Here is a 57671-nt window from a genome sequence, read left to right as displayed (position 1 = left end):
TGACCGGATTATCCGTCGTTTTGTTTATATGATAAACGCGACACTGCGGACCAATTACTATCAGCCTGCTGCTGACGGCACAGACAAGCCGTATATCTCCTTTAAAATTAAGCCTGACTTAATTCCTGATATTCCGCTACCGCTGCCAATGTATGAAATTTTCGTCTATTCGCCGCGGGTTGAAGGGGTACATCTGCGTTTCGGTAAAGTAGCGCGCGGTGGTTTACGCTGGTCTGACCGTCGTGAAGATTTCCGTACTGAAGTGTTGGGCCTGGTAAAAGCCCAGCAGGTAAAAAATACCGTCATAGTACCATCAGGTGCCAAGGGTGGTTTTGTTTGTAAAAAACTGCCGGAAACCGGTGGCCGTGATGCCTTCATTGCTGAGGGTAAAGCATGTTACCGCACCTTTATTCGTGGTTTGCTGGATATTACCGATAACATTGTTCAGGGCAATATAGTGCCCCCTGCAAATGTCAGCCGGTTAGATGAAGATGATCCTTATCTGGTGGTTGCAGCGGACAAAGGTACTGCTACGTTCTCAGATATTTCCAACGGTATTTCTGAAGAATACGGTTTCTGGCTGGGTGATGCTTTTGCATCGGGTGGCTCTAATGGCTATGACCATAAGAAAATGGGCATTACTGCCCGGGGCGGCTGGGAAGCTGTAAAACGCCATTTCCGGGAAACAGGCATTGATTGCCAGACCACAGATTTTACCTGTGTTGGTATCGGTGATATGGCCGGAGATGTGTTTGGCAACGGCATGCTGTTATCTAAGCATATCCGCTTGCAGGTGGCATTTAACCATATGCACATCTTTGTAGACCCGAACCCGGACGCCGCCACCAGCTATGTCGAGCGGGAACGCTTGTTTAATCTGCCTACTTCTACCTGGGATGATTACGACAAATCTCTGATATCAGAAGGTGGCGGTATTTTTGCCCGCAGCGCTAAATCCATTAAGTTATCGCCGCAAATGAAAGAGATGCTGGGTACCACCAAAGCCAGTATGACGCCGAACGAGCTGATCCGCGAATGTCTGATGATGCCGGTCGACCTGATTTGGAACGGCGGTATTGGTACCTATGTTAAAGCGACGACCGAAAGCCATGCTGAAGTAGGGGATCGTGGCTCAGAGCCGCTGCGGATTAATGGTAAAGACTTAAAGGCCAAAATATTTGGTGAAGGGGGTAACCTTGGTGCTACCCAACGTGGCCGGATTGAATTTGCGGCCAATGGTGGCCGGATTAACACCGACTTTGTTGATAACGTGGGTGGCGTTACCTGTTCAGATAATGAAGTTAATATCAAAATTCTGCTCAATGCACTGGTGCAAAGTGGCGATTTAACCCTGAAACAGCGGAATAAATTACTGAATGATATGACTGACGATGTTGCTGCACTGGTGCTGAAAGAGTGCTACCGGCAAACTCAGAGCATTACCCTGTCGTCATTGCTAGGTTCAGAGCAGATAAAAGAATATACCCGTTTTATTCATGTGCTGGAGAAGGACGGCAAACTTAACCGTGAACTTGAATTCCTGCCAACAGATGATGAGCTGGCAGAGCGGATGGTGAAGGGTATTGGCCTGACCCGACCTGAACTGGCTATTTTAACAGCATACGGCAAGATGGTTCTGAAAGAGCGGTTGGTATTGCCAGAGATTTATGAGAATGCCTACTTTAAGCGGCAATTGTTCACCGCCTTCCCAGAGCTGTTGCAGAAGCAATATGCCAAAGAGATGGAAACGCATCCGCTAAAAGCAGAAATTATTGCCACTAAACTCGCCAACATGCTGGTCAATGAAATGGGGCCAAATTTCGCCCAGCGGATGCTGGAAGAAACCGGTGCCAATATCGGCGAAGTAGCGATGTGTTATGCCATTGCCCGCGATTTATTTGACTTATCTGCTGTCTGGAAACAACTGGAACAGCTGGACAATCAAATAGCAGCATCGCTGCAGAATCGCTTATTGTTCCAGTTAAGACGGACAATGCGCCGGGCAACCCGTTGGTTTATTCGCCATCGCAATAAAACTATGGACATTCAGCAAACCGTCGATTTCTTCAAGCCGGCTTACCAGGCTATTTCCCGTGATTTAGCAAGCTATCTGGCTGAAGCCGAATTGGCGCAGCTGCGTGAAAACGAACAGGGCCTGATTGATAAAGGTATACCGGCTGATATTGCCCGTTATTTAACCCAGTTAAGTACCGTATTTTCAGTGATGGATATCGCTCAGGTCAGTGATAATCAGGGTACGTCACTGGCGATGGTTGCTGAAATTTACTTTAAACTGGGTGACCGGCTTGATTTACACTGGTTCCTGGAGCAAATCACTCAGCAGCCGGTGGCCAATCACTGGCAGGCATTGGCCCGGGCTTCATATCGCGAAGAGCTGGACTGGCAGCAACGTTCACTGACAGCAGTGGTTGTCCGTAGTTGTGGTAAAGCCTGTGCAGCTGACGATGTGATTGACAGCTGGCTTAGTCAGCACCAGATCCTGGTTGAGCGCTGGCGTTTAATGCTGGCCGAATTTAAAACGACCAAGAGCCATGAGTTTGCTAAATTCTCAGTAGCAATGCGTGAACTGATGTTGTTAAGCCAGTCAGTTTAATGCTGAAATAAGCGTCGACAATGGTTACAATACCCCGGTTTCTACCGGGGTATTTTTTATTAAGGCACTTATGTTTTACTCTCTAGCAAAAAAACTGATGTTTAGCTGTGACGCCGAGCGGGCTCATAATCTGGCACTGGGCAGTCTGAAGCGATTAGCCCATACACCTGCCTCGATGCTCTGGCGCCAGCAAGTGGCCACTAAACCGGTTACTGTAGCCGGGATCCGCTTTGAAAATCCGCTGGGGCTTGCTGCCGGCCTTGATAAAAACGCTGATTGTATTGATGCCTTTGGTCAGATGGGTTTTGGTTTTATCGAAGTAGGAACCGTCACACCCCGGCCGCAGGACGGCAATGAAAAACCGCGGATTTTCCGCCTGCCTCAAGCTGAGGCCATTATTAACCGGATGGGTTTTAATAATAAAGGCGTAGATTATCTGGTGCACAATGTGAAAAACGCCAGTTATAAAGGTGTACTTGGTATTAATATCGGTAAAAACAAAGATACCTCTAATGAGCGGGGCAAGGATGATTATGTCAGCTGTATGCGCAAGGTCTATCCCCATGCCAGCTATATCACGGTAAACATTTCATCGCCGAATACTCCGGGCCTTCGGGATTTGCAGTTTGGTGATGCCTTACTCGATTTGTTGCAGACGATTAAAAATGAGCAACTCGATTTACAGGCCCAATATGATAAATACGTACCTGTTTTTGTTAAAATTGCGCCGGATATGGATAATACCGCTGTTTGTCAGGTTGCTGAGACGTTATTGAGAAGCAAAATGGATGGCGCTGTAGCCACCAATACCACGCTGGACAGAACCTTAGTGCAGGGCATGGTTCATGCGAACGAAGCTGGCGGCCTGAGTGGATTACCGGTTCAGCAGAAAAGCACAGACATTGTTAGCCAGTTACGTCAGGCGGTAGGGCCGAAACTACCGATTATCGGGGTAGGGGGCATTAACGACAGTGCATCTGCCCAGGCTAAACTGGCGGCGGGTGCCAATTTAGTGCAAGTTTATACCGGCTTTATCTATCATGGGCCCGCTTTAGTTAAAACGATCATCAATGGCTTATAAAGATCAGTTTGCGATCCGGGATTGTTATAAATAAATAATCTTTAACACACTGATCAACATGCTATAGTGATGAAAACCATAAGATAATTCAATAACTTGTTTGAAAAGGATTTGACCATGTTAACGCCATCGGAGCGCTGGAGCTGGACATACTGTCAACAACGCGACCGTTTACTGCTGGATATCAGTGAGCAGGCTCAGTTCTGCTCAAATTTAACATCCCGCCAGCTGGTAGCGTTGCCTGAGCAGCAAAGCTTTTCAATTGCCGAAGCAGAATTGTTCTGGCAATTTATGGAAGGCATGGAGACGTTTGCAATAAGCCACGAACAACGACTGGAAATGTGCCTGCATGCGCTTAGTTATCAGTATTTGCAGTTACAGGCCCATAAAAGCTGGTATTTTCCTGAGCAGGTTAGCACCCGGGTCCAACTTGCTGAGCTGGTGAGTATTGTTGGCACAAGCGGCCGGGTGGCGGCATTAGTTATTGCTGAAGATGCGGATTGTGTCTGTTGTTTAATGCTGGATGACGTGCAAACCCTGGCAAATAAAATTATTAAGCGTACTTCAGTAGTGCGACTGCTACGCAACCGGGTCAGTCCGTTAAATCAACCAACAATGTTAGCCCGTAGTGCCTGAAAGCCAGTGATAATGTTATTATAACCCGCTGTCGCTATCAATATTTCAGGAGCAGGGTTTGACTGCATCGTTGCCAACATCATCTGACTCATCGGTTTCCATAAATAATGCTGAGCTGCAGCGTTTCATTACGTTGTTAGCACAGGCCATGTCAGACAACAGTTTACAGCGACTGCTGCTGAGTAAATATCAGGGCCCACAAAGCGATTTACAGCGTCTGGTCATCAGGCCGGTTGAGATTAAATCAGAGTTACGCTGGCGTTTTGTCTGGCAGTACCAGACCAATCATCAAACCCGGAATTATCCGCTGCATGACGCACTCGATTTGCTGACTGAGCTGATAGCTGGCCAGTTTAAAGCAGCTCAATTATCGACTTCCAGCAGCGAAGTGCAACTGACAATCAGTAAAAAAGGCAAAGCGCTGCTCAATAGTAAAAAACACACGATAACGCAACAACCAGATACCAGCCACAACCGAAACAAAAAACGGTTTGTGGAACAAAGCCGGCCATTTCTGAGCGCCCTGGGTGTTACGGATCAGCAGGGGCAGCTTATTCCCGCGATGGCCAATAAATGGAAGCAAATAAACAAGTTTATTGAAATCCTGCAAGGCGCGGTTAAAGACAGCGGGCTGTTGCAGGCGAAGCAGTTGCATGTGGCAGATTTTGGTTCTGGTAAAGCTTATCTGACATTTGCTATGCACGATTTCTTTTGTCATACCCTTGGCCTGAAGGCACAGATAACCGGCGTCGAGTTGCGCCAGAATCTGGTCGATCTCTGTAACAGCACGGCGACGGAACTTAACCTTGAGGGTTTACAGTTTGAACAGGGGGACGTGAAGCATTTTAAAGCCCGCGGTATTAATGTCATGGTGGCGTTGCATGCCTGCGATGTCGCCACCGATTATGCTATTAATATGGGGATCCGCACCGGCGCTGACATTATTATGTGCTCACCCTGTTGTCATAAAGAGATACGGCCACAGATCCGCTTGCCAGACGTTATGGCGCCGATGTTGGTGCATGGTATCCACCTTGGTCAGGAAGCTGAAATGGTAACCGACAGTTTACGGGCGTTGTTATTGGAAGCTCACGGTTATCACACCAAGGTCTTTGAATTTATTTCGCTGGAGCATACCAGTAAAAATAAAATGATCCTGGCTACCCGGCGGAAAAACCCACCGGATAACAGTGCTGTGCTGCAGCAAATTGCCGCGATTAAACAGTTTTACAACATAAAGCAGCAGTGCCTGGAGCAACTGCTGCTGTTGTAACGAATTACCGTCTTTATCAGTTCTTGCCGGTCAGCTGCTCAGTTAGTGACATAACTGCTTGTAACTGCGGTGCCTGCCGGCTGATATAGTGCTCTGTGCTATATCCCCACCAATCCCAGCAGCCGTGCGGGTTAAGTGCACTGGGAGCAGCCTGCGGATACAGGATCACCAGATTGTTAGTATCAGCATAGTGGTTTAAAACTGTGCCACTAATATAAGCATCATCAACGACTGCGGCATGCTGCTTACAACCATGAAAACTAATGTGCAGCTGGCAAGGCTCGCCTGCAGCGCATTGGCTTGGAATATAGGCATAGCCGGTTTTTGCCAGATGACTTGCTGCCTGGGTTTGAGGCAGCTGCCGGATGCTTCCCGAAGTGCTGGCTACCTTGGGCTTAATGTCACCTAACAGATGCCGCAGCAGCTCACCGGCGGCGTCATAATTGCAGCTGGCAATGAACGGTGGCTCAGATATATCACACGCAGTGCCGCTATCGCTGTCTGTCGGAAAATGATGGGCAAAAGGTTGCTCAGATACCAGCTTGATACTGTTAGCTGGCAGCCACTGTTGATACTGGTTGTACAACGCTTTACCTACGTTTGGATGGACCGTCGTATCCTCACTGCCATGCAGGATCCAGACTTTATCATCCTGCAGATTTTGGCGGGGAGCAAGTTGCTGTTGCTGCTCAAGGGTAGTCAGATACTGTTCAATTGCGGTTAAATCAGGGTTACTTTCCGGCTTGCCCATACAATTGGCAAACGCCGTTGCCAGATTATTCTGTGCGCAATACAGCGGGCCGCCGGCAATAATCGCAGCACCACTGACTTTGTCAGAAAATGCCAGATGAAACTGCGCCGCCATGTAGCCGCCGGATGAAAGACCAGATACGGTGATATCCCCGGTTAACTGCAAATCAGAACTTGCTACGGCAAAAGCTGGTGCTCCGGCAACTAAACCAATGATAGCGGCTTTAACTAATACGTTATTTTTCATAAATATCCCTGCTGACAACGAATACTGTTTACCATTACATAGTCGGAATTTTCTAACAATAGCGCTTTAGTACTGTCGGCTAAGCCTGATTATTGCTGCTTCAGTTGCAGCAACTGACTGGCCCAGGCAGGATCGCCATCATTGGCTGCAGGTGAAATACCTAAAATTGCACACATCAGATTATATAACTCAATGTTGGCGAAGGCCGGAATGGTTTTGCCGTTGGCAAAAGCCGGGCCATGGCCAATAAATATTGCCTGCATTTGCGGAGCAATGTTGTCATAGCCATGACTACCGGTAACTGATTGCTGAGCCAGTTTCGCTTGCCAGCGTTGATACTGACTTTGCTGCATTAAACGCCAGCCTGGCTCAGGTATTATCAGTAAAGGCGCCACCCGCTTGCTTTGTTTGTAGTGCCAGCGCCCGGGCAAATCCGACTTACGATACACCTTGGCACTATCGGGTAAGCCAGAACTCAGTTGCTGGTAAATACTCTCCAGCTGCCCGGGTTTAGGAAAAATGGAAACTATTTCCGGTGTCCACAGTGTCAGTGCGGCCTGACTGGTAGCAAACATGTTATCTACGACAATCACCTGTTCTGGCGGTACTTCTGCCATGCCATGATCAGATACCAGCATCAGATTGACCTGATTAAACAGCTTTCGTTGTTTCAATCCATCAATCAGCTCGCCAATAGCATTGTCAACTTCAGCCACCGCTGCTTTTACCTGCGGTGAGTCAGGGCCATAACGATGGCCAGCATCATCAATAGTGCTGAAATACAACGTCAGAAAAGCCGGACGTTCCGCTTTTGGCAATGATAACCAGCTAAGCACTGACTGCACCCGCTCACTGTTACTGATAGCACCGTCATAAGCCTGCCAGTAGCTGGGCCGGATACCTTTTATATCAGCTTCAGAACCGGGATAAAAAAAGGTTGCGGTTTTAATGCCCTGCAACTCTGCAGTTACCCAGACCGGTTCGCCCAGCCACCAGCGGCCATCAGTAACTTCTTCCGGCTTACTCATTCTGAATATGGCATCAAAATCGGCATCGTAAATATTATTCTCAGTTATACCGTGATTACCCGGGTACAAACCCGTGACGATACTGTAATGATTGGGAAACGTTTTAGTGGGAAATGCCGGCTGCATGGCTTTGGCAACGATACCTTCTACCATTAGCTTTTCAATATGCGGGGCCGGGTATTTTCCCAGATATTGCTGACTGAAACCGTCCAGCGAGATAAGAATGACAACCGGATCAACTGGCATTTGCTTTGCAACATTGTCGTTTGAACTACAGGCTGTAACAGCAAACAAAGTCAGCATTATCAGCAAGCTGGCTAAACTATTAAAAATGGTACTCATCCCAATATACTCTTGTTAAGTTTGTAAACTACTTTTACCAATCCAAGTTAAAAACCTTCAGGATAAGCCAGATATTCAACGTAACGCTCCCGGTGCAGAGTCTGCGGTAACGCCTGCCATAACCGTTCAGTAAGTACCGGATAATCCTGATAGAACTGCTTACTAATCATCAGATAGCCAACCGAGAAATAAACCGGCGGTTGCAGTATTTTAAGCGGTAAGTTATCAATATCCCTGCGCTTAGCTGCTAAACCATTCAGCTGACAGGTTACCGTCGTTGCATCAACCCGGCCGGATACAACCAGCTCCAGCGCCTGCTCCGGCGAGTGCGCCCCAACCAGTACGGCATGCTCAGGAAATGGCAATGGCCTGTAGCCATAAGGTCTGGCGATCGTCAGGCTGGATGCCGGGTCAGTTATTTTTGTCGCCAGATTGGTGTCAAAGCGATGGGCCAGACATAGAGCGTTAGTATTAATGGCTCTGGCCGGATCGGGTTGGCCATCCTCGTCCCGCGGATACATGGTGTAGTGTTGCCGCTCAGGGCTATGAGCGGCAACCAAAGCATCAACCTGATTGTCTGCCAGTTGCTGCAGGCAGCGCAGCCAGGGCATCCTGACCACAGCCAGTGAAATACCGGCAGTAGCTGCTGCCTGTTGCAAGTGTTCGATTGCAGCGCCTGGCGAGGTTGCAACTTTTGCGCTGTCACCAGCATAGTAAGGTAACAGCTGCTTATCTTCATAACAAAAACGCAGTGTTACTGACTGCAGGCTGTTGGCGGCAGCTTGGTCAGCACTTACTGTAAAAAACACTGCAGCCAGGGCAGTCGAGATCACAGCACAAAGCAGGCTGCCGGCGCGCTTGTTTTGTCTGAATTGTATTAAAATAACAACCTCCGCAAAGTTGCGACACTACGGTATTTCAACAGCAGTATAACCCTTATGCCGGTAAAGCACAGCCGGCTGACAGGAGTAAACCGTTAACGGTTGACCGAGACTGCTTTAAGTTTACCGCTAGACTGGGCAGGTATTATGCAGGCATTATCACCGTCAGAATAATAAAATTAATCAGATGAAGTGCTGTTATGACAACTAAAACACCTTTTTTCAGCTTTGGACCAGCTACCCTGGTTACCGCTGCCTTTATAGGTCCGGGGACGGTTATCAGTGCTTCCCTGGCGGGCGCAAACTATGGTTATGCGTTACTTTGGGCGCTGGTATTTTCGGTGTTTGCCACCATGGTTTTGCAGGAAATGGCCGCCCGGCTGGGGATCGTCACCGGGCAGGGGCTTGGCGAAAATATCCGGCTCTTTTTTAGCAATCCCTGGCTCAGGTATCCGTTGATGTTACTGATAATCTCAGCCATCGTTATAGGTAACAGCGCCTATCAGGGGGGTAATATCAGCGGTGCCAGTATGGGTGCCGATGCATTGTGGCAACATAGTTGGCCGGTAATGGCACTACGTGATTACGGGCTGGCAAATCCGTGGGCGCTGCTAATTGGCCTGGTGGCTACTGCCATATTGTGGCGTGGCAATTATGCCATACTGGAGCGTTGCTTAATTGCGCTGGTGCTGATAATGAGCCTGGCTTTCCTGCTAACCCTGTTGTTAAGTAAACCTGATTATCTGGCTTTACTCCGGGGCTTAGTCAGGCCGGTGCTGCCCGATGGCGCTTTACTAACCGTTATTGCTCTGGTAGGCACAACAGTTGTGCCTTATTCACTTTTTCTGCATGCAGCGGCCAGTGCCCGTAAATGGCAAAGTTCAGCGTTGACCAAACAGCAACAGCTGGCGCTGTCTGATGCAGATATTCGAACTGCTATACCGCTCGGCGGCTTAATTTCGATAGCCATCCTATCTACTGCTGCAGCGGCTTTTTTCGGCCGGGAGCACAGCATTAACAGTGCGGTTGATTTAGCGCAATCATTACAACCTTTAGCAGGTGAAGCTGCTGTCTGGTTAATGGCGGGCGGGTTACTGGCTGCCGGCATAAGCTCTGCAATAACAGCGCCTCTGGCAGCGGCTTATGCGCTTAATGGCTTAATTCCATTGACAACAAAGCAGTTCAGAGCCTGCTGGTTATCAATAATTCTGATTGGTGTCGGCTTATCTTCAGCGGGGGTAAAGCCATTAGCGATAATCTGGTTTGCTCAGGTAGCAAATGGTATTTTATTACCGGTAATAAGTTTGTCGTTATTGGTCGCGGTCAACTCTTCAATCATGGGAGAGTACAGAAATACCTTTCGTCAGAATATTGTTGCTACAGTAGTATGGTTGTTAACATTGCTATTAAGTGGCCGTAGTTTATATTTGACCATAATTGCCTGAGATTGAATTAGTAATAATTGCATCTTTAAAATGGTTCATTGTTAGATAGCCGGGTATCATTTAATATGCTTTGGTAATCAGTTAGCAGGGGCTTTGGTGTTAAAACACTTTATAACCAATAATCACCGGTTTAAACCTGCTGATCCAGAGTATCAGCAGGTTTATCTGATTAATGGCATGCTGCTTGGTATGATTGTCATTTTTACTTTTTTCTTTTTTGTAAATCTGGCTTTTTTTTCATTATACAGTGTCGCCTTGCTCGATTTTATAGCCGCTGCCCTGGCCGCGACATTACTACGCCGCTTTCAGCTTTCCAATAATGTGCGCCAGGGCGCTAATCATACAGTTTTACTGCTTGGCGGATTTTTAATTGGTTATCTTTGTTTTGCAGCTCCGCACTTTTACGCGTTGTACTGGTTATGTATTTTTCCTCCTCTGGCCTTTTTTTTGTTGGGCCGGGGGCGTGGACTCATTGCTACCGCTGTATTTATGGGGCTGCTTACCTTACTGCTGGTATGGCGCTCAGCATCCTGGCCGGCCGCCAGTTTTTCAGTCGAATCTCTGCTAAATGTCGCGCTTGCCTCAATTTGTCTTGTGATATTAGTGCACTACTACGAAGTAAGCCGTTTTGAAGTATTAAGAGCGCTGGCAACTCAGCACCGACAACTGCAACGCTTATCTGTAACGGATACACTCACCGGGCTGTTTAACCGCAGCAAACTGGACGAGATCCTCAGTCAGGAAATAGCCCGCTCCATCCGCCATCAAAGCCCTTTTAGTGTCATCCTGGCTGATTTAGACTTTTTTAAAGCAGTTAATGATAATTTCGGCCATATGGCTGGGGATCAGGTTTTGATAGCGTTTGCCGGTATTATGCAACAACACTGCCGAGAGCTTGATGTGGCGGGGCGTTGGGGAGGCGAAGAATTTTTAGTTGTCTGCCCTCATACTGATCTTGCCGGAGCAAAACTATTAGCCGAGCGGATAAGAATCGCTGTTGAGACCCATGACTTTGTGCACGGCAAGCAGTTAACAGTAAGCCTTGGCATAGCCAGTTTTATTCGTGATGATAACGCAAATACGATGCTGAAGCGGGCTGATGACGCCTTGTACCGAGCAAAAGCCAAAGGTCGCAACAGAGTTGAAATGTAACCGGCTGTGGTACTCTTCAACTAATACGCGTAACTAACTAATTATCAGGGCTGCTTATTTATGAATTTCCAATTTACGCCGCTGACGCTTTCATTGCTGGCGATGGCGTTAATTATACTTGGTTTGTTAGTGGTAATAGTCAGTCTGCAACGGGGCCAGCGTGAGCAGCAATTTAATCTGGCCAAAAGCGAAAACCAAACTCAGTTATGGCAACAACAGTATCAGCAGTTGCAGCAGCAGCATCACAATTTGCAGCAACAATATCAGCAACTGGCCATTGATCATGCCAGATTAGGTAGCTCGTTGCAGGAAAAACAGCTGCACTTTGCTGAGCAATTGCAATTGCTGGAGCAGAACAAAGCGGCGTTAAAGCAGGAGTTTGAGCTACTGGCAACTGAAATTTTAGAACGTAAAGGTGAAGTTTTTAAACACCAGAATCAGGAAAGTATGCGCCAGCTGCTTACCCCCTTACAGCAGGATATGCAGGGTTTCAGACAAAAAGTAGAATTGCTGCATACTGAAGAAACCAAGCAGCGGTCTGAACTTAAAACTGAATTAAAGCAGTTACAAGCACTTAATCAGCAGATTACCACTGAAGCCAGCCAGCTTAGTAAAGCCTTACAGGGCGAGCGCAAAGTTCAGGGCAACTGGGGCGAGTTGATGCTGGAGAATGTGCTGGATAATAGTGGCCTGCAGTCAGGTAAAGATTATAAGCGTGAAGCCAGTTTTAATACTGACAGTGGCCGGCAGCGACCGGATGTGGTTATTTACCTGCCGCAGGGGAAACACTTAATCATTGATGCTAAAACATCTCTGTCGGCTTACACCCGTTATGTTAACGCTGAAGATGACGCCAGCAGGCTGCTGGCATTAAAAGCCCATATCGCGGCCGTTAAAGATCGGATAACTGAACTGGCTGACAAAAGCTACTATCAGATAGCAGGCTTAAACTCGCCGGAAGTGGTGTTTATGTTTATTCCAATTGAGTCGGCTTACGTTGCCGCCCTGCAGCATGACAGCCAGTTATTTCAGCAGGCACTTGATCGCAATATTCTGGTGACTACACCAACAACCTTATTAACCAGTCTGAATATTGTCCGGCAGCTATGGCGCTTTGAAGATCAGAATAAACATACTGCTGAACTGGCTAACCGGGCTGAAAAATTTTATCAGAAGTTAAAAACCTTTCTCGATAGTATGCAGGGGGTAGGCAAGCAGCTGGATAAGGCGCGGGAGAGTTATGACAAGGCGCTTGGTCAACTGGTTACCGGCAAAGGAAATTTGATAAAGCAGGCGGCTGAGTTTAAGGATTTAGGTGTTGCGGTAAAAACAGAGTTAGATCAGGAACTGGTCGAGCGAGCCCGGCTTGAACTCGATATCAGCAGTGGGCAGCAGGACTAATCATGCGTTTGCTGCCATACAGACGCAGCTAACGCGTTAATAGATGTCGTACAACCCTGCTTCAGCCAGCGGGCAATAGCCAATGCGGGATCAGGCAGCGGGTACGGTTCAGCAGCCGGCCGGTAAAGCCAGTTTAACAATGGCTCTGGTGTAAACTGATTAAACTGCTGCGCCTTGCCCATTTTCAGCAGGGTATAGGTATTGTAAGCCTGTTCTATCTGCCCCTGCAGCGGCTTTACCAGCAGTTTTTTACCGGCAATAAGTGCTTCACTGCACAAGCCAAAACCGCTGTTACAAATTACGCCGCTGCAGTGTTGTAAGTCGGTTGGGAAGGCACTACGACTTAGCGGCAGGATGGTAACATTGTCTTCTGTACGAAGGGCCCGGACGTTGGCATACAGTTTAAAATGCCAGCTTGGACACTGTTTTAACCAATCAATTACCCCGGACAGTTGTTCAAAAGGTAAGTAAACCAGCACAAAGGGCGGCTTAGCATCATTATCATTGTTACTGAGGCTCTGCGGTGGAACAGGGGCGAGCAACGGTGGCAATAAGTCAGGGAATTCAGGTTGCCAATGCACGCCCAGCATTAGTTTTGCCGGCGCAAAGCCTGAGACCGCCGTTTTTAACCAGGGCGCAGACTGCTTTCCTGCCAATGGATATCTTAGTGAGTACTGCCGTGCCAGGCCTACCGATAGTTTGCCCTGACGCTTTGCCGCCCAGGCCGTTACCGGTTCAAAGTCTGTCAGAACGACATCATAGCTTGTTAAATCTAATTGGCGTATATCCCGGTAAAATTGTAATGGCTGTAATTGCCGAAAGGTTGTCAGCTTCTGTACCTTGCCCTTAGCTGTGGCAAAAGTAAAACCGGTTGCCCAGCGATAATCACCAAACATTTCCATCTCAAACAACTGCTGCTTTGAGCGGCCACTAAACAGAAAATCGACTTCTATTCCCTGTTGCTGTAACGCAGGTAGTAAGGCTCTGGCCCTGGTGATATGGCCATTGCCGGTAGCCTGGACGCCATAAAGGATCTTCATTTGGGTTTTACTGTAGTCATAGGGTGCTAACGCCACTGCTGAACACGATTTGTAACACCAATAGTGCAATCACGCTGCCAAGCAAAGCCCCAGCCAGAATATCGGTGGGGTAATGTACACCCAGTAACACTCTGGACAGGCCGATGCCCGAGGCAAGCAGCAGATAACAGCCGGTATATTCGGGGTAATAAGCTGCCAACAACCAGGCAAACATAAAAGCAGCGGCAGTATGACCAGACGGGAAGCTGAAGCGATCTGAGGGTCTGATCCCCGGCGACCAGCCATGTTGTAACGGCCCTGTGGGTCTCTCCCGCTGGATGGCATTTTTCAGTAACAAATAGAGTGGCAGTTCAATGGCAAATGCTATCAATGCATGTTGTAAAAACTGACTGCCGCGGCTTTGCTCAAATTGCCATAGTAATAAGGCAATAATAAGGTACAAGGGGCCATCACCACAGCGGGATAAACCAAGACTCAGCCTTTTAACGGAAGGTAGCTGGCCAATAAGATTAACCTGAAAAAACAGCCTGGTATCCAGTAACGTCAGCTTTTGCAGTGTATTCATCAGTATTATCTCTGGTGAAACCTGCTGCCATTACAGGCTGTTAAGATGACATCCCCATGAAACTAACATTAAACATTTATGACTACCGCTAGGCTGACCAGCATCAGGTACCGCAAAATGTGCGGTTAACCCGCTCGGCTGCCGTCGCCGGCCGCGTTAATGGCTGATATTCCGGCTTGCTGACAAAAGGATGCTGCCAGGCGTTTTTCAGTTCGTTAAAAAAGCTAAGATCGCCGTGCCCGGTGGCCTCAGTAATAGCGCGTTGTACCAGATGATTGCGTGGAATTAGGGCGGGGTTTGCTTGTTGCATGACAATAATACGTTGCTCAGATGTGAGGCTTTGCTCGCTTGTCCGGACCTGCCAGCTATTTAACCAGCTCTGCCAGTTACGCTTATCATTAAATAGCTCAGCCGCGGTTGCCGGGTCCTGCTGGCTAAGCTGGCGGAAGAAGAGGCTGAAATCGACCTGATCTTGTTGCAATAATTGCAGCAACCGGGCGATGAGCGGGTCATCTTCAGGCGCCGGCGCGGTAATGCCGAGCTTAGTTGCCATTTTTTGCCGGTAATTATGCTGATATAGCGAGCTGAACTCTTCAAGTGCCGAGGTTGCCAGCGCAATGGCTTGCTGTTGATCGCTGTGCAGCAGCGGTAGCAGGGCTTCTGCCAGACGGGTCAGGTTCCACAGGGCTATTGCTGGCTGATTGCCATAGGCATAACGGCCACGACGGTCAATGGCGCTGAAGACCGCTTTTTCATCATAGGCTTCCATAAAAGCACAGGGGCCGTAGTCAATTGTTTCGCCACTGATCGTCATATTATCAGTATTCATAACACCGTGAATAAAACCCAGGCTCATCCAGTGTGCAACCGTCGCGGCCTGAGCGGCAATAACAGCGGCAAGCAAGGCAAGATAGGGTTGGGGCTGTGACTGACACTGCGGGTAATGCCGGTTAATCACATAATCGGTGAATTCCATTAGCAGCTGTCGATCATTTAATGCGGCGACATACTGAAAGGTGCCAATCCGGATATGGCTTTTCGCCACCCGGCATAAAATCGCGCCGGGTTGTGGTTCATCCCGGTAGACGCTTTCGCCGGTGCTGACTGCAGCCAGTGCCCGGGTGGTCGGAACACCCAGTGCATGCATTGCTTCACTGAGCAGGTATTCGCGGATCACCGGCCCCAGCGGCGAGCGGCCATCGCCACCACGGGAAAACGGAGTAGGGCCGGCGCCTTTTAGTTGTAAATCATACCGCTGGCCATTGTTGCTAATAACTTCAGCCAGCAGCAGTGCCCGGCCATCACCTAAACGCGGGACATAATTGGCAAATTGATGGCCAGCATAAGCCTGAGCTATTGGCTGACACCACTCAGGCAGATCGTTACCGGAAAACAGCTTCAAGCCTGCTTCGCTGGCATGGTATTGCGCTGGAATGCCCAGCTCATCAGCCAATGAATGATTAAACGCCAGCCACTCAGGCGCCGCTACAGCCGTTGGCTGGCATTTTGCAAACAAAATTTCTGGTAATTGCTGGTAGGAGTATTCGGTACTAAAAACTGACATAACGACCTTTTTAATCTGTTAATAACTGGCGAGCTGAATAATTTGTTTAGGATAGCTTAATTGATAACAGAAGGCAGGCAGCTAATGGCAAAGAACAAAAGGCAGCTACAAAAAAAGCACTTGGCTGGTTAAAATGTTGGTTGCGGGAGCTGGATTTGTGACCTTCGCCCCGCGGTTATAAAGAGGAGCCCGGGGCTTGTCAGTATAACTTGAATCTATGTCTTAATTGGTTGCGGGAGCCCTGATCTTGGTGAAAAGCGAACCGACGACCTTCGGATGCTCTTGTTAAGAGACGCGAAATTCAGACACAAAAAAACCAGCTAAATGCTGGTTAAGATGTTGGTTGCGGGAGCCGGATTTGTGACCTTCGCCTCGCGGTTATAAAGAGGAGCCCGAGGGCTTGTCAGTATAACTTGAATCTATTTCTTAGTTGGTTGCGGGAGCCGGATTTGAACCGACGACCTTCGGGTTATGAGCCCGACGAGCTACCAGGCTGCTCCATCCCGCGTCCGTAAATTACCCTTGAGCAGTTAAGGTAATAGTTTGATTTGCAAAACGTTAATTGATGACCTTCCGTATAAACAAGTCACAATTGGTTGCGGGAGCCGGATTTGAACCGACGACCTTCGGGTTATGAGCCCGACGAGCTACCAGGCTGCTCCATCCCGCGTCCGTCATTGCGGGGCGCATCTTAGTGGTTTTAGGAATGCTATGCAAGATGTTAATCAGGGTATTTTCAGTTATTTAGACTGATTGGCGAATTAAGCAGCAGTGCGGTGGATTACCCGGCAATATCAGCTGCTATTACAAATCTTCAACCGTGTTTAAATTACATTCTGTTATACTGTCGGCCATTTTATTTAAAGGTTGGGTGTTATGCTGGAATTCTGGGCTTTAACGTCAAAGGGCGTCGAAGAGCTGTTGGCCGATGAGATACGCCATTATCAGGGCGAAGTAATTAAAGTATCTATGGGTGTGGTGCGCTTTAACGCAGAGTTAAGCAATGCTTATCAGCTGTGTTTGTGGTCGCGCCTGGCAACCCGCATTATGCGTCTTATACAATCAGAACCGGTAACCGCAGAATCAGATCTATACCAGATAGCCCGTAAAATTGACTGGCCGCAATTAATGACTATTCGACAGACTCTGGCGGTAGATTGTGTTGGTAAACACGCTACCATTGACAACAGCCAGTTTGGCGGCATGCGCCTAAAAGATGCCATTGTTGATCAGTTCCGGGAAGAAACCGGTCAGCGCCCCGATGTAGACCGCTTAAACCCCGATATGCGTTTTCAGGTGCGGCTGGAGAAAAACTATTTCCATTTTCTGCAAGATTTCTCCGGGCCATCGTTACACCAGCGCGGGTATCGCAGCGGGCAGGGCGAAGCACCGTTAAAAGAGCATCTGGCAGCTGCCCTGTTAAAGCGATCTGGCTGGAGCAGTGATAAGCCACTTTTTGATCCTTTTTGCGGTAGTGGCACCATTATTATTGAGGCGGCACTGATCGCCCTGAATATAGCGCCGGGTTTAAATCGGGAGCGCTTTGCCTTTGAAGGCTGGCCAGGACACCGGGCCAATGTCTGGCAACAATTAAAAGACGCCGCTAAAGCAGAGCAGCGCAGCTTGCCGGCGGGTATTTTATGCTATGGCAGTGATACTGATGAACGAGCATTGGCGAAGGCAAGACAGAATATTGCCAGGGCCGGCGTCGCAGACTACGTTAAGGTCGATTACGCTGATGCCACTAAGTTGCAAGGCTGTGTAGCAGCAAACCCGGGGGTTATTGTTACTAACCCGCCGTATGGTGAGCGGTTAGGCGACTTACCGAGCCTGATCCCGCTGTACAGTAATTTTTCATTGGCGTTAAAACAACATTATCAGGGCTGGCGCTTAGCCATAATTACCTCTAACGCCGATTTACTTCGCTCATTACGGTTATCGAAAAGCAAAACCTATAAATTTACCAACGGGCCGCTTGACTGTGAATTTACGTTATTTGATTTGACTGAAAAACAGGTGGCGGTCAGCTCTGCTGCGCCATCGTTATTTTTCGCTGAAAGCAGCTCTTTTGGTAACCGGCTGGCGAAAAATCTGAAACAACTGCAAAAATGGGCAAAGCGCGAAGGGATAAGCTGTTACCGTGTATATGATGCCGATATTCCGGAATATAACGTGGCAGTAGACTGGTACGATGGGGAAGTGGTGGTGCATGAATATGCGGCTCCCGCCACCGTTGATGAGCAGATTGCCCAGAAACGCTTATTCGATGTGGTGAATCAGGTACCAACAGTGCTGGGTATCAGCTCTGATAAAATGATTCTGAAAGTGCGGGAAAAGCAGAAAGGCGCTAACCAGTATCAGGCAATGGCTAAAGCAGGGCAGTACAAAGAAGTGACAGAGTACGGCGCTAAGTTTCTGGTGAACTTACGTGATTATCTGGACACGGGTTTATTTTTAGATCATCGCTTAACCCGGCGCTTAATTCAGCAGCAGGCGAAAGACAAAACCGTGCTTAACCTGTTCGCTTATACCGGCACCGCCTCGGTGCATGCCGCTATCGGTGGCGCGAAAGCGGTCACAACGGTTGATATGTCTAACACCTATTTAGACTGGGCGAAGCGCAACTTTACCCAAAATGGTTTAATGGTTAGCGGGCCGCAGGCTAAAAAGTACCAGTTTGAACAGGCCGACTGTCTGCAGTGGCTGGCGCGCTGTCGCGATCAGTTTGATCTGATTTTTGTTGACCCGCCAACGTTCTCTAATTCAAAACGGATGGAAGATAACTGGGATGTGCAGCGTGACCATGTCAGCTTACTTAATATGCTGGTAGCTCGGTTAAACCCGGACGGTAAAGTTATTTTTTCCAATAATAAACGCCGGTTTAAAATTGACAGGGCAGCGCTGGAAGCAGCAGGCTGGCAGATAAAAGATATTTCGGCAGCAACGTTGCCCGAAGATTTTAAACGTAATCCCAATATTCATGTCTGTTTTGAGTTAACACGTTAATGGCGCAGTACATTTTATACAGCACCTGGGGCTGCCATTTATGTGAAGAAGCGGAAGCGCTGCTAATAGCGGCAGGGCTGGAGTTTCAGGTGGTTGATATTATCGATGACGAGCAGTTGCTGCAGCAGTTCCGGTTGCATATACCGGTAATATCTGCAGACGATAACTTACTGTACTGGCCTTTTGATCAGGCGGCTGTTGGTAATTGGTTAGAAACTATTAAGGTAAAGGAAAGTAAGTAGTGGAATTATTGCGTTTTCAGCAGGCTTGTCTGGCTTTTGGTACCAACCCGATTTTAGATCATGTTGATTTTAGCCTGTTCAGCGGCGAGCGGGTGTGTCTGGTTGGCCGTAATGGCGCCGGTAAATCGTCTTTTTTAAAATTGCTGACCGGTCAGCAAAACCTGGACGATGGCCAGATAGTCATCAATACCGGGGTGGTACTCAGCCGCTTAGAGCAGGATCCGCCGGCTAAAATGCACACTAAAATTGCTGATTTTATCCGCGAGGGTGCCGGTGATTTAGCTGAAAAATTGCAACAATTTTACACCTTGTCTGAAAATCTGGACGGGGCTGGTGAGGCTGAATATCGTTTATTTGAGCAACTGCAAAATGAAATGGATACCCGTGATGGCTGGTCGCTGGAGGCGCGGGTCAGTGACATTTGTCAGCAGTTTGATATGAACCCGGACGCCAGTTTGTCAACGTTATCGGGTGGCTGGTTGCGTAAAGCTGCGTTAGCCCGGGCACTGATAGCCAAGCCTGATATTTTATTGCTGGACGAACCAACTAACCATCTGGATTTAGCGGCTATTCAGTGGCTGGAGCAGTTCTTACTGAATTTTAATGGTGCCATTATTTTTATTTCGCACGACCGGGCGTTTATCCGGGCTCTGGCGACCCGGATTATCGATTTGGATCGGGGTGAGCTGACTTCCCACCCGGGGAATTATCAGGAGTATCTGGATCGTAAGCAAAAAATGCTGGAAGACGAGCAAAAGCATAATGCGTTATTTGATAAACGGCTGGCCGAAGAAGAAGTCTGGATCCGCCAGGGCATAAAAGCCCGCCGTACCCGCAATGAAGGCAGAGTCAGGGCCCTAAAAGCACTGCGTCAGGAGCGGGCGGCACGTTTAGAGCAACAAGGTAAAGTCGATTTTAACATCGAGCAGGCTAACCGCTCTGGCAAGCTGGTATTTGAAGGTAAAGGCATCAGCCTGGCATTTAACGGTAAACCAGTAATGGATAAGCTTGATTTACTGGTGATGCGCGGTGATCGTATTGCGCTGGTTGGGCCTAACGGTGTAGGTAAATCCAGTTTAATTAAAGTGCTGCTGGCTGACTACAAAGTTGACAGCGGCGAAGTAAAGCGTGGTACCAACCTTGAGGTCGCTTACTTTGATCAACACCGGATTGCGCTCGATTTAGAGGCTACGGTGCAGGATAACGTCGCAGACGGCAAACAGGAAGTACAGCAAAATGGTCAGAGCCGTCATGTGCTTAGTTACCTGCAGGACTTTTTGTTTCCGCCGGCCCGGGCCAGAACACCGGTTAAGGCGTTGTCAGGGGGGGAGAAAAACCGTTTGTTACTGGCAAAGTTATTTGCCAGGCCCAGTAACTTACTGATCCTCGATGAACCAACCAACGATTTAGATGTGGAAACTCTGGAATTACTGGAAGATATTTTGCAGCAATATCAGGGCACCGTGATATTGGTCAGTCATGACCGGGAATTTGTTAATAACACCGTTACCAGTTCTTTATTATTTGCTGGCAATGGCCGGATTGTAGAAATAGCGGGCGGTTATGATGATGTAATGGCCTATCAGGCCAGGCAAGCGGCAAAAGCAAAACCTGTTGCAACAATGGAGCAAACTGTAGCTGATAAGCCGACAGAAGCTGAAGTTAATCCTTTAGTTAAAAATCCGAAGAAGTTATCATACAAAGAAAAGCGCGAACTTGAGTTATTACCCCAGCAGATAGAGCAACTTGACGCCGAGCTGACTGCGTTGCAGCTGCAGGTGAACGATCCGGAGTTTTTTAAGCGAAATGCCGCTGACAGTCAACAGGCGTTGAACCTACTGCAGCAAACCGAGTCGAAGTTGGCGCAAGCGTATGCGCGCTGGGAACAATTAGAAGCATTAAATTCTTAGTACAGTAGACGTACATCAGAAGTAGATTAGGGGCCTTGAATGAAATTATCTCGAATCAGTTTGGCGGTATTGCCACTGCTAACTGCATTTTCCACTGCTGCCGCCGTATATCAGGTTGCAGAGCTTCAACCCAATAACATCTCCAAGGCAACTTTTGCTGCGGCACTGAATGATCAGGGTAATGCTGTTGTTACCGGCCAGGGTTTTATCCAATGGCAGTTGCCAAACCAGCAAACCCGTCGCACAGCAGTAAATTTTATTAATTTCCCGTTGGACGTCAGTACCATTAACTTTGACAGTGAAACGATTACCGCTATTTTAACCCCGGAACAGATAGAAGATGCCAAACTGGGTATTTTTGATGCTACGGTATTAAATACCCTTAGCGTATTGCTGGGTGCCAATCCGGATATCAGAAATCAGCCAGTCGGGCGGGCCGTTGCCATTTCACAAGCTGAAAATGCTACACCAGCGGTAATACCGATGCGCGATCTGCAGCAGCTCCGTTCTAACAGTGAATTCATATATGATTTAAACGAACAAGGCATAGCTGTCGGTATCGCAACTGCACCATATAGTAAACAACAGTTTACCCCGGCACCGGATCCAGAGGATGAAGAGGCTGAAGCGCCTGAAACAATAACGGTCTGGCAACCTGAACCCGGTTTTCAGTACGGTGTTGCAGTGTCAGGCACTGGTCCGGTGACATTGCTACCACTATATACTGAGTTGGGTGGTGGTTTTAGCAGAGCCTTTTCTGTTAATAATCAGGGTTTAATTGCAGGTTCTGGATCGATCACTCTCGACGAAGAAGTATCCACACAGTTGGATACGATTTGCGACGGCGACATTGAGCCGGTGGTTTTTTGCTTAAACCGGGAGCTTGAATTACGTACAAGTTCATTTTTTGATTTAAAATCACAAATTTATCGCAATCAAACAGTAACAGTGCCGAATGGCTATGCTGAAAGGGCAATGCTTTGGCAGTTGCAACCTGATGGTACCGCGACAAATACTCAGTCGTTTGGATTTCTGGGTGAAAAAGGAACAGGTACAGCGTATCAATCTGAAAATGATGAGCAAGAACTGCGTTATTCCAGCTCCGCTCAGGCAATAAATGATGATGGTGTCGCTGTTGGATACTCCATATACAGCGATAGCGACAGGCTGATTCGGTTTCGCGACAGTTTCGGTAGAGAATTCAGCCGGATATACTCCGCACCCCATGCGACCGTATTTCGCAATGGTGAAGTAGGTGGCTTTATTGATCCGTCAGAGTGGTTAGCAAGTACTGCAATTGACATTAATAATAGTAATGTTGCAACCGGATATGCCATAAAGACAATAAACGGCGCGCGACGTGATAAGTTTTTTTATTACGATGTTGCGGCTGACAGAGTAGTTTTTCCAACCGATTTTTTTGCCAGTTCTTCATCTGTCCCGGCAGCAATAAACGATAACGGTCAAATAGTCGGCCGGGCTGAAATTATTATCGGTGGCACTACCGACCGGCGCCAGCATGGCTTTGTTTATGATATTGCCAGTGATATGTTTCAGGATTTAAATAATCTGGTGGGCTGTAATGCGGATTATACGATAGTTGATGCCAGCGCCATTAATAATAATGGGGAAATTCTGGCAACGGTGCTGCAGCAGTCACCCCGGCTTGATGCGAAAGGTCAGCCGGTATTGGATGCTGATGGCAACCCGGTACTGGATGAACAGGCAAAAGCGGTTAAGTTATTGCCTATCGCCAATGGTGAGCAGGAAAACTGCAATACAGAGCAAGATACCTATGAGCGAAAAGCAGGCGGATTGGGAAGCGTAGGCTTACTGTTGCTGGCCGGCTTTGGATTATGGTTTCGGCGCAGACGTTAACTGAACCAGGCTCTTTATAACGTGATTAAAAAGCTGCTTCGGCAGCTTTTTTCGTTGTATCCTTCGATAAGAAAAAACAGTTATCAAAAATTATTTTTAATCGTAATAAAATATAAATAAAAACGTCTTTAAAACGCAAACAACTTCAGTTCGTTAGCTTTTGTCAAGCAGTATATCTGTTAATTTCATTTGAACCTTCTGAAGCTGTCAGCTATCAATTAATGAGTACGATGGAGTGGTTTGCTGTCAGGTTGTTCAAACCTGTTTGAGACACCAGTTGTACTGTTAATTAATAAAAAATGTTGAGGAAGACTGCCGTATGAAAAGACAAAAACGTGATCGTCTGGAACGTGCTCATGCTCAAGGTTATCGTGCCGGTGTCACCGGACGCTCCAAAGAAATTTGTCCCTATCAAAATTTAGATGCCCGCTCACAATGGCTCGGAGGTTGGCGGGAAGCAATGGAAGACCGTAATGTCGGTCTGTTTAATAAAGGCCTCTAACCGGATATAAGTTATTCTCTTTTTTAGAAAAAACAAACCCCGCATTTATAGCGGGGTTTGTTTTAAGCGCACTTCATCGCTCAGAAGTTAGACGTATCCTGAAATAAGCCTACTTTTAAATCAGTAGCAGCATAAATATCGCGACCATCAACACTGACCACGCCATCACCGATACCCATATACAGTTTTCTTTTAATCACCCGTTTCATATTAATGGTGTAAGTTACTTTTTTGGCGCTGGGTAAAATCTGACCGGTAAATTTAACCTCACCAACGCCCAGTGCTCTGCCTTTGCCCGGACCGCCACACCAGCCAAGAAAGAAACCGACTAACTGCCACATGGCATCAAGCCCGAGGCAGCCTGGCATTACCGGATCGCCTTTAAAATGGCAGGCAAAAAACCAGAGATCGGGGGTAATGTCCAGCTCAGCGATGATCTGACCTTTGCCATACAGGCCGCCTTCTTCAGAAATGTGAACAATCCGGTCCATCATCAGCATATTGTCCGACGGTAACTGACTGTTACCCGGACCGAATAAATCACCATTTGCGCAGGCGATTAAATCTTCTTTTGTAAAGCTATTCTTAGTCATGTATGTTTAACCCATTATAAATGCTGCGCCACTTTAGCGAACACTTGTACGCCAGACAAGTCCGATTTGTCGGTTCGCTGCAAATTTCAACTTGTCTGCTAATAGTAGGCGTGCGGCGTTCACCTTACAAATAAATAAGTAATGAGTATAGATATGAGCAGTGACAATAAAAGGGCACTGAGTAATGCCGAAAAACAACAACGATACCGGCAAAAGCAACAAGCTTCTGGTAAAAAGGAGCTGCGGGGCTATTTGACACCGGAAGCATTAGGTTGCTACCAGGAGATCCAGGAAAAAACCCAGTGGAATGACAGTACTTTGCTAAGTAATGCTATCCGTTTAATGTATGCAGCCCACAAATGTGGCCAGATTGGTATTTTAAACAGCTGGTTAACTGAACATAAGCGTTAAAAGCGAGGCTTTGCTCTTACTGCTACAGTGCTGAACAGGTATACTACGCCAAGCCGCAACTGCTTTAGCCTGGATATACAAATGATCTTATTCGTAAACTCGTTAACCGTAATCGATTTTTCTTACCTTGACCTGCATAGAGGCATGGTGGGGGAGAGTTATATTGTCGATGCAGAACTGCAGGGCAGTTTGGATGACACCGCTATGGTGTTCGACTTTGCCAAAGTAAAAAAGGTGATTAAACAGGCGATAGATCAATTAGTTGATCATAAGCTTGCATTGCCTGCTGAATGCGGTGCGCTGACTATATCCTCAGAGCAAAATTGCAGCCTGGTCCGCTATAACAGTTCGCGCGGTACTATTAGCCTGGCATCACCGGCTGAAGCTTTTGCTTGCATTCCAACCAGCCAGATTAACGAGCAAAGTGTTAGTCAGTTCCTGGAACAACAAATCAAACCGCTATTGCCAGCCAATGTTGAACGCCTGACCCTGTCTCTGCGCCCGGAAGCCAGTACTGGTTTTTATTACCACTACAGCCATGGTTTAAAGAAGCACGATGGCAACTGTCAGCGCATCGCTCATGGCCATCGCTCGACTATTCAGATATATGCTGATGGCATGTTGTCGCCGCGACTGAACAAACTATGGAGTGAACGATGGCAGGACTGCTATCTGGGCACTGCAGCTGATTTATGTGAAGCTTCGGCATTGCAGATGCTAAGCGGCGAGGCCGATACGCACTGCTTCCGCTATCAGGCAAGTCAGGGCTGGTTTGAGTTAGTTATTCCACAACGTCATTGCGATATTTTACCCTGCGATACCACGGTAGAATGTCTGGCAGACTATATTGCAGGTGAACTTAAAGCAATTGATAACACAAAGAATTATAAGGTAGTAGCTTATGAAGGTGTGGCTAAAGGCGCTATTGCTCAGCGCTAATTTGCTGGCAACCCAACAGTTAGCAGCGGCCGCTGAGATTACTCTTGACGGTAAGCTTACTCAGGGCAGCCTGATCCGCGGCCAGGCACCGGCAGGGGCCAAAGTATTGTTCAATGGCCAGCCTGTCAAAGTGTCAGCAACGGGGCAGTTTGTATTCGGCATTGGTCGTGATGCTGATTTACAACATCAGTTAACTATTATTGCTGCTGATGGCAGCCAACAGCAGTTGCCGCTGACTTTTACGTCTCGCGAATATGATGTCCAGCGCATTACCGGGGTAGCACAAAAATACGTTACACCGCCGGCGGAAGTAACCGAACGAATTCAAAATGACAACCGTAAAGTAAGAGCAGTAAGGACAACCTTATCTGATAAAACAGCCATTTTTGCTGAACCAGTATTACCTGCTACAGGCCGGATATCAGGAGTGTATGGCAGCCAGCGGGTGTTTAATGGTGAGCCCCGTAATCCGCATTATGGTCTTGATATTGCGGCCCCGGTTGGCGCACCAGTGCTGGCTCCCTGGAGTGGCGAAGTGCTGCTGGCTGAAGATTTATATTATTCGGGCCTTACCCTGATTATTGACCATGGCATGGGGGTAACGTCAACCCTTATGCACTTAGATGCGATTAGCGTAAAAGTGGGGCAGCAGCTGCGCCAGGGCGAAAAAATTGCTGAAGTCGGGGCCACAGGCCGGGTAACCGGGCCCCATCTTGATTGGCGGATTAACTGGTTACAGGAGCGGCTTGATCCACAATTGCTGCTGTCTGCAGAGTAACCTCCTGCTGTAACCACGTGCTTGCCTTATCGCTATCAGTAAATTGCAAACAGGCGATTTTTGCCGGCGCAACGGTTATAGGCAGTTGTAACGTCAATAAGCGGTCTTTGCGGTAGATTGTCAGCACCTGCTCTGTAGCACTGGGCAGGCGTTGCAATAATTGTGGCAGGCTTTGTTCGGTAATTTTCCAGCCGGCCAGTGCCAGTAACTGATCGCCGGCCATAACACCAGCCTGATGAGCGGCGCCACCCTCAATAACCTGAGTAATGGTTACCAAGCCTTGTTGTACTTTGACTCCTGCCGCCAGGTAGGCCGGCAGGCAGTTTTGGTTTGCAGGGCCGCAAAGATCGTTGTGGTCCGTGGCTGGCCTGAAACGAAGTTCAAGGCCGAGTTGCAATGCAGCCTGCTGCAGGGGCAGGGGGTTGCTTTGGCTGACCCAGTCGCGGGCAGTATCAGCCAGAGTGGCAAAACCCAGCGCAGTCAGACTGGCAAACAGGCTATTTTCATCAGTGCCCGTTTCCAGATAATGCTGATACATATATTGACAGAGTTGCTGCAAAGAGCTCCCTTGCTGGCGCAGAGCGCCCTCCAGGCAGAACGCCAGTAAGGCACCTTTAGCATAGTAGCTAACCACAGCGTTAATGGCATTTTCATCCTGTTTGTAGAACTTAGTCCAGGCATTAAAACTGCTGGCAACCAGGCTTTGCAGGTTGTCAGACGGGCTGCGGGTTACCCGGCTGATTGTTTTTCCCAGTATTGTCAGATAACGCTCAGGGCTGATTAAGCCACTTTTTACCAGTGCTAAATCATCAAAGTACGACGTAAAACCCTCATATAGCCATAGCTGACGGGTATAGTGTTCTGCTGCCAACTGATAAGGCTTAAACTCAGCTGGCATTAAACGTTTCACCCACCAGGTGTGGAAATATTCATGGCTGCAAAGGGCCAGTAGTTGCTGATAATTATCATCTGGCTCACTGCTATTCGGGCCAGGCAAGTCATAACGATTGCAAAGCAGCAAGGTAGAAAACTTATGCTCAAGGCCGCCGTAGCCTTGCTCTGTAACCCACAGTAAAAACCAGTATTGATTTAAATCGGCCGGCAGGGTGCCAAAAACGTCACATTGTTGCTGACAAATCTGCTGCAAATCCTGTGCGAACCGGGGTAAATCAGTAAGATTTTCACCGGTAACCACCAGATAATGTGGAACATCATTTACCTGAAATTGTTCGATGTTGAAAACACCGGCCAGCAACGGGCTGTCAATTAAGCTGGCATAATCTGCTGCCTGATAGGTGCCAAATCCCAGCACAGCAGTATCATCAACAGGTGTTAAAGCAGTGGCAAGGCGCCAGTTGGCAGTGGCTGCTGCTTCAGGCGGCGGCACAACAAGTTGCTGGGGTAAAGCGTCAAGGCCACTGACCGCCAGACACAATGCCGCCGGATTTAACACCGCTATCTCATCATCCAGATACGCTGCACGAACAGATAAATCAAAAGCATAAACCTGATAAACCACAGTGACAGGATTGTCGCGACAAGTCAGTTGCCAGCTTTGCTTATCAAGCTGTTGTACCATTAACGGCCCGGATATATCAGAAGCTGATATTGTCAGCAGGTGTTTGGCAAAATCCCGGATCATATAGCTGCCGGGGATCCAGGCGGGCATGCTTAGCTGGTGAACGGGTTGATCAGGCATAAAGGTCAGCGTCACTTCAACCCGGTGCGAGGCGATACTCAGTATTTTTAACTGATAACTAACTAGGTTCATAAAATCCTCGTTGCAACTTTGGTTTTTAATATCTTTGCTATAACAATATTTTGGGCAGAGTAAATACTTATGAGTAGGGCAGGCCTGTTATAATAACGGCAGGAATGATGTTGTCTGCAGCATTGTCATGATTCGTATTGTATTTTCAGAGTGAGTAGCTTATGTCAAACACCCCACCCAGTGAAGCCCTTATTGCCAAAAGAACCGCCCATGCGGTTACCCGGGTAACGAAAACAGTTTTCCCCGGCCGCACAAATCATCACAATACCTTATTTGGTGGTGAAGCTTTAGCCTGGATGGATGAAGCTGCTTTTATCGCTGCCACCCGCTTTTGCCGCAAACCTCTGGTAACCGTGTGTTCAGATAGGGTCGACTTCAAAGAGTCTATCCCTGCAGGGACTATTATTGAGCTGGTTGCCAGAATTGAACATGTTGGGCGAACCAGCATTAAAGTTCACGTCGATATATTTGTTGAGAATATGTTTAACGATGACCAGCATAAAGCGATTTCCGGTAACTTTACTTTTGTGGCATTAGATGCCGATCGCAAACCGACACCGGTGCTGGCAGATTTCTGATTCGACTCTGTCCCGGGCTATCAGATACCTAATTGCGATTAATGTCTGTTGAAATCAGTCCAAGTGGCAAGGATTTAGCAGTGATGTTAGTTATACTCTGCGCAGAGTCTTAACGCGGGATTTTATCTTGTACAAAGTGTTTGAAGATCGTAACAGGCAGTTCTGGATCCTGCATAGCCTGGGCTGGCTTGGTTTCGCCATTGTCAATTATCTTGGTTCCCTGGTGCAGGAAACCCGGGATGCATATTTGATCGTAGTTGCCCTTGATGCTTATGTAGGCTGGCTAATCACTATTCCACTGCGGTATTTATATCAACGCATCTGGTTCTGGCAACCCTGGCGAATGATTTTACTGGTTTTATTACTGGCGTTACTGATCGCAGCAATATGGACCACCGTAAGGAACTTTAATTACTGGGAAATATACCGGCATGGCTACAGGCCTGACGACTGGTTGTTATATATAAGGGATACGCCGGTAGCGTTTTACGTCATGCTAAGTTGGAGTGGGTTATATTTTGGTATCAAGTACTATCAGACGCTGCAACTTGAAAAGCAAAAATCGTTAACAGCAACAAATAAAGCCCATGAAGCGCAATTAAAAATGTTGCGCTATCAGCTTAACCCGCATTTTTTGTTTAATACCTTAAATGCAATATCAACCCTGGTGCTGATTAACGAAACTGATACAGCGAACAAAATGGTTACCAGACTCAGTGACTTTTTGCGATATTCACTTTATAAAGATCCGATTAACCGGGTGCCGCTGGAGCAGGAACTGTACGCAGCTAAATTATATCTTGAAATTGAAAAAGTCCGTTTTTCTGAACGTCTGACTATCAATTTTGACATTGAGCCCGGGACTGAGCGGGCATTGGTCCCCAGTTTGATTTTGCAGCCTCTGATCGAGAATGCAATTAAGTATGCGGTAGCCAGCCAGGTTAACGGAGGGGCTATCACCATTACCGCGAAAAAATTCGGGCACGATTTGTTGCTGGAGGTGTCGGACAATGGTCCTGGCATGCCAATCAGTGATGGTATTCCTAAAGACAGTGCCAGTGGGGTGGGTTTAGTGAATACCAAAGAGCGTCTGGCAGCGCTGTATGATAATGACTTTGCTCTGGTACTGACTCACAACGAGCCTGAAGGGCTGAAAGTCAATATCCGGATCCCATTACAGTTAGAGCAATTGGAAGCAAACCATGTTGAAGGTAATAGTAGTAGACGATGAACCTCTGGCTCGCAAAGGTATGCTGGTAAGACTGGCCGCCTTTCCCGAGCTGGACGTTGTTGCCGAGTGTAGCAATGGTGATGAGGCGGTAAGTCGTATTGTTGAGTTAAAACCCGATGTGGTATTTCTCGATGTGGAAATGCCAGGTATGGATGGCTTTGCTGTGCTGAAAAAGCTGCAGCAAAAACAGCTTGTTCTGCCTTATATCGTCTTCGTGACCGCCTATGATCACTATGCTTTTAACGCTTTTGAAGTCAATGCCCTTGATTATGTGTTAAAACCTGTTGAGCCGGAGCGGCTGAAAGCGGCTGTTAATAAGGTTCTGAAGTTTCATGCCGCAGTGGATAGCCAGAAACACAAAGGGCAACTGGCAGCTGCCGTTGCAAAACTGACTGGTGATGAAGCGGGCAACATACTGCAGCGACTGGATAAATCCGAACCCGTGGTTAATGATCGCTTTCCGGAAGCAATCAGCATTAAAGACAGTGGCGAGATCACCCGGGTTCCTGTTGCTGAAATAGACTGGGTTGATGCCGCTGGCGATTATATGTGTATTCATACCAAAGATGGTCAGACCCATATTTTGCGGCGGACCATGAAAGAACTGGAGCAGGAGCTGGACCCAAAGTTATTTGTCCGGGTGCACCGCTCAGCTATCGTCAACGTCCATACTATTGCCAAATTACAAATGCTTTCCAATGGAGAGCATCAGTTAATGTTGACTAATGGTCAGGCGGTGAAAGTCAGTCGCAGTTATAAAGATCGGGTAAAGCAGGTATTCAGCCATTAGCCGCGCCGGTTTCTGCCAGACCGGCTTGCAATATAAGTAACCCCGGCAGCTCAGTAGCTGCCTATTTGCTGCTGCCAGCGCACTAAAAATGGGTCTATTGTTTTTGCTCTGTCGCCGGTTTCAGCCAGGGGATACAGACAAGCTTCACCATTTACTTCACCTGCCATCACCAGTGTCACGCCCTGCATTAATTGCTCTACGGCAAAAGCGCCTAATTTGGTGGCAAGAATGCGGTCTGCACCAACCGGACTGCCACCGCGCTGAATATGGCCAAGAATACAGGCCCGGCATTCAATACCGATTGCTGACGTTAAAGCCTCAGCCAGCGCAGTGGCCCCGCCAGGATAGCTGTGCTCAGCGACCACAATTAAATAGCTCGACTTGCCTTTTAGCAGCTGCGCATGCTGAATGGGTTTAATAATAGTTCTTAAGTTATCAGGGCTGAGCTGGCCAAACTCCGGGCAGATAATTTGTTCAGCGCCGCCGGCAATGCCGGCAGCAAGGCTAAGATAGCCGCTGTGCCGGCCCATAAGTTCGACCAGAAAAATCCGCTCAAAGGCATCAGCGGTATCACGAATTTTATCAATCGCATCGAGTGCAGTATCAATTGCTGTGGCAAAACCAATAGTACGGTCTGTGCCGTCAACATCATTATCGATAGTGCCGGGCACACCAATCAGCTGGCCGTCGTAATGTTTACTTATTGCCATAGTGCCGCGAAAACTGCCGTCACCGCCAATAACTATAAGCGCATCGATATGCAGTTGTTGTAATGTGGCAGCGGCTCTGGCCGGGCCCTCTTGCTGTTGCAGCGCCGGACAGCGGGCACTTTTTAATATGGTGCCGCCACGCTGGATAATATTATCAACATGCATTGGGTGGAGGGTCTGATATTCCTGCTCCAGCAAGCCGTTAAAGCCGTGCTTAAAGCCGATAACCTCAATGTTACAGGCAGAGGCCGTCAGCACAATGGCCCGGATACAGGCATTCATGCCAGGGGCATCACCACCAGAGGTTAATATCGCTAATCTTTTGATAGTGCTCATTGTCAGTCCTGTGTTGTAACAATAGATGGTAGGCTTGTGCTCAGTATAGTTTCTGAGCGGCGGCTGCAGTTGATTTGCCGCAAACTTTGCTAAATCACAAGACAGGTTAATAGCAAATAGGCGACAATGGCGGCGACTGAATTGCCAGTCTCCGCCTGTTAAAGGATAGTTTGCTGTATGCATCAGATCACCGGAAAAAGTGTTGTTGGCTTGCTATTGGCCCTGACGACCGCCATTTTGTGGGGCATGTTACCGATAGCCCTTAAAATTGTGCTGGATGTGTTGTCTGCCAATACAATAACGGCTATTCGCTTTCTGGCTGCGGCGGTTATCGTCGGGCTCTGGCTGGCAGCCCGCGGTAAGTTACCAGCGATAAAGTTGCTGTTTCAGCCCAAAGTAGCCTGGCTGATGCTGATCGCGGTGGCAGGGCTGTTGTCAAACTACATTATGTATCTAAGCGGCTTAAACTATTTAAGCGCAGAAACCGGGCAGGTAGTGATCCAGCTGGCCCCTTTTCTGATGATGCTCGGTGGTATTGTTATTTTTAAAGAAAAGTTATTATTGTGGCAGAAAATCGGTGCCGTAACCTTAGTATCTGGTCTGTTACTTTTTTTTAATGAGCGGCTATGGCAGCTGGTAATCCAGGCGGGTTCAGAGACATTCGGCGTACTACTGGTGATTGCCGCCGCTATTACCTGGGCAGCGTATGCGCTGGCACAAAAACAATTGCTGGTTAACTACAGCTCAAAACAAATTATGTATCTGTTATATGTGGCTGGCACTCTGTGCTTTATGCCGGTGTCTGATTATGCGCCGTTGCTGACTATGAGTTATTTGCACTGGGCCCTGCTGATATTCTGTTGCCTGAATACCGTTGTTGCCTATGGCGCTTTTGCTGAAGCCTTACACCACTGGGAAGCATCCAAGGTCAGTGCGGTGCTGGCAGTGACACCGTTATTTACTATTTTGTTCGCTAATATTACCGGCAACCTGTTTCCTGATTTTTTACAGGCGCAGCAGTTAAACCTCTGGTCCTGGCTGGGCGCGCTGATGGTAGTTACCGGTTCTGCCTTAACAGCGCTGGCACCGCAATTTGTAGAGTACCGTGCCGCCAGACGAGTAAGAAAATTACAGCGGGATGTATACTGAAACTGGCCGGTAAATCTAATAAAAGAGACATAACAAAAAGGGCCTAAGGCCCTTTTTTATTAAAACATAGAAATAGCAACGCTACTTAACCTGAACAATCTTGCAGGTATTGGATGCGCCGATGGTTTCCATTGCATCGCCATGCGTCATAATCACCAGATCGCCCGTTTTAAGGCCTGCCTGCTTGCGAATCGCATCGATAGCAGCATCTGCCAATGAGTGAGCTGACTGTGCTGTACTGTCAAAAAACGCCGGATAGACACCGCGGTATAACGCCATTTTGTTTAATGTTTTGTTATGGCGGGAAAGCGCATAGATTGGTTGAGGTGAGGTGATCCGCGACATCAGCTTAGCAGTGTAACCTGACTCGGTTAAGGCAATAATCGCTTTGATATCAGCTAAGTGATTGGCGGCGTACATCGCCGACAGCGCAATCGTCTCGCTGATTTCGGTAAACGCAACATCCATCCGGTGTTTGGAGATCTGGACACTGGGATGTTTTTCAGCACCATCACAAACCCGGGCCATTGCCCTGACAGTTTCGGTCGGGTATTTACCCGCTGCTGTTTCGGCTGACAGCATTACCGCATCGGTGCCGTCCAGCACGGCGTTGGCGACATCCATCACTTCAGCCCGGGTTGGCATCGGGCTTTCAATCATACTTTCCATCATCTGGGTGGCGGTAATCACCACCCGGTTAAGCTGCCGCGAACGGGCGATAATCCTTTTTTGCTGGCCTACCAGCTCAGCATCACCGATTTCCACACCCAGATCGCCACGGGCAACCATTACCGCATCAGAAGCGCGAATAATGTCATCCAGCGTCTCATTATCAGCAACCGCTTCAGCCCGTTCAATTTTCGCCATTAACCGTGCTTCTGAACCTGCAGCTTTTGCCAGCTCGCGAGCCAGTCGCATATCATCACCACTACGGGGGAATGACACAGCCAGAAAATCGACATCAATTTCTGCAGCAGTAATAATATCGGCTTTATCTTTTTCAGTCAGGGCAGGGGCGGTTAAGCCGCCGCCCTGGCGGTTAATTCCTTTATTGTTACTGAGCTTGCCACCAACAGTAACCTTAGTATAAACCCGGCTTCCATCAACCTGCTCAACCTGCAGCTGGATCCTGCCATCATCCAGTAACAACAAATCACCGGCACTGACATCCTCTGGCAGCGCTTTGTAATCAATACCTACCTGGTGGTGATCACCTTCACCTTTTGCCAGACTGGCATCGAGCACAAATTGCTGGCCTTCTGCCAACAGCACCGCACCTTCTTTAAAGGTAGAAACCCTGATTTTAGGCCCTTGTAAGTCGCCCAGAATGGCGACATGCGCACCCAGTTTAGTGGCAGCAGCGCGTACCATAGCAGCCCGCTCCCGGTGGTCATCTGCACTACCATGAGAAAAATTAAGCCTGAACACACTTGCACCGGCACTGATAAGCTTTTCAATCGATTGCTGGGTATTCGTAGCGGGGCCGAGAGTTGCGACTATTTTGGTTCTTCTTGGCATCAGATGCTCCTGCTGTTAAACGCGGATCTTACATGGCATTAAGTGTAATGTAATTTTATTACAGAATACAGCGGCAATATCCATAAAAGCGACAGGTTGGTGCAGTTGGGCCAACCTGAATGATGAAATACCGCAGAAGCTAGTTGTTGAAGTCTTTCTTTTCAAACCGCGAACCGCGCAGACTGTCTTTCACTTTTTTCAGATTTTCCCGAAACTTACTACCGCGGCGTAAGGTAAAGCCCGTTGCCAGAATATCAATTAATACCAGCTGGGCAACCCGGGATGCCATTGGCATATACATATCGGTATCTTCCGGTACGTCCAGCGATAACACCAGCGTGCATTCACGGGCAAGCGGGCTGTCATAGGCGGTGATACCAATCACGGTGGCATCATTTTCGCGGGCAATAGCAGCAATATCACACAGGTTTTTCGTGCGGCCGGTGTGGCTGATACAGACTACAACATCACCATCTGAGCTGTTGATCGCTGACATACGCTGCATAACAATGTCGTCAAAACAGACAACCGGCACATTAAAACGAAAAAACTTATTCTGGGCATCATGTGCCACCGATGCTGATGCCCCTAAACCAAAAAATGAGATCTTTTTAGCCTGGGTCAGTACGTCAACTGCACGGTTAATGGTGTTGATATCAACCCGTTGCCGCGCGGTATCCAGTGCGGCCATAGTAGATTCAAAAATTTTCGCCGTATAAGCCTCAGGCCCATCTTCTTCTTCCACATGGCGGTTAACATAAGGGGTGCCGTTGGCAAGGCTTTGCGCTAAATGTAGTTTAAAATCAGGAAAGCCCTTGGTATCAAGGCGGCGGCAGAACCTGTTAACCGTAGGTTCGCTGACATCAGCCATTTTGGCCAGTGCTGCTATACTACTGTGAATAGTAATCTGTGGATTAGCCAGAATAACATCGGCAACCTTACGCTCAGACTTGCTGAAGCTGGTAACACTACTTACGATTTTTTCCAGTACGTTCATCCGCTAATTCCTGACTTAAAAAGTTGTTAAGGTGGCAAAAGTTGTTGCCGGCTTGGTTATACACCATGACAGCAATCAAAACAGTATTAAATTTACCACAAAACTGTAATTCAATTGCTAAGGCTGCCTTAATATGTAAGATTAGTCAAAATATTAGTTATTATGTAATTAAATTACATCTTTTCGGGTTTACAGCGTCATTTCAGCGCGATAGTATGCGGTAAGTGTTGTAAAATTACGTATTATAGCAAGGGTCAGATATGACAACGACAGCACAAAATGGCCAGAACAACGCCTGCGATTTAATTTTATTTGGCACCAAGGGTGATTTAGCACGGCGAAAGCTGCTACCAGCGTTATATCAGCTGGAAAAAGCGGGTTTGCTGGCCACAGACTCACGCATTATTGGCGTCGCCCGTGATGCCATGGATAACAATGCTTATCTGGAGATGGTAAAAGCTAACCTTACTACCTTTTTGAAAAAAGAGACGCTGGACGAGCAGGTTTGGCAGCAACTGGCGGCCAGGTTGCTGTATGTGCAACTTGATTTAACCCAAACCAGTGATTACAAAAAACTTGGCAAACTGGTCGATGCCGGCAAGCGGACCCCGGTCAGCTACTTTGCCACGCCGCCGGCATTATTTGGCGACTTATGTAAGGGCCTGGCCACTGCGGGTTTAGCCGCAGAACCGTCGCGGGTAGTACTGGAAAAACCAATAGGCCACGACTTAGCCTCTTCAATTGTTATCAATGATCAGGTTGCCGAGCACTTTAAAGAGTGTCAAATCTACCGGATTGACCATTATCTTGGTAAAGAAACTGTACTGAATTTACTGGCGTTGCGGTTTGCCAACGCCATTTTTGCCTCGAACTGGGACCACAATGCAATTGATCATGTACAAATCACCGTGGCTGAAGAGGTTGGAGTAGAAGGGCGCTGGAGTTACTACGATGACGCCGGTCAGATGCGTGATATGGTGCAGAATCATTTGCTGCAGGTACTGTCTTTAATTGCGATGGAGCCACCGGCCAGACTCGATGCGGACAGTATTCGGGATGAAAAACTCAAAGTACTGAAAGCGTTACGCCGGATAGATAGCAGTAATGTCCAGGAAAAAACGGTTCGTGGCCAATATGCCAGTGGCTTTGTCGCAGGTAAGCAGGTGCCGGGTTATCTGGAAGAAGAAGGCGCAAGAGCTGGCAGCCGTACCGAAACCTTTGTGGCAATTAAAGTAGATATTGATAACTGGCGCTGGGCCGGCGTGCCATTTTACCTGCGTACCGGTAAGCGCATGCCGAAAAAACATAGTGAAGTGGTGATTTGCTTTAAACCACAACCCCATAATATTTTCCATGAAACCTATAACGAACTGCCGGCTAATAAACTGATCATCCGTTTGCAACCTGATGAAGGGGTGGAAGTGCAGGTGATGAATAAAATACCTGGCCTGGGTGAGCACATGCGCCTGCAGCAGAGCAAGCTCGATTTAAGTTTCGATGAAACTTTTAAATCTCAGCGGATTGCTGATGCTTACGAACGGCTGTTGCTGGAAGCCATGTTGGGTAATCAGTATTTATTTGTTCGTCGTGACGAAGTAGAACAGGCCTGGCAGTGGGTTGATGGCATTCTCAACGCCTGGAAAAACAACAACGAACCGGCCAAAACCTATCAGGCTGGCACCTGGGGGCCGGTTGCGTCGATTTCGATGCTGGCCCGCGATGAACGGAACTGGGACGAATAAACGAATTAGGTGGAAATATAAATGCAACTTCATCAATACACCGATGCCAGGGCGCTGAATACCGATTTTGCTGCCAAACTGGTAAACCTGCTGCAAGAGGCCATTGCAACCCGTGGCCAGGCATATCTGGTCGTTTCCGGTGGCCGGACCCCCACCGCATTATTTAATGCATTGTCAGCAGCAGATTTGCCGTGGCAACACGTCACCATTTTATTGGCGGACGAGCGTTTTGTGCCGGTTGATGCGCCAGACAGTAACGAGCGACTGGTTAAAGCTAACTTATTAACAGCAAAAGCGGCAAAGGCTGAATTTATCAGTTTGTATGCTCCGGCAGCGTCGGCAGAAGAAGCAATCGCTGATGTTTTACCACGGATCAATGCACTGCCTGTGTTTGACGCTGTTATTCTTGGGATGGGCGAAGATGGTCATACCGCATCATTGTTTCCGTGCAGTGCAGAACTTAATGCGGGTTTAGCACCCGACGCACCCGCGGTACTGGCGGTTAATCCAACTACGGCACCGCATCAGCGCATTTCTCTCAGTTTGCCAAGGTTACTCAATACCCGGCAGTTATTTATTCATCTGGTTGGTCAGAGCAAGCTCGAGGTGCTTACCAAAGCGCAGGCAGGAGCCGATGTAACCAGTATGCCAATCCGGGCAGTTTTGCAACAGCCCGATGTCGATGTGGCCGTCATGTACGCCGCTAATTAGAGGAAGTGATATGAATCCTGTTATTCAACGGGTTACCGACCGCATTATCGCCCGCAGCAGCAAAAGCCGGGCTATTTATCTGGCGCGGATTGATGAAGCAGGCCAGACTGGCCCGCACCGGGGTGTGCTGAGTTGTGGCAACCTGGCGCACGGCTTTGCTGCCTGTAATAAACAGGATAAAGCAGATCTGCGCAGCCTGACAAAGGCAAATATCGGCATTATATCGTCCTATAACGACATGTTATCTGCACATCAGCCTTACGAAACTTATCCTGAGCTGATTAAACAGGCAGTTAATGAAGTCGGCAGCGTTGCTCAGTTTGCCGGTGGTGTGCCGGCGATGTGTGACGGTGTTACCCAGGGCCAGCCCGGCATGGAATTAAGTTTATTGAGTCGCGATATTATCGCCATGTCGGCAGCGGTAGGTTTGTCGCACAACATGTTTGATGGCGGCCTGATGTTGGGGATTTGCGACAAAATAGTGCCGGGCTTGCTGATGGCGGCATTAAGTTTTGGTCATCTACCTTTTGTATTTGTGCCGGCCGGGCCAATGCCTTCCGGTATTCCTAATAAAGAAAAAGCCCGGGTGCGGCAGTTGTTTGCTGAAGGGAAGGTAGGCAAGGAAGAGTTACTGGAAGCCGAATCCGCATCCTATCATTCTGCCGGTACCTGCACTTTTTATGGCACAGCAAATTCTAATCAACTGGTTGTGGAAATGATGGGGCTGCATTTGCCCGGCTCGTCATTTGTTAACCCGGGTAGTGCCTTACGGGACGAATTAACTAAAGCCGCAGCACGGCAGGTTACCCGGTTAACTCAGCTCGGTGATAATTATTTACCCATCGGCAAGCTGGTGGATGCCAAAGCCATTGTTAATGGCATCGTAGGCTTACTGGCGACCGGTGGCTCGACTAACCACACTATGCATCTGGTCGCCGTGGCACGCGCGGCCGGCTTTATTGTTAACTGGGACGACTTTGCTGAGCTTTCTGCCGCGACGCCACTGTTAACCCGGATATATCCGAATGGTCAGGCAGATATTAACCATTTCCAGCATGCGGGTGGCATGGCGCTGCTGATGCGGGAATTACTGGATGCCGGCTTATTACATGAAGATGTGCAAACCATTGCCGGCCCCGGCCTGCGCCGTTATACCCAGCAACCGTTGTTAAAAGACGGCAAACTGCACTGGGTAGATGCACCGGAACAGTCACTGGATAAAGATGTGCTGGCTACTGTTGCGAAACCGTTCAAGAGTCATGGTGGTCTGGAAGTACTGTCGGGCAACATCGGTCGGGCAATTCTGAAAACGTCGGCTTTACGTGATGGCACCGAAGTGATCAAAGCACCTGCAGTGGTGTTTCATAGTCAGCATGAACTTGACGCTGCCTTTAAATCTGGTGAGCTTAATAAAGACTGTATCGTCGTTGTCCGGTTTCAGGGGCCCAAAGCTTGTGGTATGCCGGAACTGCATAAACTGACGCCCCCGCTGGGTGTATTGCAGGACAAAGGATTTAAAGTAGCTCTGGTAACAGATGGCAGGATGTCAGGCGCCTCAGGTAAAGTACCAGCAGCAATTCATGTTACCCCGGAAGCGCTTGATGGCGGCGCGATTGGCCGGATTAGAACCGGTGATATGATGCTGGTTGATGGCAATAGTGGCAAGCTGGAAGTACTGGTTGACGAGGCTGAGTTTAATGCCCGGGATCTGGCCCAGAGTGATTTAAGTCATAACTATTATGGCATGGGCCGGGAAATGTTTGGTGCGATGCGTGCCCAATTAAGTGGCGCCGAGCAGGGGGCCTGTAGCCTGTTTGTTACCGAGGAGCATTTGCATGGCTAACCCGGTAGATTACGCCATTGTTGCCGATATTGGTGGCACCAATGCCCGGTTCAGCCGGGTTAGTTTAACCACCCTGGAGCTGGATAAAGTAGCGGTTTACCCGTGTGCCACCTTCGCCAGCCTGGCTGATGCATTGCAACATTATCAGCAACAGCAGCAATTAACAGATCTTAAACATGTTGCTATTGCGATTGCTTGTCCGGTCACCGGTGATGAAATCAGCATGACTAATTTTCACTGGCACTTTTCGGTCAGCGCCATGCAGCGCCAGTTAGGATTAGAACGGCTACTGGTAATGAATGACTTTACCGCCGTAGCCATGTGTCTGCCGGCGCTTGGAAGCAATGACAAAGTTCAGCTGGGTCAGGGCAGTGCTAAACAAAACCAGCCGATGGCAGTGCTGGGGGCCGGTACCGGTTTAGGTGTGGCCCATCTGATCAATGTTGATGGAAAGTTTATGCCGTTACCGGGCGAGGGTGGCCATGTCGACTGGGCCGCGCAAACGGAACAGGAATGGTTTATTCAACAGGTACTGACTAAAGAATATGGTCATGTCTCGCCCGAGCGGCTGTTATCCGGTCCGGGGCTTGAGGCCATATACCGGGCGCTGGCATTGTATCGGCGCTTAGATGTTGCACCACTGTCTGCCGGTGAAATTGGCAGCCAGGCCCTTGCTGGCAGTTCTGAACTGGCTACGGCTACGGTGGCACAATTTTTTGCCAGCCTTGGCAGTGTGGCCGGTGATCTGGCGCTGACACTCAGTACTTTTGGTGGGGTTTATGTTGCTGGTGGCATAGCACCAAAACTACTGCCATTAATGGCGGCAAGTGAATTCAGAAGCCGTTTTGAAGCAAAAGGCCGGTTTAGCGCTTTTAATCGCCAGATCGCCACCTATATCGTGACTGCCCCGCAACCAGGTTTACTTGGAGCGGCAGTTTACTTAAAACAATCATTGGCGAGTTAACGTATGGCATTTGAAAATTGGCAGCTTCAACCTGCTGAATTATTTGCACAAGGTGCAGTAGTTCCGGTTATCGTAATTAAAGATTTGGCGGATGCCGTACCTATGGCAAAAGCGTTGCTGGCAGGTGGTATCCGGGTGCTGGAAGTCACCTTACGCACCCCGGTGGCGCTTGACGCTATTAAATTACTGGCAGAACAGGTACCCGAAGCCATAGTAGGCGCCGGCACGGTTACTACCGCAGCGCAATTAGAGCAGGTGATCGCGGCTGGCGCCAGGTTTGCCATCAGCCCGGGCCTGACCCGGGAATTACTGCAGGCGGGTAAAGATTCGGTTATTCCGCTGATACCGGGTATTGCCAGTATTTCCGAACTGATGGAAGGTACCGGCCTCGGTTACACCCATTTTAAATTCTTCCCGGCGGAAGCTGCCGGCGGTGTTAAAACCTTAAAATCGATTCATGGCCCGTTCTCTGATATTCGTTTTTGTCCGACCGGCGGCATAAACGAAAGGAACTATCTCGACTATCTGGCACTGCCTAATGTCAGCTGTGTTGGTGGCTCCTGGATAGTGCCGGATCAGGCAGTCAGCGACAAAGACTGGTCAAAGATCACCGAGCTGACCCGCACCGCGGTGGCTGTTGCGGCCCAGGCCCGTTAACACTGTAAAATGCCGTTAGCTCAGGCAACAAACTAAACCGGCAATTATGCCGGTTTTTTTGAATTTACCGCACAAAGCGCGTATAGTGGCGCACCTTTTTCATCCAGTACAATCTGTAGCGGACCTTTTAGTGATCTCAACTGCCAATATTACAATGCAATTCGGCGCCAAGCCGTTGTTTGAAAACATTTCTATTAAATTCGGTGAAGGTAACCGTTATGGTCTGATCGGGGCCAATGGTTGCGGTAAGTCGACCTTTATGAAAATTCTCAGCCGGGAACTTGAACCGACGGCCGGCAATGTATCTGTTGAGCCGAATCACCGGGTTGCAAAATTGCATCAGGATCAATTTGCATTCGAACAGTACTCCGTTATTGATACCGTCATTATGGGCCATGCTGAATTATGGGCCGTGAAGGAAGAACGTGACAGGATTTATGCCAGCAGCGAGATGAGCGAAGAAGACGGGATGAAAGTCGCCGATCTTGAAGTAGCGTTTGGTGAAATGGATGGCTACACGGCAGAATCACGGGCTGGTGAGTTACTGATTGGCGTCGGCATTCCGGTCGAGCAGCATTTTGGCCCGATGTCAGCCATTGCACCGGGTTTTAAACTTCGGGTGTTGCTGGCTCAGGTACTATTTGCTGATCCGGAGATTATGTTACTGGATGAACCGACCAACAACCTGGATATTAATACTATCCGCTGGCTGGAAAATGTACTGGCTGAGCGCAACAGCACCATGGTTATTATTTCGCACGACCGCCACTTTTTAAACAGTGTCTGTACTCATATGGCTGATCTTGATTATGGTGAGCTACGCCTGTATCCGGGTAACTATGACGAGTATATGTTTGCTGCCACCCAGGCTCGTGAGCGTCTATTGTCAGATAACGCCAAGAAAAAAGCCCAGATAGCTGAACTGCAAACCTTCGTCAGCCGCTTTTCTGCCAATGCGTCTAAAGCAAAGCAGGCAACTTCCCGCGCCAAACAGATTGATAAAATTCAGCTGGAAGAAGTGAAAGCCTCCAGCCGGGTTAACCCGTTTATCCGCTTTGAACAGCAAAAGCAGCTTTACCGGCTGGCGCTTGAAGTTGAAGGCTTGAACAAAAGTTTTGCTGAATTGCAGCTGCTGAAAAACCTGAATATGACGATTGAAGTAGGCGAAAAAGTAGCGATTTTAGGCGCCAACGGTATTGGTAAGTCGACCTTATTAAAATGCCTGATAGGGGATTTAACCCCGGAATCCGGCAGCGTGAAATGGTCAGAGAACGCCAAAATTGGTTATTATGCTCAGGATCATGCCCATGAGTTTGCTGAAGCGATGACCTTATTTGACTGGATGAGCCAGTGGAAACAGCCGTCAGATGACGAGCAGGCCATCCGGGGCATTCTGGGACGGTTGTTATTTTCCCAGGATGAAATTAAAAAGTCAGTCAAGGTGTTGTCGGGCGGTGAGAAAGGCAGAATGCTGTTTGGTAAACTGATGCTGCAACGACCCAATATCCTGGTGATGGATGAACCGACCAACCACCTGGATATGGAGTCTATCGAATCGTTAAATATGGCACTGGAACATTACAAAGGCACGCTGATTTTTGTCAGCCATGACCGGGAATTTGTTTCATCTCTGGCCAGCCGGATTATTGAAATCACCGGCCAGGACGTGCGTAACTTTGTTGGTACTTACGAAGAGTATTTAACGGCGCAGGCCAGCTAACCGTCATACTATCTGTCTGAACATTTGAATACACAGCCGGTAACGCTTTGGCGTACCGGCTTGTTATTTTCTGTATTGCCCCCATGTCTTTGTTATAACACTATGTTTATCACAAAATGGTTTATGACGAAAAGCTGAACCGGCCTGGCGCAAAGTTCGGCCCCGTGCAAGTTTTTAAGACGTTTAATTAAGTCAGGAGACAGCAATATGAAAGTTAATATCGGTATAGATGAAAACGAACGTAAAGCAATTTGTGAAGGTCTGGCAGGTTTACTTGCCGATACTTATACCCTGTATCTGAAAACGCATAATTATCATTGGAATGTTACCGGCCCGATGTTTCAGACCCTGCACACCTTGTTTGAAACACAGTATATCGAACTGGCCGAAGCCGTTGATGTTATTGCCGAGCGGATCCGCGCCCTGGGCGAGTTTGCACCGGGTTCTTACAAAGAGTTTGCCAAACTGACCAGCATTAAAGAAGCCGATGGTATTCCTACTGCTGAGGAAATGATTAAAGATTTGGTTAAAGGCCAGGAAGCCATTGCCAAGACCGCCCGGTCTATTGTGCCGGTGGCAGACAAAGCCTCAGATGAAGTCAGCCTGGATTTGTTAACTCAACGGATGACTGTTCATGAAAAAACCGCCTGGATGCTTCGCAGCCTGGTGGCTTAAGAGCAATAGCATTGTTTAAATGCGGGAAGCAGCGCTTAAGCGCTGCTTTTTTATACACAATAATCTGAAAACTGCTTTTGATGGCAATGACAGTAAAAAGTACTAAGTTTTTCCGGCAAAAACTTGTAAAATCAGCACCAGCAGTAACACTTAAAAGCGTCAGATGCTTTTGGTGCTGATAGACCCAACCGGAGATGTCCCCGATGAACGCCTTGCAATATGCGCAAAATGCTGTCGAATTATTTGCTTTTCCTGATAGCTATGTCCGCGTTAAAGAACTGATGGAATCGGACACCGCCAGTCTGGATGATATAGCTGAAGTAATTTTACTTGATCCGGTACTCACTTCTAAACTACTTAAACTGGCTAATAGCGCGGTTTACCGTTTGCCCTATCAGGTTGAATCAGTCAGCAAAGCATTGCTGGTGCTTGGTAAAACTCAACTTTATAACCTTGTGGTCAGCATTGCTGTCAGTTCCGCCTGCAGCAAACTCAGTTCCAGCTCAATTGATTTAGAACGGTTCTGGGAGCAGAGTATTAATGCCGCCCTGATTGGCAAATATCTGGCGAATTTTTGCGGTTTGCGTCAGCCGGACAGGTTATATGTCGCCGGTCTGCTGCATAATATTGGTGAGTTGGTGGTCATGCAACAGGCACCCGACAATGCAGCGCAGTGTCAGAGATATAGCGACGACGTTAAACCCTGGCAGTTACAACAAACTACGCTGGGCTTTACCTATGCTGCCTGCGGTGCAGAACTGTTAAATCTGTGGCAGTTACCCGATAGTATTGTCGAACCGCTGGCCCGCCAGCACAGTACTCAGTTTAATGTAGCTGAGCCAGATGTGTTAATCAGCTATCTGACAGTGCGGCTGGCATTGGCTAACCAACACCCTGATCTTTACAGTATCAAAACACTGATTGATCCCTTTGTGCTGGAACTGTTACATCTGGAACAAGCCGACTTAATTAAAGCGATTGATTTTTGTAATACCGAAGGGTTATTTATCCTGTCTGTTCTGAATCCACGTATCAGCACTATTTATTGATCCAGTCTGTTTTCGGCACTGAATACCAGTGCCGGCGCTATTTTTTTGGAATATTGTTATGTCTGAACCAAAAGTAAAAGCCTCGTTATATACCGCTTATTCCGGCTCTGCATTATTAGAAACACCACTGTTAAATAAAGGTAGTGCCTTCAGTCGGGAAGAGCGGGCTGCCTTTAACCTGACCGGACTACTGCCGCCAAGGTTCGAGACCATAGAAGAGCAGGTCAGTCGGGCCTACATGCAATACAAAAGCTTTGATACTGCGATTAATAAGCATATTTATTTACGGGCAATTCAGGATAATAACGAAACCTTATTCTACCGGTTGGTGCAGCAACATCTGGAGGAAATGATCCCGATTATTTATACGCCAACCGTGGGCGACGCCTGTGAACAGTTTTCTGATATTTACCGCAGCGCCCGGGGCTTGTTTGTCAGCTTCGAAGACCGCTACAACCTGGATGATGTGCTGCGTAGCGCCACCAAAGCCAAAGTCAAAGTCATCGTAGTAACCGATGGCGAACGGGTGCTGGGACTGGGCGATCAGGGCATCGGCGGCATGGGTATTTCTATTGGTAAACTGTCGCTTTATACCGCCTGTGGTGGCATAAGTCCGGCTTATACTTTGCCGGTAATGCTCGACGTAGGTACCAATAACGAAAAACTGTTAAAAGATCCAATGTATATGGGCCTGCGGCAAAAGCGGGTCAATCAGGATGATTACAACGAATTTGTCGAGCTGTTTATAAATGCGGTAAAACGGCGCTGGCCGGAGGCAATAATTCAGTTTGAAGATTTTGCCCAGCCCAATGCGATGCCTTTATTGCAGCGCTATCGTGACCAAATCTGCTGTTTTAATGATGATATTCAGGGCACTGCTGCCGTTACTGTTGGCACCCTGCTGGCTGCCTGCTTAAGCAAAGGGGTAAAACTCAGCACCCAGAAAGTGGTCTTTGTTGGTGCCGGTTCAGCCGGCTGCGGTATTGCTGAGCAAATTATCAGTCAGATGGTGGCGGAGGGAATAACTGAGCAACAGGCCCGGGCGCAAATTTTTATGATTGACCGTTTTGGCTTACTCACTGATAACATGGAAGATTTACGTGACTTTCAGCAGGCGCTGACCCAAAATGCCAGCGCCATTACAGACTGGAATTACAGTGGCGATTATCCCAGCTTACTGGATGTGATGCACTGTGCCACGCCGGATATCCTGATTGGTGTCTCAGGTCAGGCCGGGCTGTTTACTGAGCAGGTGGTGCGGGCCATGAAAAAAGGCTGTGCTAAACCCATTATTTTCCCGCTGAGTAATCCGTCACGTCAGGTTGAAGCCACACCGCAGCAGGTCATAGAGTGGACTGACGGTGATGTTATCGTTGCAACCGGCAGCCCGTTTCCGGCAGTAGAGTACCAGGGTAAAACGCATCATATTGCCCAGTGCAATAACAGCTATATTTTCCCGGGTATTGGTCTGGGTGTTATTGCTGTTAAAGCCCGCATAATCAGTGACGAAATGCTCCGTGCAGCCAGTAAAACCCTGGCAGCGACCTCGCCACTGGCTAATACCGGCAAAGGCAGCTTGCTTCCCCCCTTTACCGCGCTGGCAGAATTGAGTAAAAAAATTGCGTTTGCTGTGGCAAAAGTCGCTCAGCAACAGGGATTAGCGCTGGAAATTGACGATAATACGCTGCAGCAACGGATTGACGATAACTTCTGGAAACCGCAGTACCGGCACTATAAGCGGGTTAGCGGTTAATCGGCCTGCATCGAAAGCCTGCTGATAAACCTTGTTACATTTAGGGCTTAGACTATGTTCCTTATTAACGGTACGCTGAGAATTATCTTCGCCCGTTAATAAGGAACTGTAATGCGCAAATCGTTATTATGTCTTGCTGTGGCCGCCATTCTGGCCGGTTGTAGTCCAGCCCCTGAAAATACCACAAACACTTCAGCTGAAAATCCGGTTGTAACTGAGACCGCAGTATCGGCCCCTTCCACCACAGAGCGGTTAAATCAGTGGTTTGAAGAAAAATATGAGCAGCAATTACAGCAAAGCCCATTGCAAATGACCTTTCTTGGCCGCAAAGACAAGTACGATCAAATTGACGATGTCACCATTGCCGCTGAAGAGCAGCAGCTGGCTGCGCTCGCAGCAAGTGTAGCTGAACTGAAAGCCAACTTTAACTACGATGAGCTTGATCTTGAAGCCCAGACATCTTATGACGTCTGGGTTTATCAGTATGAAATGGCAAAAGCCGGGCAAGCATTCAGAACCAATAATTATGTATTTACCCAGATGCAGGGTATCCACGCTTTACTACCGCAAATTCTAATCAATTTTCATAAAGTGGATAGCGCCGAGGATATGCAGGCCTATGTAACGCGAATTGAAGGGATCAGTAAGGCTATTACCGACTTACTGCAACGGGCACAGCAAAATGCTGCAGAAGGCGTGCGGCCGCCTCGTTTCGCCTATGAAGGCGTTATGCAACAGCTTGATAATTTACTGGCCGGTGCACCACTGACTGATTCTGAGCAGGATATTCCGCTTTGGGCTGACACCAAAGCTAAAATCAATAGCCTGATTGCGGCTGATAAACTCAGTGATCAGCAGGCAGAGCAACTTCGCAATGATGCCAGAATGGCGTTAGAGCAGTATTTTCAGCCAGCTTACAGCAGTCTGAAGCAATGGCTGCAGGATGACATCGATAATACCGATACTATTGCTACCGGGGTCGGTAAACAAATCAACGGCAAAGCCTATTATGACCATCAGCTGAAAGCCTCAACCACCACTGATTTAACCGCTGAACAAATTCATCAGATAGGTTTGGATGAAGTTGAACGCCTGACAGCTGAGATGACAGCAATTAAAAATAAAGTCGGCTTTCCGGGAGACTTGCAGGAATTTTTCAAATTTATCAAAAAGGATGATCAGTTTTACTACCCGGATACGGATACCGGGCGCCAGGGCTATATCGATGACTCCCAGCAATATCTGGACTTTATCAACAGCCGGTTGCCGGAGTTTTTTGGCACCTTACCTAAGGCCGGTCTTATTGTAAAACGGGTTGAACCATTCCGGGAACAGCCGGGTGCTGCCCAACACTACTTTCCGGGTACGCCAGACGGTAGCCGGCCAGGGGTGTACTATGCCCATTTATCAGATATGCGTTCTATGCCGAAAAATGAAATGGAGGCAATTGCCTATCATGAAGGTAGTCCTGGCCATCATATGCAAATTTCAATTGCGCAGGAGTTAACATCAGTACCAACATTCCGGACTCAGGCCCAGTTTACTGCGTATTCTGAGGGGTGGGCTTTATACTCTGAATTACTGGCCAAAGAAATGGGTGCTTATCAAAACCCGTATTCAGATTTTGGCCGGCTAATCACTGAAATGTGGCGGGCGGTGCGGCTGGTGGTCGATACCGGCTTACACAGTAAAGGCTGGACTGAGCAGCAAGCCATTGACTATTTCCTGGCAAAAACCCCCATTGCTGAAGGCGCGGTGCTGTCAGAAGTACGTCGCTACATTGTAATGCCAGGCCAGGCTACGGCTTATAAAATTGGGATGCTGAAAATTCAGGAACTGCGGCGCTATGCCGAACAGCAACTGGGAGAACAGTTTGATATCCGGGCCTTCCACGACACCATTTTAACCGGCGGTGCGCTGCCATTGAGCGTGCTGGAGCGCCGGGTGAAAAACTGGGTTAGTCAGCAAAAAGGCACAGTCTGACTCGCCGCCCGCCTGTAACCGGGCGGGCTAGCCAATAACAATATAGTCGTTTTCAAAGTAACAACCGTCATGTGGTGCCGGGTTAAGCTGAATATAGCGCCCGGCAACCTGTTCTATCGCCAGACATTGCTCAATTTCAAATATATTGTCGGTATGGGGCTTATCCCATTTTAAGCTCAGCTGTTGCTTTGCCAATTTTTTTGCCTCAGCCTTGTTATCTGCAGCCAACACCAGATATCGGTGATCTTCGCCAAATACGCTGCCAACATAGCCGCCTAAGTTGATAAAAAATAACGTCGGACCTGTTTCTGGCGGTGCGTCAACCAGGTTAACGGCATAGGAGCCCACACCTGAAATCGCCATCCAGGCATCAATGTGCAGTCCTTCCGGTGCTGCAAACCACAAGGTCCTGAGTTGGGAATAGGTTTGCTGAAGATTATCACCGGCTACAAAAACAACATCATGCAGTTCAATATTGGCTTTGGGGTGAGTGCCGCCCAGCATTACCATATACAGCATTGTTTGAATTCCTTAAATTAAAAAAATGCTGATACTACTTGGTCGCAGGTTGCAATACCAGGCCCGGATTGATGCGCCATATCAGTTTAAAGCCTTTGTTTAATATATATAAAAAAAGTAAGGGTAACAGCAGGGTTTTCAGGAAAAACAGTGCCATTAAGTTAAGGATGTTGGCTACTGCGTTATCAAGTCGCTGTTTTAACTGATATACCTGACGCGGATTGACCGCATCTTTAATGGCGGCGATACCGTCACCCAGCGAACTGAAACTATTTGATATAGCAGCAAAAAAGCCCGGTGTTTTGCCTTCACGTGCCAGTTCGGCAAGTTGGATTTGGTTATTAATGTCAGCAAGTTGGCGTTGCAATTGTGGTCTTTGTTGCGGTGGCACAGTACTCAGGCGTTGCGTAAGGGTTATTGCCTGTTGCTGCAGCTCAGTAATATTGGCCGTTAAACTGCTGTGTAATTCCGGATTAGTAAATTTATTATCCTGCTCATTAACACCTTCAATACTTTCCAGAATTTGCAGCTGATTTTCAGTGCGCTGGTGTAAAAAAGCCTGGTCGACAATGCCGTTGGCAGCCACCACCAATACCAGGGCAAAACGTAAAAACAACAAAGCAAAAAACAATCGCAGTAAAAATAAACCCAAATAACCGGCGGCAAAAGATCGATTTATCACTGCACTAATCAGTAAAGCAACACCGGAAATTGTCAGCAATATTTTAAAAATATTGTCACTGACAATTTCCAGCAATACCTTCTGAATAACCAGTGAACCGATGGCCAGCTTCATTGCAGACGAATACTGCTCTACCAAATCATTGAGTGGATCAAGTACCTGCCCAGCCCCTACTGAACCACCAATACCCACGCTGAACTCAAAGGTAACTGACTGTAAAAACGAAATCAGGGCATTCATTGCCCGGGCAATTACAAAGGCTGAACTGGCCTGAACTAAAGCTTCATCAATGTAAACGGTGGTGTAGCGATCAATGACCCCACTCCAGGATAAGCCAACGCTACCTACAATCAGGCCAAAAAACAGCCAGCGCCACCTGCTGGTATCACCGCTATGTTTAATCGCCGTCATGACTTCTGTCATCATTAAACCCTTGTAGGTAGCGTAATCTGATAAAATAATGCTAACAGTCGGATGCGCCACTGTCGATGTACATTAGCTACTTAACTCAAATTACCGCAGCTTATCGCCTATTGAGCGAGTTTAGTGATCATCATCTGTTTAAATCCGTATATTCGCAGCTAAGACGCGGGCTTCATAAATTTAACGCCAGGCCCGGGCAGCCCATTTATTCGTAACAAGGATCTTAAATGACAATAGTTTGGCAAAAAACACTCTGGCTGACCCTATTCATTATTACCGCCGGTAGCGGCCTTAGTGCACAAGCTCAGAGCCGGGGTGAAGGGCGTGCAGCCAGGGTTATCAGTATGCCTGTGGAGTTTGAGCGGCAAAGCAGCCAGATTGAAGCCGTCGGCTCTGCTGAAGCTATTCAGTCGGTTGTTATTTATCCCGCCGTTGCTGATAAAGTTACGGCCATTAATTTTATCCCCGGCCAGAAAGTACAGCGAGGCGATATCTTGTTGGAGCTGGATGCGCGCCGGCAACGGGTAGCTGTCGACCGGGCCCGTATTCAACTGGCAGATGCCGAGCGCACTGTGGAGCGGCTGACCCGCAGCCGGCAACAGGGAGCAATAGCCCAGAATGAGCTGGACATCGCCATTACTGCCCGTGATTTATTAAAAGTAGCGTTAGCAGAGGCTGAAACTGAGCTGGCAGACCGGACCGTCAGGGCGCCATTTGCCGGCGTCGTCGGTTTAACGGATATTGAAGTCGGCGACAGAATTACCCAGCAAACGGCAATTACCACCCTCGATAACCGCGAGCAGCTGCTAATAAATTTCCGGGCGCCGGAAACTGCGCTCGCAATGTTACAACAACAACCCAGCATTACCTTACAGCCCTGGCAGGGAGCTGCCATCGACCTGCAAGCGCAAATCAGCCAGGTGGATTCGCGGATAGATAACATCAACCGCACCATCCGGGTACGAGCGCTGCTTGATAACAGCGCCGATGTATACCGGCCGGGCATGAGCTTTCGGGTAACCCTGGAAGTTCAGGGTGAAGCATACGCTGTAGTACCTGAAGCCGCGCTGTTGTGGGGTGCGACCGGTGCCTATGTCTGGCTGGAGCAGGACGGTAAAGCAAAAAAAATTGATGTGCAAATCAAACAGCGGCTAAGCGGCCGGTTGCTGGTTGCCGCCGAGTTAGCCGAAGGTGACATGTTGATCACCGAAGGCGTACAGAGCCTGCGGGCAGGCCAGAGCGTGCAGGCAGCAAATGAGCAAAGGGCGGGCTTATGAAGAGCAGTCCTGTGCAAAACGATTTGCCGTCGCTGTCCATTCGCCGGCCTGTACTGATAGTCGTTCTTAACCTGTTAATTATTATCGCCGGTATTGCTGCCATTAACGGCCTTGAGGTAAGAGAGTTACCCGATGTTGACCGGCCAATCGTCTCGGTAACCGCAAGTTTCCCAGGTGGCTCACCGGAAACTGTTGATACCGAGGTAACCAGTAAATTAGAAGGTGCAGTAGCGCGGGTATCAGGGGTTAAATCGATTAATGCTTCCAGTGAAGAGGGCAGTTCACGGGTGCGGGTGGAATTTCGCCCTGGCATTAACCTGGATGATGCCGCCAATGAAACCCGTGAAGCGGTCAGCCGGGTGCAGCGGGAGTTGCCAGAAGGTGTTGAACGTTTAGCCATTATTAAAGCCGATAATGATGCTGAGTCGGTGGTCAGTATAGCGGTATCCAGCACAACGCTGGATCTCGAGTCGCTGACCGAGCGAATTGAAACTGACTTAGCGCCGTTGTTTCTGACTATTCCGGGCGTCGCTGACGTCAGATTAAATGGTGACAGAGAGCGGGTACTGCGGGTCATTTTGGACCCGCTGCGGTTAACCAGTTTTAACCTTGCGGTAACCGATGTGGCGGCAGCACTGCGCCTGGCTCCATTTGATGTGCCGGCTGGCAGCATGCGCTCTACTGATCAGCAACTTATTGTCCGGGCCGATGCCACGTCAGTCAGTGCAGAACAGGTTGAAGATATTATTATCAGTGGTGACACCCGGATTGGTGACGTTGCCACCGTTTATTTTGGGCCAGCAGATGCCAACAGCATGGTGCGGCTGGATGGCCGGCCGGTAATAGGCCTCGGTGTAATTCGTCAGGCCGGTTCAAATACGATTGAAATTTCCGATGAAGTGCTGGCGCTGGTCAGCAAGGTAGAAAATCGGTTTCCAGAGCTGCAGCTACAAATAACCTCAGATGAAGCCGAGTTTATCCGTGGCTCAGTGCGCGAAGTTATTACCTCGCTGGCGCTAACCATATTGCTGGTGATCTTTACCCTGTGGTTGTTCATTGGATCATGGCGGGCGACCATAGTACCGGCACTTTCTATTCCGGTGTCGCTGATCGGTGCGCTGGCCGCGATCTGGTTAATGGGCTTTTCTATCAACATTTTAACCTTACTGGCCCTGGTATTGGCGACCGGCTTAATTGTTGATGATGCCATTGTCGTTTCGGAGAATATTCAGCGCCGGCGCAGTATGGGACTGGGTGCCCGGGCTGCTGCTGTTATCGGTACCCGCGAAGTATTTTTTGCGGTAGTGGCCACCACTGCGGTACTGGTGGCGGTGTTTGTACCTATCGCCTTTTTACCCTCAACTGCCGGCCGGTTGTTCCGGGAGTTTGGTGGGGTGCTGGCCGCTGCGGTAATTATTTCATCTTTTGTTGCATTATCCCTGGTACCGGCACTGACTGCCCGCCTGCCGATTAAGCAAAATGCCAGCAATATATTTGCTGGCATAGGTAACCGGCTGTTGTCGATATACAGCCGCAGTCTGCACTGGACGCTGGATCACGCTATTATCGTCTTTATTGCATGTCTGCTGGCAGCCGGCGGCGCCGGTGCACTGTATCTGGTGCTGGATAATGAACTGATGCCAACGGAAGACCGCGGTACCATCAGAGTCTTTGCCCGCGGCCCCGATGGTGTCGGCCTGAACTTTATGGACCGCCAGGCCGATAAAATGGAAGAAATATTACTGCCCTATGTCAACGGCGGCGATATTGACTCTATTTATACTGTAGTAGGGCAATGGGACCCTAACCTGGTATTTATCACCGTACCGCTGAAAAACTGGAGTGAACGCAGTCAGTCGCAGCAGGAAATTATTAATCAGATAAGCCCGCAACTGGGCGCGATTCCCGGAGCGCCGGCGCGCGCTTTTGGCTCTAACAGTCTTAATCTGCGCGGGCAGGGTGGCGGCCTTGAACTGGCGCTGACGGGTGAGTCGTACGCGGCAATATTTGCGGCGGCGCAGGAATTTTCAACAGCCATTCAGCAACAAATGCCTGAACTGGGCATGCCGCGTATTTCTTATCAGCCTACCCAGCCGCAGCTTCGGGTAAACATTGACCGGCGCCGCGCTGCAGAGTTAGGTGTACCGTTATCCGATATTGCCGCTACGCTTCGGGTAGCGATAAACGGTGACGATCTGGCTGATTTAAATGTCGGCGATCAGTCGGTACCCATCATTCTGCAAGCAGCTGCCGCCTCAGTGACTGATCCCTCTGATCTGGCAAATTTGTATGTGGGCTCAAGATTAGGCGGCTTAGTGCCGTTATCCAGTCTGGCCACTATTTCAGAAGAGGGAGTTGCCGCAGAGCTGGAGCGCCAGGCACAGCGTCGGGCAATTGAAATGGAAATGGAGTTACCGCCAGATTTACCGCTGGATCAGGCGGTTGAGCAATTACGCTCACTGGCCCAACAGTCGCTGCCTTCCAATATCGGGCTGGTTTTTCTGGGCGAAGCGCTAACCTTTGAAGAAACCGCCCGTGAAGTCACGATGACCTATGTGCTGGCCTTTATTATCGTGTTACTGGTACTGGCTGCTCAATTTGAAAGCGCCAACAGTGCTGTTGTTGTTATGGCGACGGTGCCCTTTGGCATTGCGGCCGCCTTGTTTGCGCTGTTTTTAACCGGTACGTCGATTAATATTTACTCTCAGATTGGTCTGGTCATGTTAATTGGCTTACTGGCGAAAAATGCGATTTTACTGGTTGAATTCGCCGACCAGCTGCGGGATCGCGGCTATTCAGTCAGAAAAGCAGTAGAGGAGGCGGCGCAAATCCGCTTACGGCCTATTGCTATGACGTTATTATCAACTTTACTCGGTGGTCTGCCACTTATCCTTTCAACCGGTGCCGGCGCAGAAGCCCGTAATGCGATTGGCTGGGTGGTTTTCGGCGGGCTGGGCATTGCAGTGGTCTTTACCTTGTATCTGACACCGGTACTGTATCTGGCATTAGCCCGCTTCGCCAAACCCCGGGCAGATGAAAGCAACCGGCTGGAAAAAGAACTGGCAGCAGCAGAGCAACTTGATTAATTCAGGCCGGATGCAAAGTGCTGATGCCAGTAAGGTAGCATAAATGACCGAAATCAGGCTGTGTGACCAGATAGCAACCATTGATGCGGCAGCCTGGGATAGCTTATTTGCCGCTGACATGCCGTTTTGCCGTCATGCTTTTCTCAGCGCATTAGAGCAGGGTGGCAGTGTCGGCGATGGCAGTGGCTGGTTACCGCAGCATTTGCTGTTATACCGTGGCGATAGCCTGATTGGCGCTATGCCAATGTATCTTAAGTTGCACTCTTATGGCGAGTACCTGTTTGACTGGTCCATCGCTGAAGCGTATCAGCACTATCAGTTAAGTTATTATCCCAAACTGGTGGCTGCAATTCCGTTTACCCCTGCAGAAGGCCCCAGGTTTGGTATTGCCGCGGCTGAAAACGCCGGCCAGTTGTTTACGGTTTTATTGCAGGCCATAAACCAGCGTCAGCAGCAGCTGGCATGCAGCAACTTCCAGTGCCTGTATCCTGATCCCGCAAGCCAACAGCTGCTGAGGGACAGTGGCATGCTGGAGCGTTTTGATGTGCAGTTTCAGTGGCATAATCATCATTACCACGGTTTTTCAGATTTTCTGGCCGCGTTACCTTCCCGTAAGCGTAAACAAATCGCAAAAGAGCGCCGCCAGGTAAGTGAACAAGGTATTATTGTCAAATGTCATCATGGTGACGAGCTTAGCCCGGAATTCTGGCAGAGCTTCAGCCGCTTTTATCAGGCAACCTATCAGAAAAGAGCTGGCCATAACGGCTATTTAACAGCAGAAACCTTTGCGCTGTGGGGCCGGCATATGGCTGACAGCATCGTGGTTTTTGCTGCTTATGCTGCGCATAAACTGGTGGCGGCGTCACTGTGTTTCAGATCCGACAGTGTGTTATATGGCCGGTACTGGGGCTGCCTGGCCGAGTTTGATAAATTGCATTTTGAATGCTGCTATTACGCCGGCATCGACTATTGCATAGCCAATAAACTGTCGCGCTTCGACGCGGGTGCACAAGGCGAGCATAAACTTAAACGGGGTTTTTCACCGGTGCTGCGCCGCGGTTTTTATCAGTTCAGGCCAAGCCCGTTAAGCAATGCCATCAGCGATTATTGTCAGCGGGAACAGCTGGCGCTACTGCAGCACTATCACTTGCAGCCCTGAGCCCGGTTTGATTTTAAGCGTTATTATTGAATTATTTTTATCTTTTAATATCAATATTCTGATTTCAAAAATAATAAGGTGCCATCATGAATACTAAAGGCTTGTTAGATCAGTTATTACAGTCTGGCTCAGGTTTACTGGGCAATACCGCGGGCAAAGCCAGCAATATGTCCAAACCAGCCGCTGGTGGGCTTGGTGCCATGCTCTCTGGAAAAGGCGGAGCCGCGCTGGCAGGGGGTGCCCTGGGATTGCTGCTGGGCAGCAAAAAAGGCCGCAAACTTGGCGGGAAGGTATTAACCTATGGCGGTATGGCAGCCCTGGGATTGGTCGCCTATAAAGCATACAGCAACTGGCAGCAGAACAATCAGCAGCAACAGCATCACACCCCGGCTACGATAGATCGGGTACCTGAAGCTGAGGCTGAAGTTCACAGCAAAGCAATTCTGATTGCGGTGATTGCGGCGGCAAAATCTGATGGCCATATTGATGAGCGGGAGCGGCAGATTATTGATGCCGAGATTGCTAAGTTTACCCGAGATGCCAGTCTGTTACGCTGGATGGATGCTGAATTACAAAAACCGTTAGATCCTGCGGCTATCGCCACGGCGGCAACCACTCAGGAAATAGCCGCAGAAATGTATCTGGCCAGCGTCCTGGTTATTGACGAAGAAAGCTTTATGGAGCGCAGTTATCTGAATGAGCTGGGCCAGCAGCTAAAGTTACCGGCCGAACTGCAGCAGGAAATTAAAAAGCAGGCCCTGGCCGCCGAGCAACTGGCAGGCATCTGAAACTGAATAACAGAATTATTGCCCCTTAACTGAGCCTGTCAGGGTTTTACAGCGTAAATTCAGCATAACAGGATAAATAAAAAGGGTAGTAATGGCTGATAATTCATCTCAGGTACCAACCAACCGGCTCAGTCGTTTCACCGGCCTGGCAACACTGGCTGGGCGGGTCGCCGGTGGTATGCTGGCAGAAGGCGCCAGACAACTGGCACAAGGCAACAGGCCGAGCAGCAAAAGCATGCTGCTGACGCCGGCCAATATTAAACGCGTAACCGATCAGCTGGCTCATATGCGCGGTGCAGCGATGAAAATGGGCCAGCTGTTATCGATGGATAGCGGTGAATTATTACCGGCTGAACTGACGGAGCTGCTGGCCAGGCTGCGCGCCAACGCCAATCCAATGCCGGCTAAGCAGTTATCGCAGGTGCTGCGTCAGGAGTTAGGCGAGGATTGGCAGCAACACTTTGCCGATTTCAGCTTTAAACCAATGGCTGCAGCTTCTATTGGTCAGGTCCATCAGGCTTATCATGATAACGGCGATAAGCTGGCAGTTAAAATCCAGTACCCCGGGGTCAAAACCAGTATCGACAGCGACGTCGATAATGTAGCGTCTTTACTAAAACTATCCGGTCTGATCCCTGCTGAAGTGGAGTATCAGAGTTTACTGACTGAGGCAAAAAAGCAGCTGAAAAATGAAGCTGATTACCTGCAGGAAGCGCACTATCTGCAGCGTTACCGGCAGTACCTGGCATCAGATGATGCTTTTTTAGTGCCAGAGGTATATCCGGCACTCAGCAGTGCCAATATTCTGGTTATGTCCTATGTTGCAGGAGAGCCAATTGAAACTCTGCAAGCGGCACCGCAAGCAGAGCGGGATAGGGTGCTGGGGCTGATGTTCAGTTTGTTTTTCCGCGAGTTATTTGAATTTAAACTGGTACAAACTGATCCGAATTTCGCCAATTATCTTTACAACCGGCAAAGCCAGCAGCTGGTATTGCTTGATTTTGGAGCCTGTCGTGATTATTCAGAGCAAATAACTAATGGCTATCGGGCTTTATTTGCGTGCGCTTGTGACAATGATTTCGCCGGCATGGAACAGGCCCTGACCAAAATCGGCTTTTTCAGCCAGAATATTTTAGCTGCACAAAAAACAGCAGTATTAAATCTGGTTGAGCTGGCCTGTGAGCCGCTGCGCCAGAGCAGCGCTTTTGATTTTGGCCAAAGTGATTTGGCACTGCGTTTGCGCCAGGCCGGTACCGCTTTGAGTATGCAGCAAAACTACTGG

47 protein-coding genes and 2 tRNA genes (2 of these 49 cut by a window edge) are annotated in these 57671 nt (G+C 48.6%); 34 read left to right on the top strand and 15 right to left on the bottom strand.

What is annotated here, in order from left to right; genetic code table 11:
• The 4 genes from R3187_RS09315 to R3187_RS09300 form a co-directional block, all read left to right on the top strand.
• A protein-coding gene (locus R3187_RS09315) for an NAD-glutamate dehydrogenase (RefSeq protein ID WP_318966517.1) crosses the window boundary here: on the top strand, positions 1–2614 show its 3' portion. Its footprint begins 2213 nt before the window's first position; the window shows 2614 of its 4827 coding nt (coding positions 2214–4827); the start codon falls outside the window, past its left edge; its stop codon occupies positions 2612–2614.
• Positions 2615–2684: 70 nt separating this feature from the next.
• A complete protein-coding gene (gene pyrD / locus R3187_RS09310) occupies positions 2685–3695 on the top strand; it encodes a quinone-dependent dihydroorotate dehydrogenase (protein ID WP_318966515.1) in 1011 nt (336 codons plus the stop codon).
• Between the two features lie 117 nt (positions 3696–3812).
• A complete protein-coding gene (locus tag R3187_RS09305; RefSeq protein WP_318966514.1) occupies positions 3813–4331 on the top strand; it encodes a cell division protein ZapC domain-containing protein in 519 nt (172 codons plus the stop codon).
• Positions 4332–4389: 58 nt separating this feature from the next.
• On the top strand, positions 4390–5604 hold the full coding sequence (locus R3187_RS09300) for an SAM-dependent methyltransferase (RefSeq protein WP_318966513.1): 1215 nt from the start codon (positions 4390–4392) through the stop codon (positions 5602–5604).
• A gap of 16 nt (positions 5605–5620) precedes the next feature.
• Here the strand turns inward: R3187_RS09300 and R3187_RS09295 are convergent, their stop codons facing one another.
• The 3 genes from R3187_RS09295 to R3187_RS09285 all read right to left on the bottom strand — a co-directional run bounded on the left by R3187_RS09295 (position 5621) and on the right by R3187_RS09285 (position 8804).
• On the bottom strand, positions 5621–6601 hold the full coding sequence (locus R3187_RS09295; protein WP_318966512.1) for a PHB depolymerase family esterase: 981 nt from the start codon (positions 6599–6601) through the stop codon (positions 5621–5623).
• A gap of 89 nt (positions 6602–6690) precedes the next feature.
• The gene (locus R3187_RS09290; protein WP_318966510.1) at positions 6691–7971 is read right to left on the bottom strand and encodes an ectonucleotide pyrophosphatase/phosphodiesterase; all 1281 of its coding nucleotides are present in this window, start codon (positions 7969–7971) and stop codon (positions 6691–6693) included.
• 47 nt (positions 7972–8018) lie between these two features.
• The gene (locus tag R3187_RS09285) at positions 8019–8804 is read right to left on the bottom strand and encodes an amino acid ABC transporter (RefSeq protein ID WP_318966508.1); all 786 of its coding nucleotides are present in this window, start codon (positions 8802–8804) and stop codon (positions 8019–8021) included.
• 248 nt (positions 8805–9052) lie between these two features.
• On the opposite strand from R3187_RS09285, the gene R3187_RS09280 reads away from it, so the two are divergent.
• The 3 genes from R3187_RS09280 (at position 9053) to R3187_RS09270 (ending at position 12850) form a co-directional block, all read left to right on the top strand.
• Positions 9053–10297, top strand: a complete 1245-nt coding sequence (locus tag R3187_RS09280) for an Nramp family divalent metal transporter (RefSeq protein WP_318966507.1) — start codon at positions 9053–9055, stop codon at positions 10295–10297.
• Positions 10298–10393: 96 nt separating this feature from the next.
• Positions 10394–11449 (top strand): GGDEF domain-containing protein, encoded by a 1056-nt coding sequence (locus R3187_RS09275; protein WP_318966505.1) that lies wholly within the window; start codon positions 10394–10396, stop codon positions 11447–11449.
• Between the two features lie 60 nt (positions 11450–11509).
• Positions 11510–12850, top strand: coding sequence for a DNA recombination protein RmuC (locus tag R3187_RS09270; protein WP_318966503.1), 1341 nt, complete (start codon positions 11510–11512; stop codon positions 12848–12850).
• Here the strand turns inward: R3187_RS09270 and R3187_RS09265 are convergent.
• From R3187_RS09265 to R3187_RS09245, 5 genes are all read right to left on the bottom strand, one after another.
• Positions 12847–13890, bottom strand: coding sequence for a glycosyltransferase family protein (locus tag R3187_RS09265; RefSeq protein ID WP_318966502.1), 1044 nt, complete (start codon positions 13888–13890; stop codon positions 12847–12849). The genes R3187_RS09270 and R3187_RS09265 overlap by 4 nt on opposite strands.
• 16 nt (positions 13891–13906) lie before the next feature.
• Positions 13907–14455: a phosphatase PAP2 family protein gene (locus R3187_RS09260; protein ID WP_318966501.1), complete on the bottom strand. Its 549-nt coding sequence runs from the start codon at positions 14453–14455 to the stop codon at positions 13907–13909.
• Positions 14456–14558: 103 nt separating this feature from the next.
• Entirely contained in the window at positions 14559–16019 is a 1461-nt protein-coding gene (locus R3187_RS09255; RefSeq protein ID WP_318966498.1) for a protein adenylyltransferase SelO, read from the bottom strand.
• Positions 16020–16450: 431 nt separating this feature from the next.
• Positions 16451–16527, bottom strand: a tRNA-Met gene (locus R3187_RS09250).
• Positions 16528–16612: 85 nt separating this feature from the next.
• Positions 16613–16689, bottom strand: a tRNA-Met gene (locus tag R3187_RS09245).
• A 206-nt stretch (positions 16690–16895) separates the two neighbouring features.
• On the opposite strand from R3187_RS09245, the gene rlmKL reads away from it, so the two are divergent.
• The 5 genes from rlmKL (at position 16896) to rmf (ending at position 23557) form a co-directional block, all read left to right on the top strand.
• Positions 16896–19025 (top strand): bifunctional 23S rRNA (guanine(2069)-N(7))-methyltransferase RlmK/23S rRNA (guanine(2445)-N(2))-methyltransferase RlmL, encoded by a 2130-nt coding sequence (gene rlmKL / locus R3187_RS09240; RefSeq protein ID WP_318966496.1) that lies wholly within the window; start codon positions 16896–16898, stop codon positions 19023–19025.
• The gene (locus R3187_RS09235; protein ID WP_318966495.1) at positions 19025–19267 is read left to right on the top strand and encodes a glutaredoxin family protein; all 243 of its coding nucleotides are present in this window, start codon (positions 19025–19027) and stop codon (positions 19265–19267) included. The genes rlmKL and R3187_RS09235 overlap by 1 nt, the downstream gene beginning before the upstream one ends.
• Entirely contained in the window at positions 19267–21177 is a 1911-nt protein-coding gene (locus tag R3187_RS09230) for an ATP-binding cassette domain-containing protein (RefSeq protein WP_318966493.1), read from the top strand. The genes R3187_RS09235 and R3187_RS09230 overlap by 1 nt, the downstream gene beginning before the upstream one ends.
• A gap of 39 nt (positions 21178–21216) precedes the next feature.
• Positions 21217–23055 carry a DUF3466 family protein gene (locus tag R3187_RS09225; protein WP_318966492.1) on the top strand — a complete coding sequence of 613 codons (1839 nt, stop codon included), beginning with the start codon at positions 21217–21219 and terminating at the stop codon, positions 23053–23055.
• A gap of 319 nt (positions 23056–23374) precedes the next feature.
• Positions 23375–23557 (top strand): ribosome modulation factor, encoded by a 183-nt coding sequence (rmf, locus tag R3187_RS09220; protein WP_019674311.1) that lies wholly within the window; start codon positions 23375–23377, stop codon positions 23555–23557.
• Between the two features lie 80 nt (positions 23558–23637).
• On the opposite strand, the gene fabA is transcribed toward rmf, so the two are convergent.
• Entirely contained in the window at positions 23638–24150 is a 513-nt protein-coding gene (fabA, locus tag R3187_RS09215; protein WP_318966491.1) for a bifunctional 3-hydroxydecanoyl-ACP dehydratase/trans-2-decenoyl-ACP isomerase, read from the bottom strand.
• A 153-nt stretch (positions 24151–24303) separates the two neighbouring features.
• Here fabA and R3187_RS09210 point away from each other — a divergent pair, with 153 nt between their 5' ends.
• The 3 genes from R3187_RS09210 (at position 24304) to R3187_RS09200 (ending at position 26278) form a co-directional block, all read left to right on the top strand.
• Positions 24304–24561, top strand: a complete 258-nt coding sequence (locus R3187_RS09210; RefSeq protein WP_318966489.1) for a hypothetical protein — start codon at positions 24304–24306, stop codon at positions 24559–24561.
• An 81-nt stretch (positions 24562–24642) separates the two neighbouring features.
• Complete coding sequence (locus tag R3187_RS09205; protein WP_318966487.1) at positions 24643–25500, top strand: 6-pyruvoyl trahydropterin synthase family protein; 858 nt, start codon at positions 24643–24645, stop codon at positions 25498–25500.
• Entirely contained in the window at positions 25463–26278 is an 816-nt protein-coding gene (locus R3187_RS09200) for a M23 family metallopeptidase (protein ID WP_318966486.1), read from the top strand. Before R3187_RS09205 ends, R3187_RS09200 begins: the two co-directional genes overlap by 38 nt.
• On the opposite strand, the gene R3187_RS09195 is transcribed toward R3187_RS09200, so the two are convergent.
• Entirely contained in the window at positions 26226–28049 is a 1824-nt protein-coding gene (locus R3187_RS09195; protein ID WP_318966485.1) for a PDZ domain-containing protein, read from the bottom strand. The two genes, R3187_RS09200 and R3187_RS09195, sit on opposite strands and share 53 nt — an antisense overlap.
• Before the next feature lie 161 nt (positions 28050–28210).
• On the opposite strand from R3187_RS09195, the gene R3187_RS09190 reads away from it, so the two are divergent.
• The 3 genes from R3187_RS09190 (at position 28211) to R3187_RS09180 (ending at position 30648) form a co-directional block, all read left to right on the top strand.
• Positions 28211–28627 carry an acyl-CoA thioesterase gene (locus R3187_RS09190; RefSeq protein ID WP_318966483.1) on the top strand — a complete coding sequence of 139 codons (417 nt, stop codon included), beginning with the start codon at positions 28211–28213 and terminating at the stop codon, positions 28625–28627.
• Between the two features lie 136 nt (positions 28628–28763).
• Entirely contained in the window at positions 28764–29858 is a 1095-nt protein-coding gene (locus R3187_RS09185) for a sensor histidine kinase (RefSeq protein ID WP_318966790.1), read from the top strand.
• Entirely contained in the window at positions 29830–30648 is an 819-nt protein-coding gene (locus tag R3187_RS09180; RefSeq protein WP_318966482.1) for a LytTR family DNA-binding domain-containing protein, read from the top strand. The genes R3187_RS09185 and R3187_RS09180 overlap by 29 nt, the downstream gene beginning before the upstream one ends.
• Positions 30649–30698: 50 nt before the next feature.
• Here the strand turns inward: R3187_RS09180 and R3187_RS09175 are convergent, their stop codons facing one another.
• The gene (locus R3187_RS09175) at positions 30699–31694 is read right to left on the bottom strand and encodes an ATP-dependent 6-phosphofructokinase (RefSeq protein ID WP_318966480.1); all 996 of its coding nucleotides are present in this window, start codon (positions 31692–31694) and stop codon (positions 30699–30701) included.
• Between the two features lie 177 nt (positions 31695–31871).
• Between R3187_RS09175 and R3187_RS09170 the strand changes: the two genes are divergently transcribed.
• Positions 31872–32843, top strand: coding sequence for a DMT family transporter (locus R3187_RS09170; protein ID WP_318966479.1), 972 nt, complete (start codon positions 31872–31874; stop codon positions 32841–32843).
• Positions 32844–32924: 81 nt separating this feature from the next.
• On the opposite strand, the gene pyk is transcribed toward R3187_RS09170, so the two are convergent.
• Complete coding sequence (gene pyk, locus R3187_RS09165) at positions 32925–34361, bottom strand: pyruvate kinase (RefSeq protein ID WP_318966478.1); 1437 nt, start codon at positions 34359–34361, stop codon at positions 32925–32927.
• A 139-nt stretch (positions 34362–34500) separates the two neighbouring features.
• Entirely contained in the window at positions 34501–35358 is an 858-nt protein-coding gene (locus R3187_RS09160) for a MurR/RpiR family transcriptional regulator (RefSeq protein WP_318966476.1), read from the bottom strand.
• 260 nt (positions 35359–35618) lie between these two features.
• On the opposite strand from R3187_RS09160, the gene zwf reads away from it, so the two are divergent.
• The 10 genes from zwf to R3187_RS09110 all read left to right on the top strand — a co-directional run bounded on the left by zwf (position 35619) and on the right by R3187_RS09110 (position 48455).
• On the top strand, positions 35619–37100 hold the full coding sequence (zwf, locus tag R3187_RS09155) for a glucose-6-phosphate dehydrogenase (RefSeq protein WP_318966475.1): 1482 nt from the start codon (positions 35619–35621) through the stop codon (positions 37098–37100).
• Positions 37101–37121: 21 nt separating this feature from the next.
• On the top strand, positions 37122–37811 hold the full coding sequence (gene pgl / locus R3187_RS09150; protein ID WP_318966474.1) for a 6-phosphogluconolactonase: 690 nt from the start codon (positions 37122–37124) through the stop codon (positions 37809–37811).
• Between the two features lie 10 nt (positions 37812–37821).
• A complete protein-coding gene (gene edd, locus R3187_RS09145; protein WP_318966472.1) occupies positions 37822–39654 on the top strand; it encodes a phosphogluconate dehydratase in 1833 nt (610 codons plus the stop codon).
• Positions 39647–40618, top strand: a complete 972-nt coding sequence (locus tag R3187_RS09140; RefSeq protein WP_318966470.1) for a glucokinase — start codon at positions 39647–39649, stop codon at positions 40616–40618. Before edd ends, R3187_RS09140 begins: the two co-directional genes overlap by 8 nt.
• Positions 40619–40621: 3 nt before the next feature.
• Entirely contained in the window at positions 40622–41275 is a 654-nt protein-coding gene (locus R3187_RS09135) for a bifunctional 4-hydroxy-2-oxoglutarate aldolase/2-dehydro-3-deoxy-phosphogluconate aldolase (protein ID WP_318966469.1), read from the top strand.
• Between the two features lie 130 nt (positions 41276–41405).
• Positions 41406–42995 carry an ABC-F family ATPase gene (locus R3187_RS09130; RefSeq protein WP_318966467.1) on the top strand — a complete coding sequence of 530 codons (1590 nt, stop codon included), beginning with the start codon at positions 41406–41408 and terminating at the stop codon, positions 42993–42995.
• Positions 42996–43202: 207 nt separating this feature from the next.
• A complete protein-coding gene (locus R3187_RS09125) occupies positions 43203–43670 on the top strand; it encodes a Dps family protein (RefSeq protein WP_318966466.1) in 468 nt (155 codons plus the stop codon).
• Positions 43671–43873: 203 nt separating this feature from the next.
• A complete protein-coding gene (locus R3187_RS09120) occupies positions 43874–44719 on the top strand; it encodes an HDOD domain-containing protein (RefSeq protein ID WP_318966464.1) in 846 nt (281 codons plus the stop codon).
• Positions 44720–44777: 58 nt separating this feature from the next.
• Entirely contained in the window at positions 44778–46472 is a 1695-nt protein-coding gene (locus R3187_RS09115) for an NAD-dependent malic enzyme (protein ID WP_318966463.1), read from the top strand.
• A 111-nt stretch (positions 46473–46583) separates the two neighbouring features.
• Positions 46584–48455 (top strand): DUF885 domain-containing protein, encoded by a 1872-nt coding sequence (locus R3187_RS09110; protein WP_318966462.1) that lies wholly within the window; start codon positions 46584–46586, stop codon positions 48453–48455.
• 27 nt (positions 48456–48482) lie between these two features.
• On the opposite strand, the gene R3187_RS09105 is transcribed toward R3187_RS09110, so the two are convergent.
• Together R3187_RS09105 and R3187_RS09100 are read right to left on the bottom strand one after the other, a co-directional pair.
• A complete protein-coding gene (locus R3187_RS09105) occupies positions 48483–48974 on the bottom strand; it encodes a DUF1543 domain-containing protein (RefSeq protein ID WP_318966461.1) in 492 nt (163 codons plus the stop codon).
• A gap of 34 nt (positions 48975–49008) precedes the next feature.
• The gene (locus R3187_RS09100) at positions 49009–50082 is read right to left on the bottom strand and encodes a hypothetical protein (protein ID WP_318966459.1); all 1074 of its coding nucleotides are present in this window, start codon (positions 50080–50082) and stop codon (positions 49009–49011) included.
• A gap of 224 nt (positions 50083–50306) precedes the next feature.
• On the opposite strand from R3187_RS09100, the gene R3187_RS09095 reads away from it, so the two are divergent.
• The 5 genes from R3187_RS09095 to R3187_RS09075 all read left to right on the top strand — a co-directional run.
• On the top strand, positions 50307–51356 hold the full coding sequence (locus R3187_RS09095) for an efflux RND transporter periplasmic adaptor subunit (RefSeq protein ID WP_318966457.1): 1050 nt from the start codon (positions 50307–50309) through the stop codon (positions 51354–51356).
• Complete coding sequence (locus R3187_RS09090; protein ID WP_318966456.1) at positions 51353–54442, top strand: efflux RND transporter permease subunit; 3090 nt, start codon at positions 51353–51355, stop codon at positions 54440–54442. The genes R3187_RS09095 and R3187_RS09090 overlap by 4 nt, the downstream gene beginning before the upstream one ends.
• A 43-nt stretch (positions 54443–54485) precedes the next feature.
• Complete coding sequence (locus tag R3187_RS09085; RefSeq protein ID WP_318966455.1) at positions 54486–55601, top strand: GNAT family N-acetyltransferase; 1116 nt, start codon at positions 54486–54488, stop codon at positions 55599–55601.
• A gap of 86 nt (positions 55602–55687) precedes the next feature.
• Entirely contained in the window at positions 55688–56389 is a 702-nt protein-coding gene (locus R3187_RS09080; RefSeq protein WP_318966453.1) for a tellurite resistance TerB family protein, read from the top strand.
• Between the two features lie 91 nt (positions 56390–56480).
• Positions 56481–57671, top strand: partial view of an AarF/ABC1/UbiB kinase family protein gene (locus R3187_RS09075; protein ID WP_318966452.1) — the 5' portion only. The gene runs 120 nt beyond the window's last position; the window shows 1191 of its 1311 coding nt (coding positions 1–1191); it begins with the start codon at positions 56481–56483; the stop codon falls past the right edge of the window.

Origin of the sequence: Arsukibacterium sp., from assembly GCF_033721375.1 — a bacterium.
Taxonomy (GTDB): domain Bacteria; phylum Pseudomonadota; class Gammaproteobacteria; order Enterobacterales; family Alteromonadaceae; genus Alishewanella.
This window is presented reverse-complemented; position numbering and strand designations above follow the sequence as displayed.

Excerpts from the sequence above, each read along its gene's own strand:
- R3187_RS09080 (WP_318966453.1), top strand. The coding sequence starts at position 55,688 with ATGAATACTAAAGGCTTGTTAGATCAGTTATTACAGTCTGGCTCAGGT.
- R3187_RS09280 (WP_318966507.1), top strand. The coding sequence starts at position 9,053 with ATGACAACTAAAACACCTTTTTTCAGCTTTGGACCAGCTACCCTGGTT.
- R3187_RS09175 (WP_318966480.1), bottom strand. The coding sequence starts at position 31,694 with ATGAGCACTATCAAAAGATTAGCGATATTAACCTCTGGTGGTGATGCC.
- R3187_RS09135 (WP_318966469.1), top strand. The coding sequence starts at position 40,622 with ATGGCATTTGAAAATTGGCAGCTTCAACCTGCTGAATTATTTGCACAA.
- R3187_RS09105 (WP_318966461.1), bottom strand. The coding sequence starts at position 48,974 with ATGCTGTATATGGTAATGCTGGGCGGCACTCACCCCAAAGCCAATATT.
- R3187_RS09100 (WP_318966459.1), bottom strand. The coding sequence starts at position 50,082 with ATGATGACAGAAGTCATGACGGCGATTAAACATAGCGGTGATACCAGC.
- R3187_RS09110 (WP_318966462.1), top strand. The coding sequence starts at position 46,584 with ATGCGCAAATCGTTATTATGTCTTGCTGTGGCCGCCATTCTGGCCGGT.
- R3187_RS09160 (WP_318966476.1), bottom strand. The coding sequence starts at position 35,358 with ATGAACGTACTGGAAAAAATCGTAAGTAGTGTTACCAGCTTCAGCAAG.
- R3187_RS09085 (WP_318966455.1), top strand. The coding sequence starts at position 54,486 with ATGACCGAAATCAGGCTGTGTGACCAGATAGCAACCATTGATGCGGCA.
- fabA (WP_318966491.1), bottom strand. The coding sequence starts at position 24,150 with ATGACTAAGAATAGCTTTACAAAAGAAGATTTAATCGCCTGCGCAAAT.
- R3187_RS09305 (WP_318966514.1), top strand. The coding sequence starts at position 3,813 with ATGTTAACGCCATCGGAGCGCTGGAGCTGGACATACTGTCAACAACGC.
- R3187_RS09235 (WP_318966495.1), top strand. The coding sequence starts at position 19,025 with ATGGCGCAGTACATTTTATACAGCACCTGGGGCTGCCATTTATGTGAA.
- R3187_RS09255 (WP_318966498.1), bottom strand. The coding sequence starts at position 16,019 with ATGTCAGTTTTTAGTACCGAATACTCCTACCAGCAATTACCAGAAATT.
- R3187_RS09115 (WP_318966463.1), top strand. The coding sequence starts at position 44,778 with ATGTCTGAACCAAAAGTAAAAGCCTCGTTATATACCGCTTATTCCGGC.
- R3187_RS09200 (WP_318966486.1), top strand. The coding sequence starts at position 25,463 with ATGAAGGTGTGGCTAAAGGCGCTATTGCTCAGCGCTAATTTGCTGGCA.
- R3187_RS09195 (WP_318966485.1), bottom strand. The coding sequence starts at position 28,049 with ATGAACCTAGTTAGTTATCAGTTAAAAATACTGAGTATCGCCTCGCAC.
- R3187_RS09295 (WP_318966512.1), bottom strand. The coding sequence starts at position 6,601 with ATGAAAAATAACGTATTAGTTAAAGCCGCTATCATTGGTTTAGTTGCC.
- rmf (WP_019674311.1), top strand. The coding sequence starts at position 23,375 with ATGAAAAGACAAAAACGTGATCGTCTGGAACGTGCTCATGCTCAAGGT.
- pyk (WP_318966478.1), bottom strand. The coding sequence starts at position 34,361 with ATGCCAAGAAGAACCAAAATAGTCGCAACTCTCGGCCCCGCTACGAAT.
- R3187_RS09095 (WP_318966457.1), top strand. The coding sequence starts at position 50,307 with ATGACAATAGTTTGGCAAAAAACACTCTGGCTGACCCTATTCATTATT.
- zwf (WP_318966475.1), top strand. The coding sequence starts at position 35,619 with ATGACAACGACAGCACAAAATGGCCAGAACAACGCCTGCGATTTAATT.
- R3187_RS09190 (WP_318966483.1), top strand. The coding sequence starts at position 28,211 with ATGTCAAACACCCCACCCAGTGAAGCCCTTATTGCCAAAAGAACCGCC.
- R3187_RS09140 (WP_318966470.1), top strand. The coding sequence starts at position 39,647 with ATGGCTAACCCGGTAGATTACGCCATTGTTGCCGATATTGGTGGCACC.
- rlmKL (WP_318966496.1), top strand. The coding sequence starts at position 16,896 with ATGCTGGAATTCTGGGCTTTAACGTCAAAGGGCGTCGAAGAGCTGTTG.
- R3187_RS09265 (WP_318966502.1), bottom strand. The coding sequence starts at position 13,890 with ATGAAGATCCTTTATGGCGTCCAGGCTACCGGCAATGGCCATATCACC.
- R3187_RS09290 (WP_318966510.1), bottom strand. The coding sequence starts at position 7,971 with ATGAGTACCATTTTTAATAGTTTAGCCAGCTTGCTGATAATGCTGACT.
- R3187_RS09210 (WP_318966489.1), top strand. The coding sequence starts at position 24,304 with ATGAGCAGTGACAATAAAAGGGCACTGAGTAATGCCGAAAAACAACAA.
- R3187_RS09270 (WP_318966503.1), top strand. The coding sequence starts at position 11,510 with ATGAATTTCCAATTTACGCCGCTGACGCTTTCATTGCTGGCGATGGCG.
- R3187_RS09170 (WP_318966479.1), top strand. The coding sequence starts at position 31,872 with ATGCATCAGATCACCGGAAAAAGTGTTGTTGGCTTGCTATTGGCCCTG.
- edd (WP_318966472.1), top strand. The coding sequence starts at position 37,822 with ATGAATCCTGTTATTCAACGGGTTACCGACCGCATTATCGCCCGCAGC.
- pgl (WP_318966474.1), top strand. The coding sequence starts at position 37,122 with ATGCAACTTCATCAATACACCGATGCCAGGGCGCTGAATACCGATTTT.
- R3187_RS09180 (WP_318966482.1), top strand. The coding sequence starts at position 29,830 with ATGTTGAAGGTAATAGTAGTAGACGATGAACCTCTGGCTCGCAAAGGT.
- R3187_RS09225 (WP_318966492.1), top strand. The coding sequence starts at position 21,217 with ATGAAATTATCTCGAATCAGTTTGGCGGTATTGCCACTGCTAACTGCA.
- pyrD (WP_318966515.1), top strand. The coding sequence starts at position 2,685 with ATGTTTTACTCTCTAGCAAAAAAACTGATGTTTAGCTGTGACGCCGAG.
- R3187_RS09125 (WP_318966466.1), top strand. The coding sequence starts at position 43,203 with ATGAAAGTTAATATCGGTATAGATGAAAACGAACGTAAAGCAATTTGT.
- R3187_RS09260 (WP_318966501.1), bottom strand. The coding sequence starts at position 14,455 with ATGAATACACTGCAAAAGCTGACGTTACTGGATACCAGGCTGTTTTTT.
- R3187_RS09205 (WP_318966487.1), top strand. The coding sequence starts at position 24,643 with ATGATCTTATTCGTAAACTCGTTAACCGTAATCGATTTTTCTTACCTT.
- R3187_RS09090 (WP_318966456.1), top strand. The coding sequence starts at position 51,353 with ATGAAGAGCAGTCCTGTGCAAAACGATTTGCCGTCGCTGTCCATTCGC.
- R3187_RS09120 (WP_318966464.1), top strand. The coding sequence starts at position 43,874 with ATGAACGCCTTGCAATATGCGCAAAATGCTGTCGAATTATTTGCTTTT.